Source organism: Gordonia sp. NPDC057258, assembly GCF_042668985.1.
Classification (GTDB): Bacteria; Actinomycetota; Actinomycetes; order Mycobacteriales; family Mycobacteriaceae; genus Gordonia; species Gordonia hongkongensis.
The window spans coordinates 1-55083 of record NZ_JBHUXZ010000022.1 but is presented as its reverse complement, the minus strand read 5'-3'; the positions used below and the strand labels follow the sequence as shown (position 1 = coordinate 55083).

The window sequence follows — 55083 nt, the reverse complement described above, 5'->3', positions numbered from 1 at the left end:
CGTCGTCGGAGATGTTGGAACGGGTCATGCTGGTTCTCCTTCGAGGTGGGGGACACCGAGCCCGGTGGCCAGGTTCCGCAACGCGAGCTGCCCGAGGGGCAGGTCGACGCCGAGTTCGTCACCGAGTGCGAGTGCGAGCGTCAGGTCCTTCTCGCCCAGGGTACGGACGCCGTTGAGGATTCCGTACCAGGGATCGTCGCGCTCGACGGGAGCGGTGGTGTCGCGCAACATGATCGCCCCGGCCCCACCGGTCACGGCGTCGGAGTGCCGGACCACCTTGCCGAGCTTGGTGATGTCGATGCCGGCGGCCTCGGCGAGTCGCGCGGCCTCGGTGGTCGCGGTGAACGAGATGAAGTGGAGGAGGTTGCGCGCCAGCTTCATCCGGGTACCCGCGCCGACCTCGGGCCCCGCGTGGACCAGCATGTCGGCGGTGAGCGCGAACGGTTCCTTCAGCTTCTCGTACGCGTCCCGCGGTCCACCGACCATGATCGCGAGGCGGCCCGACGCCGCACCCATCGCACCACCGGAGATCGGTGCGTCGAGCAGAGTCACCTCGCGCGCCGCGCACAGATCCGCCAGTTCGACGGCGGTCTCCGGCGCGATGGTCGAGTGGACGGTGATGACGGTGCCCGGGCGAGCTGCCGACAGCAGGCCGTCCGGACCCGCGACCACGGTTCGGACCTGCGCGTCGTCGAGCACGCAGATGCCGATGATGTCGGCCGACGCGGCGAGATCGGCGAGCGATTCCGCAGCGGTGGCGCCCTTCTCCACGACCTTCGCGACGGCGTCGGACGACAGGTCGAACACCGTCAGCCCACCCGCCCAGGCGGCCAGGCTCCCGGCCATCGGCCCACCGATGTTGCCGAGTCCGACATACCCCAGACGGATGGGGGACGACTCGCTCATGAGCGGATGACCTGGCCGCCGTCGACGTTGAAGATCTGACCGGTGATCCACCCGGCCTCGTCGGACAGCAGGAACAGGCACATTCCGACGAGATCCTCGGGAGTGCCGAAACGCTTCAGCGGCAGCCGGTTCACGATGTCGGCGACCATCTCCTTGGGCGTCGTGCTCCGGGTTGCCTCGGTGTCGATGGGCCCCGGGGCGATCGCATTGACGCGGATGTTCTGCCCGCCGAGTTCGGTGGCGAGCTGCTGGGTCAGGCCGTTGACGCCGACCTTGGCCAGCCCGTAGAAGCCGCTGTACAGCCATGCGGCGGTCGAGGACTGGTTGACGATGGCGCCACCGCCGTTGGTCATGTGCGGGTAGACCGCCCGGGTCACGTTGAGTGCACCGTCGAGGTTCACGCTCATGAACTTCTTGTAATAGTCCCAGGGCACGGTGATGAGGAAGTCGAGTTTCATCCCGCCGTAGATCGCGGCGTTGTTCACCAGACCGTCGATCGAACCGTAGGCGTCGACGGTGGCGGCGGCGAGCGCCTTCGCCGAATCCTCGTCCGCGACATCGGTGCTGACGTACAGTCCGCCGATGTCGGCCGCGACCTGCTTGCCCTTCTCGTCGGCGAGGTCGGCGACCACGACGTTCGCGCCCTCCGCGGCGAGGGCACGCGCATAGGCCTCGCCGATCCCGCCGGCGGCGCCGGTGACGATGATGGTCTTGTTCTCGAAACGCTTGGAACTCATTGTCCTGCTTTCTGTGTGGTGTCGTGTGGGCTTCGGGTGGTCTTCGGGTGGACCCTTCGTGACGGCCCTCCGCAAGCTCCGGGCCTCCTCAGGGGGCGGGGTGGGTGACGGCCCTCCGCAAGCTCCGGGCCTCCTCAGGGGGCGTTCTCTGCTCCCTGAGGTGCGAGGAGCGATAGCGCGAGGCTTCTGCTCCCTGAGGTGCGAGGAGCGATAGCCGCCGGGCCGAGCAAGCGACGAAGGAGCGCGTCGAGGTCGACGAGCCTCGAAGGGTCACGCCGGGCGGGCGACGGCCTTGGTCTCCAGGTACTCCTCGAAACCGGCGACACCCATCTCGCGGCCGATGCCCGACTGTTTGAAACCGCCGAACGGGACGTCGGCGGAATACCAGATGCCGCCGTTGACGCCCATCGTCCCGGTGCGAACTCCGTTGACGACCTTGTTGATCCGGTCCTCGTCGGACCCGTAGACCATGCCCGACAACCCGTACGGCGAGTCGTTGGCGATGCGGATCGCGTCGTCGTCGCCGTCGTGGGGGATGATAACGAGCACCGGGCCGAAGATCTCCTCCTGCGCCACCCGCGCCGAGTTGTCCAGACCCGAGATCAGGGTCGGCTCGACGAAGAATCCGGCGGGCCTGTCGGCGGGACGGCCACCGCCGATCTCGATCGTGCCGCCCTCACTGGTGGCGAGTTCGATGTAGGACTCGATGCGCTGGCGCTGCCGGGCCGAGATGACCGGTCCGCAGATGGTGCCGCCGTCGGTCGGGTCCCCGGCGGGCAGGCCCGCCATCGCGTCGCGGGTGGCGGCGATCGCCTCGTCGAGGCTGCCGCGCGGCACCACGAGACGCGTCGTGATCGCGCACCCCTGGCCGGCATGGGTGACGACGTTGAACGCGGCCATGGCGCAGGCGGATCCGATTTCGGCGTCGTCGAGGACGATGAAGGCCGACTTGCCGCCCAGCTCCAGGAACACCTTCTTCAGCGACTCGGAGGCGGCCGCCATCACCTTCTTGCCCGTCGCCGTGGAGCCGGTGAACGAGACCAGGTCGACGCGCGGGTCGGTGCTGAGCTGGGCGCCGAGCTGATGGTCGGTCGAGGTGACGATGTTGAGGACGCCCGGCGGGAAGTCCGTCTCCTCGGCGACCACCTTGCCGACGAGCGCCGCACACCACGGGGTGTCGGGCGCGGGCTTGAGCACCACCGTGCACCCGGCGGCGAGGGCGGGTCCGATCTTGGCGAAATTGATCTGGTGCGGGAAGTTCCACGGGGTGATCGCGCCGACGACGCCGACCGCCTCCGAGCGCAGCTCACGGTGGTTCTTCAGTCCCATGGGTTTCGCGGTGCCGAGGTCGCGAGTCCACTCGTAGCTCTCGGCGAGGTCGGCGAAGTAGCCGAGATCGGTGACGGGTCCCTCGAACTGCGGGCCGTGGGTGAGGAACGACGGGCACCCGACCTCGGCGATGGTGAGCTCTCGGAACTCGTCGCCGTGGGCGAGCAGTGCGTCGCGCAGTTGACGCAGGCAGCGAGCGCGGAAGGCGTGATCGCGCGACCAGTCGGTGGTGTCGAAGGCGGTGCGAGCGGCGGCGATGGCGGCATCCATGTCGGCCGCGGTGGCGTCGGCCGCCTGCCCGATGACCTCCTCGGTCGCGGGATTGACGACGTCGAAGACGCCACCGCTCCCGGGGGTGAGCTTGCCGTCGATCAACAGATCCGACGCGGATTCGGGGCGAAGAGGCATGAGCTGGAACTCCATCTGGACAGGTGTCTGGACTCGCGTTCAAACCTAGTGTAGCGTGGCTCACATGTCCAGCCCCGTGTCTCAGGAATCCACTCGTCGCAGGCTGACCCAGCAGCAGGCGGAGACGGTCACACGTCTCACCGATGCCGCGGTCGACGTGCTGAACGCCGAGGGTTTCGACGGTCTGACCGTGCGGTCGGTGGCCAAGATCGCCGGGGTCGCGCCGGCTACCGCCTACACCTACTTCTCGTCGAAGAGTCACCTCGTCGCCGAGGTGTTCTGGCGTCGCCTCTCGGCCGGGGTGCTCGAACCGGATCCCGGTGCACCGCGGAGTGAGCGCGTCGCGCAGGTGCTCCGCGAGGTCGCGCTGGTCGTGGCCGGCGAGGGGCAGCTGGGTGGTGCGGTCACGGTGGCCCTGCTGGGCAGTGACCCCGACGTCGAACACCTGCGCGTGCGGATCGGCGCATTCATCCGGCGTCGTCTCGCCGCCGCCCTCGAAGAGGACCCGGAAAACCCGGGCCCGCTGCTCGACGCCCTGGAGATGATCTACTCCGGCGGCCTGGTCTATGCCGGTATGGGGCACATGACCTACGAGCAGACCTCCGAACGTCTTGTCGCAGCCGCACATCTACTGATGGAGAAGTGATGACCGAAACGACGGCGGTGTCGGGGATGGAGCACGAGCTCCCCTTCGACCCGTATGCCTATGATTTCCACGAGGATCCCTACCCGACCTATTCCCGTCTCCGCGCGGAGGCGCCGGTCTACTACCACGGCGGGATGAACTTCTGGGCGCTCGCCGGACACGCCGACGTCCGTGCCGCATTCCGTGACACACAACGACTCTCGAACAGCTGGGGCGTGTCGATGGACCCGTCGGCGTACGGTCCCGACGCGCACAAGTCGATGTCGTTCCTCGCCATGGACGACCCCAAGCACATGCGTATCCGCAAACTGGTCTCCAAGGGCTTCACGCCTCGCCGCGTCAACGAACTCACCGGCAGGATCACCGCCCTCACCCATCAGCATTGGAGCAGATGTCTCGACAAGGGCGAGTTCGACTTCGTGCACGACTTCGCCGCCCTGCTCCCGATGGACGTCGTGTCCGAACTGCTGGGAGTGCCCGAAGCCGATCGCACCCGGCTGCGCCACCAGTCCGACCTGCTGTTGCATCGCGAGGACGGCGACCTCGACCTTCCCGAGGCGGCGGTGTGCGCGTACATCGAACTGCACAAGTACTATTCGGAGCTCATCGCCGACCGTCGCAAGAACCCCGGCGAGGATCTGGTCTCGGCCCTCATCGCGGCCGAGATCGACGACGACGAGACCGGTGAGAAGACGAAGCTCACCGAGGACGAGATCGTCGGGTTCATGGTTCTGATGGTGGTGGCGGGCAACGAGACCACCACCAAACTGCTTGCCAACGCCCTGTATTGGGGCTGGCGCAATCCGGACGAGCTCGCCAAGGTCTTCGCCGACCCGGAAGTCGTCGTCCCGGACTGGACCGAGGAGACGCTGCGCTACGACAACTCGACGCAGATCGTCGTGCGGCGGGTGATCGAGGATGCCCCTTATGGCGACTTCGTGATCCCGGCGGGCGAGCGCGTACTCCTGCTCGTCGGTTCGGCGAACCGCGACGTCGAGGTGTTCGGCGCCGACGCCGACCGGTACGAGATCGGCCGCGACTGCGCCCAGTCCCTGATGAGTTTCGGCCTGGGCGCCCACTTCTGCCTCGGGGCGCACCTCGCGCGCCTCGAGGCCAACATCGGCCTGACCGAGGTGATCAAGTCGATCCGGGCAGTGGAGGTCGATGCCGACAAGGCGGTACGGGTCCACTCGGTGAACGTGCGCGGCTTCGCCGAGCTCCCGGTGAAGGTGACGGTGCGCTGATGGCTTTCCGTCCTCATCCCGAGCGCCGACCGGTCCTCGTCGCGGGCGCGTCGTCGGGCATCGGCGCCGCCACCGCCGAATTTCTCTCCGCTGCCGGCCATCCCGTCGCGCTCGCCGCCCGCCGGGTGGAGAAGTTGCAGGAACTCGCCGACAAGATCACCGCTGCAGGTGGCGAGGCCGTCGCAGTTCCGCTCGACGTCACCGACGAGCAATCCGTGCTCGACTGCGTGGCGAAGGCCGAAGCTGCTCTCGGGCCGTTGGAGATCGTCGTCGCCGGTGCGGGCGATCTCGCAGTCGGACTATCCTATGAGACCGGTACCGACCATTTCGCGGATCAGATCAACATCCATCTCACCGGCGCCTACCGCATCTACCGCGCCGTGATCGCCGGCATGATCGACCGCACCCGAGGAGATTTCGTGTTCATCGGCTCCGATGTGGCGATACATCCGCGGCCCTGGTCGTCGGCGTACGTCGCAGCCAAGTCCGGCATCGATGGGCTGGTGGCGACCATTCAGCTCGAGCTCGAGGGAACCGGTGTCCGTGCGGGAGTCGTGCGGCCCGGGCAGACACTCACCGGCATGGGGATGAACCTCGACCCGAAGACGACCGAGAACATGCTGAACGACTGGATCACACACGGTCTGGCCCGTCATGGCAACTTCCTCTCGCCCGAACACATCGCGCAGGCCGTCGCCGCCATGGTGACCATGCCTCGCGGTGCGCACATGCGGTCGGTCGAGGTGGAGGCCGAAGGCGCGGTCAGCGACAAGAAACGACAGGCAGCACAGGAGAAGGGGACGGATGGATGACCGCCATCACCGAATCAGGCCTGAAACAACCGAATCGCGTCTCGGGTGGCGAGGGCGAACACGGACATCTCGACGAACTCGCCACCGATCCGCTCGCACTGTTCTGGCGCGTGCGGGAGGAATGCGGGGACGTCGGCATGTTCCAACTCGCCGACCGTGAGGTTGTTCTCGTCTCCGGATCGGCCGCGAACGAGGAATTTTTCCGCGCCCCCGAGGAGGACCTCGACCAGGCCGCCGCCTACCCGTTCATGACACCGGTCTTCGGCGAGGGCGTCGTGTTCGACACCAGTCCCGAGGAACGATCCAAGGCGATCCACAACTCGGCGCTCAAGGGCGCACACATGAAGCAGCACGCGGTGACCATTCCCAACGAGGTCGAACGGATCATCGCCGAGTGGGGCGACGAGGGCGAGATCGATCTGCTGGACTTCTTCGCCGAGCTGACCCTCTACACGTCGTCGTCGTGCCTCATCGGGCGGAAGTTCCGGGAGCGGCTCAACGGGCACATCGCCCACCTGTTCCACGATCTCGAGAAGGGCACGGACCCGATCGCCTACGTTGACTACAACGCCGACATCGAGAGCTTCCGCAAGCGCGACGAGGCCCGGGCAGAACTGGTCGAGTTCATCCAGGGCGTGATGGACGAACGGATCGCGAATCCGACCGAGGACAAGGAAGATCGCGACCTGATGGACGTCCTCGTCCAGGTCGGATTCGACGCCAACACCATCACCGGCATGTTCATCTCGATGATGTTCGCGGGCCACCACACGACGTCGGGCACCGCCGCGTGGACCCTCATCGAACTGCTGCGCAACCCCGACTACATGCAACGCGTGTACGAGGAGCTCGACGAGATCTACGGCGAGACCCCGCCCGGCGAGCGCCCGGAATACACCTTTGCGCACACCCGTCAGATGCCACAGCTCGAGAACGCGCTCAAAGAAGCGCTGCGGCTGCACCCGCCGCTCATCATCCTCATGCGCGTGGTGCAGAACGACTTCCACGTCGAGGACTTCGAGGTGAAGGCCGGGCAGTCGATCGCCGTCTCGCCGGCGATCTCCAACCGGCTGCCCGAGGACTTCCCCGAGGCGGACACCTTCGACCCCGACCGTTACGACAAACCGCGGCAGGAGGATCTGGTCAATCGCTGGACCTGGATCCCCTTCGGCGCCGGTCGTCACCGTTGCGTCGGTGCGCAATTCGCGATCATGCAACTGAAGGCCATCTTCTCGGTGCTCTTCCAGAACTACGAGTTCGAGATGTTGCAGCCGCCGGAGAGCTACCGCAACGACCACTCGAAGATGGTGGTCCAGCTGCAGCAACCCTGCCGCGTCGCCTACCGCAAGCGTCAGGACGCGTGATGCGCGTCGAGGTGGACCTGGACCTCTGCCAGGGACATGGGATGTGTGAGCTCGAGGCGCCCGAGGTCTTCGCCGCGCACACCGATCATGTGGAGATCCTCGACGCGACCCCGGACGAATCCCAGCGCGCCGAGGTCGAGGCCGGCGTGCACTACTGCCCGACTCAGGCCCTTCGGATCATCGAGGACTGAGCTCCGACCACGTCGCCCACGCAAGACCCGAACGATCGAATAAAGGTGGAACACATGTCTTTTGACCGTGCCGAACTCGACGAGATGAAGGAGCGGTGGCTCGCCGCCAACATCGAGGCCGAAAAGGCGGGGGACTGGAAGCCCCTGGCCGACTTCTACACCGAGGATGCCACCTACGGGTGGAACTACGGCCCCAACAAGGATTTCATGGCCGTCGGCCGCGAGGAGATCCGCGAGCTCGCCCTCGGACAGGAGATGGAGGGTCTGCAGGGGTGGGAGTACCCGTACCAGGCGTGGGTCATCGATGACCAGACCGGCGACATGATCGGACTGTGGAAGCAGATCTACGAGGGCACACGCGACGACGGCAGCCACTACGCCCTCGAGGGCATCCAGGGTAGCTGGTTCAAGTACGGAGGAAATTTCCAGTTCCGTTGGCAGCGTGACTTCTTCGACTACGGCAACGTCTCGGCTCTCTTCATCGAGATGATGAAGAACAACGCGATGAGTGAGCCGATGCTCAAGCGTGTGGAGAAGTCGGCGCCGGGTGATCTGCCGGGTTGGTACGACTTCGGCAAGGCCCCGGTCGCGTTCTGGTGAACTGACATGACTTCCACAGCCCCGACCTACCAAGGTCTGAGTCAGGATCAGCTCGCCGTGCTCGTACCGGAACTGCTGCTGTCGGGTCAGATGATCGACCGCAGCGGCATGGCGCATCTCATCAGCGCCTTCGGCAGGGACGTGATGGGCAAGGTCGCCATCGAGGAGTGGATGGCCGCGAGTCCGGTCTACACGCATCGCATGCGTACGGCCCTGGGTATCGACGGCGACGGTGTCGAGGACATGTTCAAGTGTCTGCAACTCGACATCGGTGCGCCACCCCAGTTCATGGACTTCCGATACCGCATCGACGACGAGTACCACGGGTCGTTCGTGCTCGATCACTGCGGCGCGCTGCTCGACGTCGAACCCCTCGGCGACGACTACGTGACCACCATGTGCCACGACATCGAGGACCCCACCTTCGATGCGACGGCGATCGCGACCAACCGGCGCGCACGAATCCGTCCGGTTCATCGCCCCCCGCGTCGACCGGTCGATCGCACGCCGCACTGTGAGTGGACGGTCACGATCGAACCGGATCGAGACGAGCTGCCGCTCCCACCGGATTCGGTCGACATGTTCGAGACGAGGGCCGGTCAACTCGTCCTGTCGGCCATCGACACCACGGAGACCGACGGCTGGGTCGACTACCGCGGCCCGCTCGTCGAGGATCTGCAGTTCGCGGAGTGGTCGACGTCGGCTCTGGTGCGGATCGCCGAAGAGGTTGCGCTGCAACACCAGTTGCTGTCGCTGGGCTTCCTCGTCAGCCTGCGCAGGTATGCCGAGAGCGAGGCGCAGACCACCGAGATCTTCCGCAAGCAGCTGATCGGCATCGCCGGACTCGCTGCCGACCGGATTCGCGTCGCGCTCGATCTGTCCGCCGACGCCGCAGGTCTCGCCCAGGTACTGGCACTGCATCCGTGTTTCGGTCCGACCCAGTACACGGGACTCACCGCAGAGGCCGACGGGGACACGGTCACCGTCCGAATCCCCCGGGAGTCCGATGCGATGACCGACGGCGGTTGGACGTCGATACTCGATGTCGATCACGTCGAACCGTTGCAGGCGGCGGCGACCGCCGTCGATCCGTATCTCGTCGTCGCGGACGCGACCGAGGCCGACGGCGATCTCGTCGTCCGGATCACCAAGGCGGACACGCCGCAGAAGGAGTACGGTGAGGTGGCCGTCGCACGCTTCAGCGGGGGCGCGAGTTTCGAATTCGTCGACCGCGGGCGGTCGATCCCGATCACGCCGGTGGGCAGCTCGGCGTGACGTCGGGCGGCGGTTGGTCACCTGGCGGCGCGGGACTGGGGGGCCGGGTCGCCGTTGTCGCAGGCGCGACCCGCGGTATCGGACTGGCCGTCTCGTATGCGCTGGCCGGACAGGGAGTCTCGGTCGTCGTCAACGGTCGCGACGGACAGGCCGTCGACGACACCGTCGCCGAGATCCGCGGCGGCGGCGGATATGCCGTGGGCGTTCGCGGGTCCGCGGGTGACGACGGAGTGGCGCAGGCGATGGTCGAGGCGGCGCTGGCGGAGTTCGGTGCCCTCGACATCGCCATCAACTGCGCCGGCATCGCCGAACCTCCCGGTTCGACGGTGCTGACGATCGCTTCCGACGAGTTCCGCGAGCAGATCGACGCCCACCTGATGAGCGCCTTCCATCTCCTACAGGCCGCGGGGAGGGTGTTCGTCGAACAAGGATCGGGGTCGGTCGTGCTCACGGGTTCGGCGGCCTCGCTCGGAATGTTCGGTGGCAGCGGCTATCCCGCGGCGAAGGGCGGCGTCAACGCACTCGCCCTCGCCGCGGCCGCGGACCTCCGGGATCATCACGTACGCGTCAACGTGGTGATGCCGGGAGCGAAGTCGAGGTTGTCCTCCGGCGACGACTACGTCGCCCACATCGAAGGACTCCATCGTCGCGGAATCCTCGACGACCCCACGCGCGACGCGGCGCTCGATCCCGCCCCGCCCGAGTACGTCGCCCCGCTGTACGTGTTCCTGGCCAGTGACGCGGCCGAGCACATCACCGGCGAGATCTTCAGCGCTGCCGGTGGATTCATCGGCCGGTTCGAGTCGCAGCAGGCGAGTTTCGTCGCTTACCGCGACCACAAGGGCACCTCGCCCTACAGTCTCGACGAACTCGCCGGCATCCTGGCCGGGCCCCCTGCGCGTTAAGGCCTCCGCCCTTCGGTCCGAAGGAACGACATCACATCACCCCTGCTCTCTAATCGAAAGAACCGCATCACCCCTGCTCCCTGAGGTGTGAGGGGCGCAAGCGACGACTTTTCTGCTCCCTGAGGTGTGAGGAGCGCAAGCGACGAGCCTCGAAGGGTCCCGTAACCAGTCTCGCCAAGCCCCCAATCTGCTAGCCGAGTCTCGAACCTGCTAGCCGAGCGTGGCGAGGTCACCAGGTGGCTTCGACTCGGCGCCTCGCTGCGCTCGGTGCCGGCTCAACCAGCGGGGGTGGGGTTGATCGTCGGTCTTGCTGCGCTCGGAGCGGGCTCAACGAGCGGGAGTGGTTCGGTGGCGGCTCGACCAGCGGGGGTGGTTCGGTACCGGCTCAATTGGCGGGGGCGGGAGTGGTTCGGTGCCGGATCAACCAACGCGGCGGACGGCGCGTCGTTCGAGCCAGAAGCGGGCACCGTCGGCGATGGCCTCGGTCACCGGGCGTGGATGCCATCCGAGGTCGCGTTCGGCCTTGCCGTGGTCCATCTCGGACATGAAGTGCATCAACCGGACCGAGGGGATCGTCAACTGCACCGGCTTGCGCGTCAGCGCCCCACGGGCGGAACCCACCGCCCCGAAGGTGTACAGCGCAGCGCGGTTGAGAACGACGCGCGGGGGCTGACGACCGGCGGTCGCGGCGGCGATGGCCACGATCTCACCGGTGTCGATGGACCGCTCGGAGACGATGTAGCGTTCGCCGACCTCGCCGCGGTCCGCCGCGAGGAGCAGCGCCTGCGCGGCGTCGTCGATGCCGACCGACTCGGCGCGACAGCCGCGGACGGTGAACGGTAACTTGCCCAGCGCCGCACCGGCAACGAATGCGCCGTGGGGAGTTGGTTGCCAGTCGCCGGGTCCGTAGGTGTTGGCGACGCACATCGCGAGGGCGGGTACCGCGTCGTCCTGCGCTCGACGCCGCACCAGGTCCTCGGCGGCCACGCGACTGCGCACATACTCGGGAGCCCGCGCGGCCCAGTTGAACACATCGTCCTCCGTCGCCCGACGGCCGTCCACCCGCCCGATGGTCGCCGCGGTGCTCGTGAACACGAACTTCCGCAGTGACATCCGGGCTGCGACGTCGAGTACTGAACGCAGGGCCTCGACGTTCGTCCGGTACAGCGGTGCCGGATCGCGCAGCCACGCGCGCGTGTCGACCGCGCAGTGGAACACCACGTCGCAACCGGTCATCGCCCGCGCGACGGCGTCGGCGTCGAAGAGATCGCCGGTCACGTAATCGACGCCGAGACCGGCCAGGGTCCGGAGGTCACTGGTGGGCCGGGTGAACACCCGCACCTCGTCGCCCGCGTCCACGAGCTGCCGAACGAGATGAGAACCGAGAAACCCGTTGCCCCCGATGACCAGTGACGGCACGGTTCACAGCCCTCCGGGTGCGAGATCGTCGATCGCGGCTGCGCTGCGGGACAGCATCGCATCGAACATCGCGTTGCCGCGCTCGGTGGGTTGTGCAGCGGCGGAGCCGAACACGATGATCAGCGGCGCCTGGATCAGGTTGCCGACGTAGTCGTCCCAGCAGTTGTCGAGCGTGTAGTCGCTGACGCCCGCGGTGACCAGCGCCCGATGATACGAGGCGACGATGCCACGCTCGTGCCGGCGCCGATCATCGGTGGTCAGGCTGGTACTCAGCAGGAACGCGATGTCGCGCAGCGGGTTACCGGTGGTGATGGTCTGCCAGTCGATCACCGTGACCTCACCGGACGGTCCGAACAGGACGTTGTCGACCCGGAGGTCGCCGTGGATCAGGGTGGCATTGTCCAGCGGGGCGACCAGCCACTGGCCGGCCTCACGGACGAGCCAGTCGACCGCTGCCGATGACGGACCGATAGGGGAGAAGCGCTCGCGATAGACCTCAGCCATCGGCGCGAGGATCGACTCCATCACTTCCCGGTCGGCGTCGGTGGGCAACGGCATCTCGGCCAGCAGGGTCGGATCGTTCCACCGGGGAGCGTGCAGACCGGCAGTCGCCACGGCTACCGCCTCGGCCTGCGCGGGTGTGCAGCCGGCGATCTGATCGCCCTGCACGGCCGCGCCCATGTCCTCCAGCAGAAGTACGAACTCGGTGCCGCGGTCGGAGATGGTCGCGGCGAAGCAGTCTGGCATCGGCACCGTGAACGACCCGGCGAGGTCGCGGTAGAAGCGCACCTCGTTGCGGAACACCCCCGATCCGAACTCGCGCTGGTCCGGTGACCCGGTCGCGAGCTTCGCGATCATGGTGTCGGGCAATGTCGCTGGGCTGTCGTGCCCGAGGTGGAGGCGATAGGAACCCGCCATCTGCCCGGTTCCCACCGGTTCGGCACCGACCGACTCTACGCTGACGTCGTGACCGTGAGAGCGGAGGAATGAGGTCAACCACGTCGGGGTGAGTTCGTCTATGCAAGTCGGGATTCCGACGGTGTCCGGCACGGGCACGCCCTTTCGATCGAGCTGCGCGGGCCGGGCCGATGTGACCGGGCTCTCCCAGGCCGCTGATCGGACACTACCGAGGAATTGGACTGGTGTCCAGGGAACCGGCGCGGCGGTGTGCAGCTGTGCAGGCCGGCCACGCCGGGCGACCTTGCGAACAGCAAATCCATTCCGCCACACGAAGGATGGCCGTCGGCTAGGCTGCGCGGAGACGCGGCGGCCGGACTCGTGGCCGCCGGGACGAGGAGAGCGCGAGTGAGTACCAGACTCGACGGGAAGGTCGCACTCGTGACGGGCGCGGCACGGGGTCAGGGGCGCAGCCACGCCGTGCGGATGGCCGAGCAGGGCGCCGACATCGTCGCCATCGACATCTGCGATCAGATCACGACGGTCAATTACGCCATGAGCACGCCGGACGACCTGCAGCAGACCGCGAAGATGGTCGACGCGACGGACAGTCGGGTGATCGCGAAGATCGCCGACGTCCGCAGCCGGGACGCCCTGCAGGCCGCGATCGACGACGCGGTGGCGCAGTTCGGCAGACTTGACATCGTCGTGGCCAACGCCGGTATCAGCCCGCTCGGGCCCGAGAGTCCCTCGGTCACCTGGCTGAACACGGTGTCGGTGAATCTCGGTGGGGTGATCAACACCCTCGAGTTGTCTCTGCCGCACCTCGAAGCGGGTGCATCGATCGTCTGCATCGGTTCGATGGCCGCGTTCATGCCGTCGTTCGAGTCCGCGCAGGCCGGGCCGGGTGCAGGCGGTTACGGCCACTCGAAACGAGCGGTGGCGCGACTCGTCAACGACCTCGCCCGGCACCTGGCGCCGAAAGGTATTCGCGTCAACGCGATTCATCCCGGCAACGTCGACACCGCGATGGTGCATCACGACGAGATCTACCGGCTGTTCCGACCCGATCTCGAGAAGCCGGTCTACGACGACGTCAAGGACGTCTTCGCGTCGTTGCACGCGATGCCGGTGGACCTGCTCGCGCCGGAGGATGTCACCGAGGCGGTCCTCTACCTGGTGTCCGATGCTGCCCGGTACGTGACCGGTCAACAGCTCCGGGTCGAGGCGGGCGCGTTGCTGAACTCGGTGCCACCCGGCGTGCCCGACTGACGGTCACTGAACCGGTGGTCCCGCAACCGAACCCGGGTTCACTGGCAGAGCCGGCAAGGCGGGTCGTATCGACCGGTACGCCGTCAGCACCGACAACAGTTCCGACGGCGCGGCGCCGTGCATGATGACCGAGTCGACTCCCAGGTCGAACTGGCGCGCCACGGCGGCCGCGCACTGTTCGGCACTGCCGACCGCGCTGTCGGCGACCCACGACGCCGGGATGACCTCGGCGAGCCGGGTGAGTTCGTCGGCGGTGGCAGTGGCGTCGATCGGCCCGCGGGCGCCGGCGAAAGCCGGACTGTCTCTGATTCGTTCGAGATCATCCCCACGCCATCCGTTGGCACGCATCAGGACGTCCGGATACCCCTGGAGATAGGTCGCGAGCCGGCCGTACAGACGTCGCAACCGGTCGTCATCACCGAGATGGTCGGGCACGGTGGCCAGTACCGACCAGATGCGCACCGAAGCGGGGTCCCGACCGGCCTCGGCGGCCGCCGCCCGGACGGTCTCGACCGCGGCGATGGTGGCCTCGTCGGAGAAGAACGTGTGCAGGACGACACCGTCGGCGATGCGCCCGGCAAGACGTAAGGTGTTGGGCGACATCGTCACGAGCAGGATGGGGACCGGTGGAACCGCGACACCGAGGTTGAGGTAGTCGTAGGTGCCGAGCGGGCCGTCGTGGCCCAGGATCATCTCGCCGCGCCAAAGGGTGCGCAACACCGAGGCGGCGTCGGTGAGCTGGGCGCTCGTGACATCGGGAACCCCGAGAACCTGCCACTGTGCGGCGAATCCACGACCGAGGCCGAGCGCGAAGCGACCACCCGTCATGGTCGACAACGTGGCGGCCATGGACGCGGTGATGATGGGGTGCCGGGTGTTGTGGTTGGTCGCGGCCGTGGCGACGCCCATCCGGCGACTCGCCGCCGCGAGACCGCCCGCGAGTACGGCCGCGTCCTTCACGTTGAACCGCTCGGAGACGAAGGTGGCACCGAAGCCCGCGCGGTCGGCGAGCCCCGCTTCGTCGGCGAGTTCGGCGGGATCGACCGGATGGCGCGAGAGTGCGTAGTAGCCGATCTCCGGAAGCGTTTGCTGCGGGACGGATTCCGGTGTCGGTATGGTGGCCGCGGTCGAGGTCATGCCTGTGCGGCGACGGCTTGTCGATACACGCGGGACCGCGGCTCGCGCACCCAGAGTGTGCCCGTGCCGGGGACGGCTCCCTCGGATTTCAGGGTGCGCTTGAGGATCTTGTTCGTTGCGGTCGTGGGCAGGTCGTCCTCGATCCGGACATACGTCGGCCATGCTTTCGGCGACAGGTCGGCCTGTGCGGCAAGCTGTTCGGCGAAGGACTCCGGGGTCAGCTCGACGCCGTCCTGCAGGACAACGGCGGCCATCACCGCATCGCCGACGTGGTCGTCCGGAACGGCATACACGGCAACGCGATTGATCTCGGGAACGCGCAACAGCACCCGTTCGATCGGTCCGGCGGCGAGGTTCTCGCCGTCGACGCGCATCCAGTCGCCGGTCCGGCCGGCGAGGTAGATCCAGTCGTCGGCGTCCTTGTACGCCAGGTCGCCCGACCAGTACATCCCGTGGCGGAGACGCTCGCTGGTGGCGTCGGAATCGTTGTAGTAGCCCATGAACATCCCGCCGCCCTCGATGTTCACCAGCTCGCCGATCGCGTCGTCGGCATTGATAAGCGCTCCGCTGGAGTCGAATTCGGCACGCGGGCATTCGGTCAGCGTCGACGAGTTGTACACGGCGACGTTCGGGAAACCCTTGCCGATCGAACCGTGCGGCGTGCCGGGCTCACGGGTGATGATGATCGCCAGCTCGGTGGAACCGAAGCCGTCCCAGACGGTGCAACCGAACCGGCGCGAGAAATCGTCGATGTCGCGGTCGGTGGCCTCGTTGCCGAACGCCACCCGGAGCGGATTGTCGGCGTCGTCGGGCCTCTCCTCGGTGGCCAGGATGTAGGCGAGCGGTTTGCCCACGTAGTTCATGTACGTCGCGTTGTAGCGGCGGATGTCGGCCAGGAAGGTCGAGGCGGAGAACTTGGCGGGCGCGATCGCGGCACCGCCGCACAGTGCGACGCAGTAACCCCCCATGAGCGCGGCACTGTGGAACAGGGGCATCGACAGGTAGCAAACGTCGCCGGGGCCGATGTCGTATTTGTCGGCGAGCACCGGACCCGCGAACGGCATCATCATGTGCGCGAACTGGACCGGCTTGGGGTTTCCACTGGTCCCCGAGGTGAAGATCAGCATGAACGTGTCCATCGCCCCGGGTACCGAATGCGGGGTCAACTCCGCGGCGCCGGAGAGCATCTCGGCCCACTGCGGAGTAGAGGTGTCCAGCACCGTCACGCCGGGTAGCTCCAAGCCATCGAGGAGAGGGCGGTGCTCGGCGTCGGTGAGCAGGATCTGACAGTCCGCGCGCACGATGTCGGCCGCCAGACCCTCACCGCGGCGAGTGTTGTTGATCCCCGCCGTCACGTAACCGCCCAGCGCGCCGGCGGCCAGGGCGATCAGCATGTCCGGCGTGTTCCCGAGCAGCACGCCCACATGTAGCGGACGCTCGGTGTCGGCGATGCCGAGAATCGCCGACGCGGCGCGTTCGGCGTCGCGAATGTACTCGCGCCACGTCCATTGCCGACCCTCGTAGGTGATCGCGAGGTTGTCGTCGTCGGCGCGTGCCTGCAGGAGCTGGGTGACTGTCTCGGCCATGCGGCAAATCTAGAACGTGTTCACCGCACGTGTATACAGATTTGCGAGATTGTCTACTGCGGTACCGGAGGGGTCGCCGTGACCTTTGAAAGAACACTCGTGAGCGTCTGATCTCCATGCTCCCTGAGGTGCGAGCGAAGCGAGCCACGAAGGGTGTAACAACGTGTCTCGCCGGCCCTTCGAGGCTCGTCGCTTGCGCTCCTCACACCTCAGGGAGCACGGGTTACGGGCTTCTTTCAGATCAGGGAGCAGGGTGGGTGGCTCGCGCCCTCCCGCTCAGCGGAGTGTATTGTGGTCGGCTCGGCGTCAGCGCGTGAACGATCCGCTGCCCGGGACGACCGTGAAGGTCTGGTCGCCCTGGCCGAGGATCGTCGTGGTGAACTCGACCGATCCCGCTCCGGTCGCAACGGCGACCCCGTCGGACGGACGTCCGTCCGCACATGCGGCGAAGACCTCGTCGCCGGATGCGCCGGTCGAGGTGTTCTTCCAGCTGATCCCGACGCGCGCATCCTTCAGATTGGTGGCGCAGGACTCGGTGGGCGTCGTGTTGAGCGTGATCAGCGTGACCCCGGGTTCGGTGGCCGAGGCGAGGATGCTCGCCACGAAACCGCCCGTGATGCCGCTGGCGCCGACGGTGACGCCGGCGTTGGGGACCTGCTCCACGCTGAGGGGTCGTTCCGCGGGTGCGGCGAAGGCGGTGCCTGCTCCTGCGCTGAACGCTCCCACTGCCGCAATCGCCCCGATCGTCGCCACAGTTGTGCGTCGCATCTGTCTCTCCCGTCACTCTGGACACGTACGCACCCAGACTACGGGAGTGAGATTGGACTCTCCACTGTGAGATCGGCGGTACATCGCTGATACAAGAGATTTCATGAGCCAGCCGCACGATCCCCTGTCCGCGTTCCACCTCGGCGACATCTCGGTGTCGGAGACGGGCGTGCGTGCCTCGCAGCAACTGTGCACGCGCTTCGCCGATCATCGGGGACAGATCGAGCTGCCGGCGCTCGCTGTGCTGTTCGATCACAGCGGCGGTATCCCGTTCCATCGCATCCACGACGACCCCGCCGCGGCGACCCTCCAGGCACGCCTGACGATGTCCACGCACGGCCGCGCAGAAGTGGGCGACCTGGTTGCCGCACGGGCCGAGGTGGTCATGCACGACGACGCCTGGGGTTCGACGTCGGTCGAGATCCGCACCGGTACCGGGGACCTGTGCTGCGTCGGGACCGCACGCAACGTCCGCGTCGGCCGTGCCCCGACCGGTGCCACCCCGTCCGCCGAGATCGGCCACGCGACACCGCGATGCAGCGACGATGACGGGTCCGTCCTGCCCGAGCCCATACCCGCCGCGTTGTCCGGGCGGGCCGTGGTCGAGGAGATCGCGTCGAAATTGCGGGAACCCGGCCCGCTCACCGACATGCTCAACGGCCGCGTCGAGGTGATCGACGGCACCACCGACCGCGAGTCCGGCATCCGCTTTCGCAGCGCCACCGAACCGTGGATGGGCAACATGTTCGGCACCATGCACGGCGGCGTCATCGCCACCATCGCCGGCCAGGCGGCATCGTTCGCCGGGCATCTGCATGCCGGGGCCGGGCAGGAGTACTCGATCGGGGACATGGCGATCGGTTTCTACCGTTCACCTGCTGTCGACGGCAGTGAAGTGGTGGTCGAGGTGACGCCGATCAAACTCGGCCGCCGCATCTCGTCCTTCGAGGCGACGATGACCTCCTACGACGACATCCTGCTGAGCCGAGCCACGGTCGACATCCACTACCGCTGACCGCAGTTGGGTCGTCAGCCGGCCGAGCAGCGTCTATCGGGCGTGGCGAGGTTGCCGCGTCGGTCGAGGTCACCTCTTGTGCCCGGGTCGCCGAGTGGCTTCGACTCGGCGCCTCGCTCCGCTCGGTGCCGGCTCAACCAGCGGTGGGGCTCGGGTCGCCGAGTGGCTTCGACTCGGCGCCTCGCTCCGCTCGGTGCCGGCTCAACCAGCGGTGGGGGCAGGTCGCCGAGTGGCTTCGACTCGGCGCCTCGCTCCGCTCGGTGCCGGCTCAACCACCGGCGGTGAAGGCGCCGGGTCGTCCCTGCGGGAAAAACAATCAAGCGCGCTTGATTCTTCTGAGGCCGTGTGTGAGGGTGATCGCATGCCTGAGGGAAAAGCAGCCGTGATCGGCGTCGTCGCCGACCTCGAAGCCGAATCCGCGCAGCTCGACACGCTCGTCGCGGGTCTCGACGATGCGGGCTGGGCCACCCCCACGCCGGCGCCGGGGTGGACGATCGCGCACCAGATCGCGCATCTGGCGTGGACCGACGAGGTGGCGGCGGTCGCGGCCACCGACCCGGACCGGTTCGGCGCACTGCTCTCCGAGGCGGCGAGCAGTGTGGCGACCTACGTCGACGACGCCGCCGAAGCGGGGGCCGCCGCGCCGGCCGACGAGATCCTGGCCGGTTGGCGGGCGGCGCGCGACCGTCTCGCCGACGCGCTGCGCGCGGTACCGGCCGGCGTCAAGATCCCGTGGTTCGGGCCACCGATGTCCGCGGCGTCGATGGCGACCGCGCGCCTGATGGAGACATGGGCACACGGCCTCGATGTCGCCGACGCCCTCGGTGTTCCCGTCGTGCCGACCGATCGGATCCGCAGCGTCGCCCACATCGGTGTCCGCACACGCGACTTCGCCTACATCGTCAACGGCCGTACGCCGCCGGCCGAGCCGTTCCACTACGCGCTCACCGCGCCGTCGGGCGAGATCTGGACCTGGGGCCCGGACGACGCGTCGAACAGCGTGCGCGGGCCGGCACTCGACTTCTGCTTCCTGGTGACCCAGCGACGCGCACTCGCCGACCTCGCACTCGAGCTCACCGGACCCGACGCGGTCGAATGGTCGGGTATCGCACAGTGTTTCGCAGGTCCGCCCGGGCCGGGTCGCGAACCGCGGGCGAGCTGAGACGCCCGTCGTCGTCACCGTCCGCCGCTGACGTCCACCGCCCCCTTACGCCGCCGAATCGTCCGATCGCAGCAGCACGCAGTCGCACGCAGTCCGACAGGAGAACACGATGCCCATCGCCAGTCCGATCTGGGAGACGCCCGAACGCCTCGAATTGCGTTCCACCGTGCGCCGATTCGTCGACAAACACATCCTCCCGTTCCAGGACGACTGGGAGCGCGAGGGTGCCATCCCCCGTGAACTGCACATCGAGGCGGCCAAACTGGGTCTGTTCGGGCTCGGGGTCCCCGAGGAGGTGGGTGGCTCCGGCGGTGATCTGATCGACAGCACGATCCTCGGCGAGGAACTCCACTACGCCGGCGCGGCCGGTGGCGTCTTCGCGTCGCTGTTCACCCACGGCATCGCCCTGCCGCACCTGATCGCCGCCGGCGACCCCGACCAGATCGACCGGTGGGTGCGGCCCACGCTCGCGGGCGAGAAGATCGGGAGCCTGGCGATCACCGAACCCGGCGGCGGAAGCGACGTCGGCCACCTGACGACGAAGGCCGAGCGCGACGGGGACCACTACGTCGTCAACGGTTCCAAGACCTACATCACCTCCGCGGTCCGCGCCGACTTCGTCGTCGTCGCCGTCCGCACCGGAGGACCGGGAGCCGCGGGCGTCTCACTGCTCGTCGTCGAGAAGGGCACACCCGGCTTCGAGGTCACGCGGAAGCTGGACAAGATGGGGTGGCGCAGTTCCGACACCGCGGAACTGTCCTTCGTCGATGCGCGGGTGCCGGTCACCAACCTGGTCGGACCGGAGAACTCCGGATTCTCGCAGATAGCAACCGCTTTCGTCACCGAACGGTCCGGTCTGGCGGTGCAGGCGTACGCCAGTGCGCAACGCTGCCTCGACCTCACCCTGCAGTGGGCGCGCGACCGTGAGACCTTCGGCAAACCCATCATCGCCCGGCAGTCGGTGCAGGACACCCTGATCGAGATGGCACGCCGCATCGACATCGCCCGCACCTACACGCGGGCCCTCGTCGAACGGAAGGTCAGCTCCACCGACGACCTCATCGCCGAGGTGTGCTTCGCCAAGAACACCGCGGTCGAGGCGGGGGAGTGGGTGGCCAACAAAGCCGTTCAGCTGCACGGCGGCCTCGGTTACATGACCGGCACCGAGGTCGAACGGCAATACCGCGACATGCGCATCATCGGGATCGGTGGCGGCACCACCGAGATCCTCAACGGACTGGCCGCCAAACGGCTCGGTTACCAGGCCTGACCGGCCGCCGAAACCGTCCGCCGCCGAACCACATCGAAGACCGAGACAGGGAGCATCGACATGACCGTGGACACCAATCCGTTCGTGGAGACCACCGAACGCGCCGAGCTGCGCGCGGCGGTCGCCGGACTCGCCGCGAAGTACGGACAGGAGTACTTCCGCGAGTGCGCGCGCACCGGCCGCAAGACCGACGAGTTGTGGGCCGAGGCGGGCAAGCTCGGCTTCATCGGGGTCAATCTCCCCGAGGAGTACGGCGGCGGCGGTGCCGGGATGTACGAGCTCGCCATCGTGATGGAGGAGATCGCCGCGTCGGGCACCGGACTGCTGATGCTCGTCGTCTCACCGGCCATCTGCGGCAACGTCATCGCCCGTTTCGGCACCGACGAGCAGAAGCAGCGGTGGCTGCCGGGTCTCGCCGACGGGTCGATCACGATGGCGTTCGGTATCACCGAACCCGATGCCGGCTCCAATTCCCACCAGATCACCACCACGGCCCGTCGGGACGGCTCGGACTGGTTGCTCACCGGCCAGAAGGTCTACATCTCCGGCGTCGACCAGGCGCAGGCCGTGTTGATCGTCGCCCGCACCGAAGACGCGAAGACCGGCAACCTCAAGCCCGCGCTCTTCATCGTCCCCACCGACTCCGAGAACTTCTCGTACACGATGATCGACATGGAACTGCAGAACCCAGAGAAGCAGTTCCAGCTCTTCCTCGACGATGTGCGATTGCCCGCCGACGCGCTCGTCGGCTCCGAGGACGCTGCCCTGAGTCAACTGTTCGCCGGGCTCAATCCGGAACGCATCATGGCCGCGGCGTCGGCCGTCGGGATGGGCCGGTTCGCGCTCGACAAGGCGGTGTCGTACGTGAAGGAGCGCACGGTGTGGAAGACGCCGATCGGTGCGCACCAGGCGATCGCGCACCCGCTCGCCCAGGGCAAGGTCGAGCTCGAGATGGCCAAGCTGATGATGCAGAAGGCCGCGACCCTCTACGACGCCGGCGACGACTGGGGCGCCGCCGAGCCGGCCAACATGGCGAAGTACGCGGCCGCCGAGGCCTGTGTGAAGGTCGTGGACCAGGCCGTGCACTCCCTGGGCGGCAACGGTCTGACCACCGAGTACGGACTGGCGCCGATGCTGAGCCTCGCCCGGATCGCCCGCATCGCCCCGGTGAGCCGGGAGATGATCCTCAACTTCGTCGCGCAGACCAGCCTCGGGCTGCCGAAGTCCTACTGAGGCTCGCGGTGACCACGTCGTCGGCGAACACCCGCTCCCCGCAACAGGAACGCTCGCGGTTGACCCGCGAGCGCCTGTTGCGGTCCACGGTCGACGCGCTGGCCGCGGACGGCTGGGCCGCCGCGACCGTGGCCGCGGTCGCCGAACGTGCCGGCGTGTCCCGCGGTGCGGCGCAACATCACTTCCCGACGCGCGAAGCCCTCATCACCGCGGCACTCGAGCAGGTCTTCGAGGACATGACCCGCGCTGCCGTCGGGGATCCGCACGCATCGCCGGAGGCGGCCGACGAAGTGACCCCGGACCGGGTCATCCGCGCCGTCCAGCGGGCCGTCGACGTCTACACCGGCACCGAATTCAAGGCAGCACTCCAGGTCTGGGCCGCCGCCGCGTCCGACCCGGCGCTGCGGCGGCTCATCCTGCCACTCGAAGCGAAGTTCGCCCGCGCGGCCCATCAGCGGACGATGGCCGCGATGGGGGTGGCCCCGGACGACGAGACCGGTTACCGGCTGGTGCAGGCGACTCTGGACATGGCGCGCGGACTCGGCCTGGCGGACACGCTGTCCGATGACTCCGCCCGGCGTGCGCTGGTCGTCGACACCTGGTCGGCGCAGCTCGTCGCGGCGTTCGGGAGCGCGCCCGCGGACCGGCCGGGCGCGGACTAACCGCGTTCGTCGGCGGGCTGTCCGGGCTCCGGCGCATCGGGTCGCCGACCGCGGGTGCCGACCCAGTAGACGCCGAACGACATGAAGGCCATGCCGACGAACACGACGACGAGCGAGATCGTCATCGACAGATAACCCTGCCCGCGCGGATCGATGAACGGGTAGGGATACCAGTCCGCGATCGGCCCGCGGATCAACGTGTAGACGCCGTACACGAGCGGGATCGTGAGCCAGGACAGCCACGCCCGTTCGGGTAGTCGCCGGGCGCGCACCACGATCCAGTCCAAAAGCATGACGAGCGGGATGACGCGATGCAGCACGTCGTTCACCCAGGCGTAGGTGACATCGACGTCGATGCCCTGCAGCAGAAGCGCATAGACGATCCCGGTGATGACCATGCAGGTGGTCGCCGCCCCGCGGCACCACTCCCAGGCCGGGCTTGCCGGGGCCAGCAGTCCGCCGACGAGCAGGATGAGCGCGGCGAAGATATTGCTCAGCACCGTGAAGTAGCTGAAGAAGTTCGCGAGCGTGAAGCCGGCGTCGCCGTAGCGCAGCACCGCCTGATACACGAGCGCGGTGACGCCCAGGGCGGCAAAGGCGATGCGGAGCAGACGTATCCACCAGGTCACGGTCACAGGTGTGATTCAAGCACCTCGTGCGGGCGCGGACCGGAAAGTCCGCCCGGCGACGTGGGTGGCCGGTTCGCCCGAGGGAGACGGCACCTCGGGCGAACCGACCGGGTATTCACTCCGCGTGGATGATGACCCCGCGGATGTTCTTGCCGTCCCGCAGATCCTGGTAGCCCTCGTTGACCTGGTCGAGGGTGTAGGTCTGCGTGACCAGTTCGTCGAGCTTGAGCTGCCCCGCGTCGTACAGGCGCAGCAGTTTGACGATGTCGTACTGCGGATTGGCCGAGCCGAACAGACTGCCCTTGATGGTTTTCTGGTTCAGGGTCAGATCGGTTCCGGAGACCTGCACGGTCAGCTTCGTCGGATCGGCAAGACCGGTGATGACGACCGTCCCGCCCTTGCCCACGACGGCGGTCGCGTTGGCCACGACCTCCGCGTCGACCGTGCCGACGAGGATGAGGGCCTGGTCGGCACCCTGCCCCCAGGTCAGTTCGTTGACCTTCTCCGCGGCCTCGGCGGCGTCGGCGAAGGCATGTGTTGCACCGAATTTGAGCGCCGTGTCGCGCTTGAGCGCGACCGGGTCGACGACCACGACGTATTTGGCCCCGGCCGACACCGCGCCCTGCACCGCGTTGATGCCCAGGCCGCCGATGCCGTAGATCACCACGGTGTCGCCGGCACGCACGCCGCCCGCGTACACCGAGGTGCCCCAGCCCGAGGGCACGCCGCAACCTACGAGCACTGCCTTGTCGAGCGGCAACCACTCGTCGACCTTGACGACCGAGTGCTGCGAGATCGTCGCGCGTTCGGCGAAGGTGCCGAGCATGCACATGGCTCCGAAATCGTCACCGCCACCGTGGAATCGGAATGTGCCATCGGGCATCGATCCCTCGAGGATGGTGGCGCCCATGTCGCAGAGGTTCTGCCGGCCGGTGGAGCAGTAGCGGCAGGTGCCGCAGTTGGGGATGAAGCTGCAGACCACGTGGTCGCCGGGCTTGACCTTGGTGACGCCCGGGCCGACCGCCTCGATGATCCCCGAACCCTCGTGGCCGCCCACGATCGGATAGCGGGGCGGGAGGTCGCCGTCGGTCAGGTGAAGGTCGGAGTGGCACAGGCCGGCCGCGGTGTACTTGATCAGCACCTCGCCTTCGCGGGGCTCGTCGAGGTCGAGTTCGACGATCTCGAACGGCTTTCCGGGTCCGGTGAGGACGGCTGCCTTGGTGGTGAGAGACATGAAATCGTGCTCCTTGGGTGTACTCGAGGGCGGATGGGGGTCAGAGCGAGATGTTGACGGCCTTGGTCTGGGTGTAGAGCTCGATGGCCGACGAGCCGAGTTCGCGCCCCCATCCCGACTGCTTGTAACCGCCGAACGGCATGGCGGTGTCGAAGCCGTTGTACTGGTTCACCCAGACCGAGCCGGCCTTGATCTGTCGAGCTGTCCGGTGCGCCTTGGACAGATCCGTGGTCCAGATGCCTGCTGCGAGACCGTAGATGGAGTCGTTGGCCGCGGCCGCGACCCCGGTGTCGGCATCGAAGGGCATGGCGGCGACGACGGGACCGAAGATCTCCTCCTGCACGATCGAGAAACTCGGGTCGACGTCGACGAAGACGGTCGGTTCGATGAAGAATCCCTCGTCGCCCCAACGCTTTCCACCCGTCAGCGCCCGTGCGCCGTCGGCGAGGCCCGCCGCCAGGTATCCCGAGACGCGATCGAACTGCTCTTGGCTGACCAGCGGTCCGAGTTCGGTCGACGGGTCGAGGCCGGGTCCGATCTTGGCCTGCGAGGCCGCCTCGGCGACGGCCGCGGTGAAGTCGTCGAAGATCGGCCGCTCGACGAAGAGACGTGTTCCGGCGACACAGCACTGTCCGTGGTTGAACATCCAGGCCGCGACCGACCCGGCGACCGCCTTCTCGAAGTCGGCGTCGGCGAAAACGATGTTGGGGCTCTTGCCGCCGAGTTCCAGCGACACCTTCTTGAGGTTGCCCTTCGCGGCGTCGACGATCTTCTTGCCGACCTCCGTCGAGCCGGTGAACGCGATCTTGTCGACGTCGTCGTGCGCGGCGAGCGCCGCGCCGGCCTCGCCGTAACCGGTGACGATGTTGACCACGCCCGGTGGGAAGCCGGCCTCTTGGAACACCTCGCCGAGGAGCAGGGCCGTCAGCGGGGTCTGTTCGGCCGGCTTGAGGATGACGGTGTTGCCGGCCGCCAATGCGGGGGCCAGCTTGAACGCGGCCATCAGGAGCGGGAAGTTCCACGGCACGATCAGGCCGCAGACTCCGACCGGCTCGCGCAGGGTGTACGCGTGGAACTCGCCGCCGGGCACGAACGGCATCGAGACGTCGACCGTCGACCCGGTGATCTTGGTGGCGAGGCCCGCGTTGTAGTGGAAGATGTCGGCCGACCAGTTGGTGTCGACCGCGGCGGCGATGGTGGCCGCCTTGCCGTTGTCGAGCGCCTCCAGCTGGCCGAACTCCTCGGCGCGTTCGGTGAGGATGTCGCCGACCCGCCAGAGCAGGCGTTCGCGTTCATTCGGCTTCATCCGGGTCCACGGGCCGTCGTCGAAGGCCTGGCGCGCGGCGCGGACCGCGCGGTCGATGTCGGCCGCGTCGCCGTGCGCGACCGAGGTGAGCGGACGCGCCGTCGCGGGATCGATGGTCTCGAAGGTGCGGCCCGAGGCCGACCACACCCACTCGCCGCCGATCAGCATCGGACGGTCGGCGGAGATGAAATCGCGAACGCGCTCATGCAGGGCGGTGTCGGGAACGACGGCGGTCATGTGGCCTCCTGGTCGGCGTGGTGCCGGCGGTGATGTGGTCGGTGGAGTGATCTCGGTCATATTCGACCTGACTTATTTCTCTCACCGTTCCGACGTGTCGCCGTGTCCAGAAACTGAACACCTGGGCTGTACAGGGGTCGCGGCGACCGGCCGTCACCGCGTGGCTACCGTGAGACGCCGGACAAGTCAGGGACCTTCGGAGGAGCAGAGTGAACGTGCGCCCAGCGGGCAGGGTCGGCGCCGCCCTGCGTGGCCTCGGCCCGGTGACCGGGGGTATCTCGATCCGTGAGGCCCTCCGGGCGGGAGCAGGGGCCGGGGTGGCGCTCGGACTCGTCGGTCTGGTGCTCGCCGCGTCGGGGGTCGACCTGCGGCTCGGACTCTTCCTGATCGCGCCGTTCGGGGCGACCGCCGTGCTCGTCTTCGCCGCGCCGAACAGTCCGTTGGCGCAGCCGTGGCCCGCGACCGTCGGCAACGCGGTGTCGGCGGTCGTGGGGGTGGCGACCACCCTCACCATCGGCCAGCCCGCGCTTCGGGCGGCGCTCGCGGTCGGTCTGTCCGTGGCCTTGATGATCGGGTGCCACGCGGTCCATCCGCCTGCCGGCGCGGTGGCGATGACAGCCGCGCTCAGTCCGGAGACGATCCAGTCGCTGGGGTTCCGGTTCGTCCTCGCACCCGTCCTCGTGGGCACGCTCCTGCTGGTGGTCCTCGCCGCCGGGTACGCCCGGTTGACCGGACGGCGTTATCCGTATCGCCGGTTCGACGCGGCGCCCCCGCCGGCGGCGCGGCTGGGTCTGGACGAGGACGAACTGACCGGCATCCTCGACCGGTACGGGCAGTCGCTCAACCTCGGTGTCGCCGACCTCGCGCGACTGATCGGGGCCGCCGAACTGCAGGCTGCCGGTCACCGCGCGGGCCCGCTCGCCGCGACGGACGTGATGTCCCGAGACCTGGTGACCGTGAACCCCGAGACGCCGCTGCGAGACGTCGCCGTCCTCTTCGACGAGTACGGCTTCACCTCGCTGCCGGTGACGTCGGACGACGGCATGTTCGTCGGTGTGGTGTTCCAGATCCATCTCGTGCGGCGGTTGATGCGCTCGAACGACGTCGAGTTGTGCGCCGCGGACGTGATGTCGGCGGAACCGGCCGTCGCGACCCCGGGCACGCCGGTCGGGGCGCTGTTGCCGCTGCTCGCCGAGAGCGGATGCGACGCGGTCCCGGTGTTGGATGGGCACACCCTGGTCGGCATCGTGACCCGGACCGACCTCATCGCGGCGCTCGCACGGCAGACGCTGCGGGACCCGGTGCCCCGCACCGCGGTGCCGGAGTAGCCGCGCGCTCAGATGTCCAGTGCGCGCATCCGCGAGTACAGCGTCGTCCGGCTGATGCCGAGATCTCTTGCGGCATGCACCTTGTTGCCGCGGGCGCGGTCCAGCGCCTCGACGATCGCGGTGCGCTCGGCCTGTTCCCGGCCGGACAGGTGCGCGGCCCGGCTGGTCGTCCGATAGGCGGGTGGCAGGTCGGCGGGTTCGACGACCCGCGCGGCGCGCGCTCGGCACGTCAGAGCGGCCTGCCGGAGCACCGAGTTGAGCTCGGTGAGGTTCCCGGGCCAGTCGTCGCACAGCAAGGCGTCCGTCGCCAGTCCGGACAGCGTGAGCTCCGGGTCGATGTCTGTCAGTGCGCTGCTCGCGATCGACGCCAGCTCCGAGGTCCGATGACGTAGAGGAGCGAGATCGACCCGTGTGGCGCACCGGGCGAGGAGTGCGGCGACTCCCGGACTCGCCTGGTCGCGCGGCCCGCCGACGACGATCAGCGGCGACTCCGGCGAGCTCGACACCGCCACGCGCCCGAGTAGGGCGACCGACTGCGCGTCGAGGAGATCGACGCCGTCGATCACCAGGGTCGTGCTCATCGACCGGGCGCGTCCGACGAACGCGGGGATGTCGGGGCGACGACCGCTGATGATCTCGTCGGCGACATCGACGATCACCGGTGGCGAGTCGGTCTCGGCGGCGAGCGCAGCGGCGTGGGTGCTGCGTCCGGTCCCCGGTTCGCCGGTGATCGCGACGCTGGTGCGGGACGGGGCGGTCGGTGGCGCGGACCGCCTCGGCGGCGGCTCGCTGACCGGCCGGAAGCGGAACAGGGCCGCGCCGCAGGCGCCCGGCACGGGTTCGACGGCGACCTCGACCTCGGCGCCCGACACCAGGGTCAGCGGCAGTACTGTCGCGCGCAGTGCGGGATCGGTCGCGACGATCCGCATCGCGCCGATGTCGGTGGGGGAGAGCAGTTCGGCAGCAAGGGCATTCGTGAGCTGGAGGTCGTCGCCGATGGCCGCGACGGCGAGGTCGCGACGCGGTGCGGCGCGCTGGAACGCGTCGAGGACGCGTCGCTGGTGCGCTCGCGACCGGTCCAGCAGGCGGTCGGCGATGTCGGCGACGATCCCGTTGACGACCGGGATCGCCAAGGGGTTGATGCGATCGGCGATCTCGGACATGCAGATGATCCCGGCCAGCCTGCGGGTCGCGGGATGGATGATCGGCTGTCCGAAGCAACTGATCGACTTGAACTGGTCCAGGTAGTGCTCGGAGCTGTTCACGACGATCCCGCCCCGGGTCTCCGCCGGGGTACCGAGGGCCGTCGTCCCGACGACGTCCTCGCCGAACGGCACGCCCGGCGAGGCGCCGATCGCGTCGAGACGGCGCTCCACGGTCGTGCCGAACGCCACCCGCGTCACCATCCGGCACTCGTGGTCGACGAGCAGCAGCGAGACATCGGTGTCGGCGAGTCGGGCGGCGGCGTCATCGAGGACCGGGCGGGCGGCGTCGAGCAGCGGGTCGGCGGCAGCGATGTCCTGGACCTGCGTCGGCGTCCGGTCCTCGGGGCGGACCCCGGACAGCTCCGAACGACGCCACGACGACTCGATGACGGGCCGTCGGGGCGACGAATCGGAGGTGCGGTGCAACGTGTCGATACCCACCAACGTGACACATGTCACCGTGCAACGAAAGGCCGGGTCCGCGATCGGCGGTGGCCGGGCCCTGATGGCGGGGTACTACCGTGGTCGCATGCGCGTGGCGACCTGGAACGTGAACTCCGTGAAGCAGCGCATCCCGCGCCTGTTGCCCTGGCTCGACGAGCGCCGACCCGACGTGGTGTGCCTGCAGGAGACCAAACTCTCCGACGCCGCGTTCGACGAGTCACTCGGCACCGATCTCACCGACCGCGGATACGAGGTCGCGCACGCCGGACAGGGTCAGTGGAACGGGGTGGCGCTGTTGTCGCGGGTCGGACTCGACGACGTCCGGATCGGGTTCGACGGCATGCCCGGATACCCCGACCCGTCGACCCTGGAGGCACGGGCGGTGTCGGCGGTGTGCGGCGGACTCCGCATCCACTCGCTGTACGTGCCCAACGGCCGGACCCCGGACTCGGACCACTACACCTACAAACTCGAGTGGCTCGCGGCGCTGGCCCGTGCCGTGGAGGACCCGACCACGACACTCCTGTGCGGCGACATGAACATCGCGCCGGCCGACGCCGACCTGTTCGACCCCGCCGCGTATGTGGGACACACCCACGTCACTCCGGCGGAACGGGCCGCGCTGGCCACCTTCGAATCGATGGGCCTGCGCGACGTCGTCCGGGACCGGTGGCCGGGCGAGCGTGTGTTCAGCTACTGGGACTACCGCGCCGGCATGTTCCACAAAGACCTCGGGATGCGCATCGACCTGATCCTCGCCGGAGCGTCCGCTGCCGATCGCGTCGCGGCCGCCTGGATCGACCGGAAAGCACGCAAGGGCAGCAAGCCGAGTGACCACGCGCCGGTCATCGTCGACCTCGACGAGGCTCCCGATGGCGACATCGGACCGGTGGTCCCGCCGCCGTCGAATCCGGCGAAACCCGGTGCGACGAAGGTGAAACTGCCGCAGACGCCGGAATGATGCCCCGCCCGGCGTCCGCGACGCGCCTGCGCCGTTCGGTCATCGCGGCCGCCCGGGCCTATGGGCGCCTGCTCGGCACGGTGCTCTCCGTCGCCCGCCGGCTCGAGGCGGGACGACTCGGCGACGCCCCGGCGGCCACGGCGGGTGTGCTCCTTGCGGTGCACCTGGTGCCGGTGACGATCTGGCTCGGCCCGCTCGGGTTCGTCGTCGTGCTGGGCGCGGGCCTCGTCACGTCGAGCGTCATCCGCCGTCGCGTGCGTCATCGCGGGTTGACCCCGGCCGAGCGAAGCGTGGCCGTGGCGGTCTTCGGGGACGTGGGGTGGCTCGATGACGTCGTCCTCACCGATCTCGCCGGTCGGGGCGGGCGCGCCTTCACGGTGCCCGCGGTCGACGGACGCATCCTCTGCAATCTCGGGTCGCACCTCGACGCGACCCTGGGGCCGGGGAGCAGGGCATATCCGGTGCCGGGTCAGCTGCTCATCCACGAACTGGTCCACGCCTGGCAGATCGCCGCTGCCCGTTCCCCTGCCGGGTTCCTCGCCGATGCGCTGGCCGACCAGGCCCGGTACGAACTGGGTGAGGACGTGTACGGCGTGCGCGATGCCGGTGAGAACCACCACATGCCGCGCCGGGGCGAGGTGGAACGGCAGGCGACGATCGTCGACCGGTGGTTCGGCGGTCAGTCCTCGCCGACGCGTCGACCGTGCGACCCCGAGAGCCCGTCCGCACCCGTGATCGAGCAGCTCAGGCGACCCGTGCAGCGCGGATGACGGAATGGTCGCACCGGCGACTCGCGCCCTCGACGCATGCGGTTTGACGGTGTAGAAGTGGGAGGGTCACGCCGAGCACGAGCGTGGCCCGGAGCCGATCGCGCACGACCCGTTCACCTGCCGGTTGCGTGCAGGATCCGTTTTTTGACCTGTGTAAACCCGATCGGTAGAGTGGATCGTCGGTGCCCGGCCCATGCTGGGCCAGTCCGCATGCCTGCCCTACGGCTCTCGAGCCGCCGAGCATCTCGGGGTACGGCCGGCAGAGGGGCTGACAGGCGAATCCGCTGTCGAGTGTATGACACGCCCGACCTCGGGGTAGCGAAAATGTACTGACCAGCACATACGTGCTGGTGGGGCGAGTTGTGGAAGCCGCGAAAACAGGCCTGCGAGCCACTTCGTGCTTGCCCGGAGCACCAACCACAACCGATGACAAAGAGGAACGAACACCTAGTGCCAACCATCAATCAGCTGGTCCGCAAGGGCCGTCACGACAAGGCTGCCAAGACCAAGACCGCGGCCCTCAAGGGAAGCCCGCAGCGTCGTGGCGTGTGCACCCGCGTCTACACCACCACCCCCAAGAAGCCGAACTCGGCACTGCGCAAGGTCGCCCGTGTGCGCCTGACCAGCTCGGTCGAGGTCACCGCCTACATCCCCGGCGAAGGCCACAACCTGCAGGAGCACTCGATGGTGCTCGTCCGCGGCGGTCGTGTGAAGGACCTCCCGGGTGTGCGCTACAAGATCATCCGCGGCTCGCTCGACACCCAGGGTGTCAAGGACCGCAAGCAGGCTCGCAGCCGCTACGGCGCCAAGAAGGGGAACTGATAAGTCATGCCACGTAAAGGACCCGCTCCCAAGCGCCCCCTCATCAACGATCCCGTCTACGGTTCGCCGCTGGTCACCCAGCTGGTCAACAAGATCCTGCTGGACGGCAAGAAGTCGACCGCCGAGCGCATCGTCTACGGCGCCCTCGAGCAGGCTCGCGACAAGACCGGCACCGATCCGGTCGTCACCCTCAAGCGCGCTCTCGACAACGTGAAGCCCACCCTCGAGGTGAAGAGCCGCCGCGTCGGTGGTGCCACCTACCAGGTGCCGATCGAGGTCAAGCCGAACCGCGCCAACACCCTCGCGCTCCGCTGGCTCGTCAGCTTCAGCCGTCAGCGTCGTGAGAAGACCATGGTCGAGCGTCTCGCCAACGAGTTGCTGGACGCGTCCAACGGTCTCGGTGCTTCGGTGAAGCGCCGCGAGGACACCCACAAGATGGCCGAGGCCAACCGGGCGTTCGCGCACTACCGCTGGTAATCGACCCCAAACCGGGTACTGGGCGCTCGGCGCGAAGCGACGACCGCCCAGTCCACCCGAACTCGTTCGGGTGGGGGCGAGCGCAGCGAGCCCGGGGCTGATAAGTGAAGACAGCCTTTAGTCCGAAATCTTCCCGAAGGGAACTTGATGGCACAGGAAGTGCTCAGCGACCTGAACAAGGTTCGCAACATCGGCATCATGGCCCACATCGATGCCGGCAAGACCACCGCCACCGAGCGAATCCTCTTCTACACCGGTGTGAACTACAAGATCGGTGAAACCCACGACGGTGCCTCGACCACCGACTGGATGGAGCAGGAGAAGGAGCGGGGGATCACCATCACCTCCGCGGCGGTGACGTGTTTCTGGAACAAGAACCAGATCAACATCATCGACACCCCCGGCCACGTCGACTTCACCGTCGAGGTGGAGCGCAGCCTCCGCGTGCTCGACGGCGCGGTCGCCGTGTTCGACGGCAAGGAAGGCGTCGAGCCGCAGTCCGAGCAGGTCTGGCGTCAGGCGGAGAAGTACGACGTCCCGCGTATCTGCTTCGTCAACAAGATGGACAAGCTCGGTGCGGACTTCTTCTTCACCGTGCGCACCATCGAGGAGCGCCTCGGCGCCAAGCCGCTGGTCCTGCAGCTGCCGATCGGCGCCGAGGACAACTTCGACGGCGTCGTCGACCTCATCGAGCAGAAGGCGATCACCTGGCGCGGAACCGTCGAGATCGGCGCTGCGCCGACCATCGAGGAGATCCCCGCCGATCTGGTCGACCAGGCTGCGGAGTACCGCGAGAAGCTCCTCGAGACGGTCGCCGAGACCGACGAGGCACTGCTCGAGAGGTACTTCGGCGGCGAAGAGCTGACCACCGAGGAGATCAAGGGCGCGATCCGCAAGCTCACGATCGCCCGTGAGTTCTACCCGGTGATCTGTGGCTCGGCGTTCAAGAACAAGGGCGTGCAGCCCATGCTCGACGCGATCATCGATTACCTGCCGTCCCCGCTGGACGTGCCGTCGGTCGAGGGTCACGCCGTGGGCGACGAGGAGGAGATCCTCTCGCGCAAGCCGTCCGCGGACGAGCCGTTCTCGGCTCTCGCGTTCAAGATCGCGGCTCACCCGTTCTTCGGCAAGCTCACCTTCGTGCGCGTGTACTCCGGCAAGATCAACGCCGGCACCCAGGTGCTCAACGCGACCAAGGGCAAGAAGGAGCGCGTCGGCAAGCTCTTCCAGATGCATGCCAACAAGGAGAACCCGGTCGAGGACGCCACCGCGGGCCACATCTACGCGATGATCGGTCTCAAGGACACCACCACCGGTGACACCCTGTGCGATTCGGCGTCGCCGATCGTGCTCGAGTCCATGAGCTTCCCGGACCCGGTCATCAACGTCTCGATCGAGCCGAAGACCAAGTCCGACCAGGAGAAGCTGGGCACCGCGATCCAGAAGCTCGCCGAAGAGGACCCGACCTTCTCGGTCCAGCTCGACGAGGAGACCGGCCAGACCGTCATCGGCGGTATGGGCGAGCTCCACCTCGACATCCTCGTCGACCGCATGAAGCGCGAGTTCAAGGTCGAGGCCAACGTCGGCAAGCCGCAGGTGGCCTACCGCGAGACCATCCGCAAGACGGTCGAGAAGCACGAGTTCACCCACAAGAAGCAGACCGGTGGATCGGGCCAGTTCGCGAAGGTCATCATCAAGCTCGAGCCCCTGGTGGACGCCGAGGACGGTGCGACCTACGAGTTCGCCAACGCCGTCACCGGTGGTCGCGTCCCGCGCGAGTACATCCCGTCGGTGGACGCCGGTGCCCAGGACGCCATGCAGTACGGTGTCCTCGCCGGATACCCGCTGGTGAACCTGAAGGTCACCCTGCTCGACGGTCAGTACCACGACGTCGACTCCTCGGAGATGGCGTTCAAGATCGCCGGCTCGCAGGCCCTGAAGGAAGCTGCGCGGATGGCCGGTCCGGTCATCCTCGAGCCCCTGATGGCCGTCGAGGTCACGACTCCCGAGGACTACATGGGTGACGTGATCGGCGACCTGAACTCCCGCCGTGGCCAGATCCAGGCCATGGAGGAGCGCAGTGGTGCGCGTGTCGTGAAGGCACAGGTGCCGCTGTCGGAGATGTTCGGCTACATCGGAGACCTCCGGTCGAAGACCCAGGGCCGGGCAAACTACTCCATGGTGTTCGATTCGTACGCGGAGGTTCCCGCGAACGTGTCGAAGGAAATCATCGCGAAGGCCACCGGCGAGTAAACCCGGTCCTAGCGACATGCGCCGACCAGTTCTGCGCACCAACGTAAGAAGAAAACCCCTGCTGGGATCCGCCCAGTAGAGCAACAAGTCCAGGAGGACAATCAAGTGGCGAAGGCGAAGTTCGAGCGGACCAAGCCGCACGTGAACATCGGCACCATCGGTCACGTCGACCACGGCAAGACCACGCTGACCGCGGCCATCACCAAGGTGCTGCACGACAAGTACCCGGAACTCAACAAGAGCTTCGCGTTCGATCAGATCGACAAGGCTCCCGAGGAAAAAGCTCGCGGTATCACGATCAACATCTCGCACGTCGAGTACGAGACCGATAAGCGTCACTACGCCCACGTCGACGCCCCCGGTCACGCCGACTACATCAAGAACATGATCACCGGTGCTGCCCAGATGGACGGCGCGATCCTCGTGGTCGCCGCCACCGACGGCCCGATGCCGCAGACCCGCGAGCACGTGCTGCTGGCCCGCCAGGTCGGTGTGCCCTACATCCTGGTCGCCCTGAACAAGGCCGACATGGTCGACGACGACGAGATCATCGAGCTCGTCGAGATGGAGGTCCGCGAACTGCTGGCCGCCCAGGAGTTCGACGAGGAAGCCCCGGTCGTCAAGGTCTCGGCGCTCAAGGCCCTCGAGGGTGACCCCGAGTGGACCAAGTCGGTCGAAGAGCTCATGGCTGCCGTCGACGAGTCGATCCCGGACCCGGTCCGCGAGACCGAGAAGCCGTTCCTCATGCCCGTCGAGGACGTTTTCACCATCACCGGCCGCGGCACCGTGGTCACCGGTCGTGTGGAGCGCGGCGAGGTCAACGTGAACGAGGAAGTCGAGATCGTCGGCATCCGCGAGAAGAGCACCAAGACCACCGTCACCGGTATCGAGATGTTCCACAAGCTCCTCGATTCCGCACAGGCAGGCGACAACGCCGGTCTGCTGCTCCGCGGCCTCAAGCGTGAGGACGTCGAGCGCGGTCAGGTCATCGTGAAGCCGGGCACCACGACCCCGCACACCGAGTTCGAGGGCCAGGCGTACATCCTGTCCAAGGACGAGGGCGGCCGTCACACCCCGTTCTTCAACAACTACCGTCCGCAGTTCTACTTCCGTACCACGGACGTGACCGGCGTCGTGACCCTCCCCGAGGGCACCGAGATGGTCATGCCGGGCGACAACACCGAGATGAGCGTCAAGCTCATCCAGCCGGTCGCCATGGACGAGGGCCTGCGTTTCGCCATCCGCGAGGGTGGCCGCACCGTCGGTGCGGGTCGAGTCACCAAGATCACCAAGTGATCTCGTTCTGACTCACTGACTCACTGACTCACTGAGTCGAAGGCGCCCGGTCACGAAAGTGGCCGGGCGCCTTTGTCGTTGATCCTGCCGAGGGTCAGACGCCCCAGCCGTAGATCATGTCCATCAGTCCCGTCCCGGCACCACCCAGTTTCGGATTGCTGGTGAGGACGAAGTAGGTGTTGGGCTGGCCGGCATCGACCACGCCGATCGATTGGTCCGCCATGTCCTCGGTGGCGGGCAGCTGACGTTTCAGGACACGAAACAGATCGGGCAGACCGCCGGTGTACTTGACGACGCGGAAGTGCCGGGGGATCTTCGATTTGGTCTTGTTGAGCCTCAAGACGACGTCGGTCTTCGTCCAGTTGTCCAGATGCGTCTCCGGGTTGGGGATCGCCCTCAGGTCGGCCAGCGAGGTGGGATTCACCTGCGCCAGATGAATGTGCAGCTGGTTTTGCGAGCGCGCCGTGGCGGAGTTCACCCCTATCGCAATCGGTCGAGTGGGATTCTTGGCGACCAATTTGCCCGCCTGCAGCCACGCCGCGCTCCACAGGTTCAACTCGGAACCGTTGTACAGATAGGGGCATTCGATGCCCCTGATCCGGTTGGTGGGTAGGAGCAGGAAGTCATCGTTGTGACCTTTGTGGTCACCACCTCGACGGATTGCTTAGTACTTCACGTACTTCGGGTTCGGCTGGTACTGGGGACCCGGCTGAATGACGTCGATGTTGTCGCCGATCTGACCGGGCTTGGTGCCCTTCACCTTTCCCCAGAGAAGCAGGGACTTATCGGTGGCGGGATCGTCGGTGCTCTGGCCGCAGAGTTTTTGGGTCGGCGTCGGTGGTGCGGCCGAGGCGACCCCGCCTCCACTCAGGGCGGAGCTCGCGACGATGGCGGCGGTGACGGCCATCGTCGAGAGGAGCCGGGTGAACCGATGCGAGCGGGTGTCGTCCATGGGGAACCTCTCGGTGGTGAGCCTCGGCGTGCTCATCTGAGCGCAGAGTGTGCCACCGAGACTCTCCGGGTCGTGCCGAAACCGCAGATCAGGCAACTTTGACCCGGGAAAGTGCGGCGAACTACTCGTATCCGGCGCCGACTGCGAACGGTGGCGCTTCCATGTCGTTCCAAGGTGGGACGCCTCGGCCTTCGAACTTCCGTCGCCGCAGGTCCGCGCATAGAGTTCGCGCATGACCATGTTCGGAGAGTCGGGGACCGGGCCACGTGTTCCTGCCCATGTGTGGAGTGCCGTGGGCACTTTCGCGTTTGTCATGCTGTGCGGGATCGTCGGTCCGATCTTCCTCGTCGCCTACTTCGTGATCGATGCACCCGACACGGAGTGGATGCTGTGGACCGGGATCGGCATCACCGTGCTGGATATCGTTCTCGGCGTTGCCATCGCGTGGTTCAACTATCGGGGTGGCGCCAAGCTGGAACGCCTGCGCGCCGCCGGAGTGTTCGGCATCGCCGAGATCACCTCGATCGGTCAGACGAATGTCGAGATCAACGACCAGCCGCTGATGAAGCTCGGGCTCCGGATCCACGCCGAGGGACTCGCTCCGTTCAAGGTGTCGACGAGGAAGGTCGTGCCGCATTACCAGCAGCCGCTGCTTCACGCCCGTCGGTTGGCCGTGATGGTCGATCCCGAGTCCCAGGACTTCGAGATCGACTGGCAGGCAACCGCTTTGCTCGCCGGTTCGGTGCCGGCCAGGTTCACCTCCGAAGAGGACGGCCGGACCTACGATCTCACCGGTCAGGCGGAACCGTTGGGGGAGATCCTGCAGATCCTGGGGCGTCACGGGGTGGCGGGCAGTGGCGTGATCGATCTGCGGTCCAATCCCGCGGCCCGAGCGGAGGTCATGGAGGTCGTGCGCGGCTGGGCGGGAGTCCGGGCGGATTCGGCGAGCTCGTCTCGGATGGACCCCCCGTCGTTCACCAAGGCCGGTGGCGGGTCGGGCCGGGGTGGTGACCCGGGCCGTTCGCCGGCCGAACGGCTCGCGTCGCTGGACGAACTGCGCCGCACCGGCGCGGTCACCGAGGAGGAGTACGCGCGGGCGCGTCAGCGCATCGTCGACGATCTCTGACGCTGCGTGGATCGTCTGTAACAAAATGAATCCTCTGCCACATACGCCACTTGATTCACTCTAGTCACTCTGGTCACCACTCGATATCGATGTCGATGCCCTAGGGTCACAGCCGTGGCATTGCTGATGGTCGTCGAATTACAGTTCGTCGGTGCAGCTTTCACTACGGCCGCGTCGGCTTGCCCGCCGACGTCGAGCCCTCGCGTTCGCCCTCGCGCTCCTCGCGGTGGTCGGCGTGGTCACCATCGGGTCGGGTAACGCATCCGCGTCGGCCGCGTTCGGCAGGTTCCATGTGTCCGGCTGCGGCATGCCGAGCACCCCGGTCGACACCTGGACTCGGTGGGGCAACAGCAAAACCGTCATCGCTCTCGACGGTCTTCGCGCGACCGGTGACATCAGTGGCTGGCGTCGCGACACGCGTGTCCACCGCATCGCCGACTCCGGCGTCAACGTGATCCAACCGGTCGGAGGTCTCGCGAGCTTCTACACCGATTGGGAAGCGGCGAGCCCGGCCAACAAGGTCGGATACCGCTATCGGTGGACGTGCCGACTCGACACCATCGTGCGCGAACTCGACGCGCGCGGACTCGCAGTCGGCCCGCTGGGCAAATACGCGATCATGGGCATCTCCATGGGCGGTAACGCTGCGATGGTCTACGGGGCGTACCACCGCAAGCGCATCTCGCACGTCTTCTCGATGTCCGGCTACCTGAACCTGTCCGCGCCCACGATGCGAGAGGCTGTTCGGCTCGCGTTGATCGACGCCGGTGTCGGGGCGGGGGTCGGTCCGTTCAGCGCGGACGCCATGTGGGGACCGCCCTGGAGTGACCGGTGGACGCGCAACGATGCACTCGTCCAGCTGCCGCGGATGCGGGGGATGAAGATCCGCATCGGGTCCGGTTCGGCGACGTGGGGTCCGCACAACGCCGACGCCGTGGCCTCGGTCAAGGGCACACCGCTGGAGGTGGTGTCGCTCGCGCAGACCCGGTCGTTCGAAGTCGCGGCCGCTTTGCAGGGCATCCCGGTCACGACGGACTTTCCGTCCGTCGGGACACACGCCTGGGGGTACTGGGAGGACATGGTGTGGCGCGCCAAGAACAGCGGCTGGTTCCGCGACCGGTGACGACGACCGGTGAGGTGCGGTCTGCGCGGACGGCCGGGTGGAGTGTGACGGCGCCCGCACGGCCGACGTTCGTAAGCTGACGGTCATGCGTGTTCTGCGTCGAAGCGGCGACCCCGACCTCGCGGTCCGGATCGCGGGGGAGGCCGACCGGGGCGTACCGGTCGTCCTCGTGCACGGGATGGCATCGGACCATTCGACCTGGCGCCGGCTCGCGACGGCACTCCGCGCCCGCGGGCGTGCGGTGATCAGCGTGGACCTCCGTGGACACGGTCGCAGCGGCCGGGCCCGTGAGGTCTACCGGCTCGACGACTTCCGCGACGACCTGGCCTATGTCCTCGACACCCTCGGGATCGCGGTCGCCGACGTGGTCGGCCATTCGCTCGGTGCCCACACCGCGCTGCGAGTGGCCATGCGTGAGCCGACGAGGATCCGACGCCTGGTGCTCGAAGAGGTGCCGCCGATGCCCCGCGACGAGGCCGATCTGTCCGAGGGCATCGCCATGCGCGCCACCCTGGGCGAGCAGATTCGTGGGCTGATCGCGCTCGCGCGCAACCCCTTTCCGGTCATCCGCTACGACGGCCGGATGGGCGACCAGATCGTCGCCGAATTCGACGTCTGCGCGCCGCACTGGTGGTCGGAGCTGCCGGATGTGCAGGCCACCGCCATGGTCATCTCCGGTGGCGAGAAGAGCTTCCTGCCGCCGCGCCACCTGCGGACCCTCAGCGACGCCCTGCCGAACTCGCGGTTCGTCACCATCGAGGCGGGGCACAGCGTTCACCGCGACCGCGCCGAGGAGTTCGTCACCCACGTCGACGGGTTCCTCGGGCACTGACGCCTGCCGGCGTCATCTCCGGCTCGCTGGTTCCTGATCCGAGAGAACCGCGAAACCATTGGCCCACCACTGCTCCCTGAGGAGCGCCCGGAGCTTGCGGAGGGCGCGTCACGAAGGGTCTGCCACGAATGTCACCAAGACCCTTCGTGACGCTCGCAAGCTCGCTCCTCAGGGAGCGGGGGATGGCGCTCGTCCGGGGCGGGATGGTGCTCCTCAGGGAGCGGGGGATCGCGCTTGTCCGGGGCGGGATGGTGCTCCTCCGGGGGCGGGGGATGGTGCTCCTCAGCTCAGAGAGCGGAGCGGGTCAGGCGGGCTTGTTGTGCAGCGGTCGCGGGTCGATCCCGACCTTGCGCCATGCGTCGTAGGCCCAGGGGACGTAGAGGTACTTGAGCGGCAGGCGGTTGATCAACGGGTTGGCAGCCCGCATGAGGGCGGCGAACCGTTGGAAGTTCTTCTCGCGCCTGTCGTTCCACTCGAGGTCGCACACGTCACGCATCTGCTGGGGCAGCGTTCCGACGACAACGGTGCGGATGAAGGCGTTCAACGGAAGCGACAGGATCTTCCACACGGGCGCGGGGATCTTCTTGGGGCGGGGGAGCCCCTGCCGGATGTAACCGGTGGCGTAGACGATCGTCTTGTGCGGCACGAACCGGTCGAGCATGTCTTCCCAATACTGGACGAACTCCTCGTAGGTCTGCGGCTGCCCGCGATCGCTCACCCCGTAGAGCTGATACCAGACCTTGCTCTCCTCGAAAATCTGGACCTTCTCGGCGTAACTCAGGCGTCGGATGAAGGTGTCGGTGATGTAGAGGACCTGGTCGACGAACGTCGCGTGCGCCCAGTAGAACAACTCCGGATTGAGTGCGTGGTACCGCGATCCGTCGCTGATGGTGCCCTTGATGTCGCGGTGGAAGTCGCGCACCGTGCGCCCCCACTTCTCCGGCTCGGTGCTGTACACGGTCCGCATGACCGGGGGGCCGGTCCGCTTGGCCCGGCCGAGGAAGTCGCTGAAGATGACCGAGTGGTCGAGCACGGCCTGGCCGAGTTGTTCGATGCAGTTCTCGGTGCCGGCCAGACGCTGGAAGCCCAGCAGTCCGCGGTTGTCGCCGTAGAACTTCCACACGAGCGAGTCGGCGCCCAGACGTGGCGAGGCGACCTCGCCCGCGGTGTCCGGAGTGTCGTCGACGATCATCGGCTCTGCCTCGCGGATACCGGCGTCGAATCCCTGGTTGACTGACATGGCGGCGAGAATATCGCACTTGGAACAAATTTGGAAGGTTGTTCCAACGACGCGGGGTGATCTGTATGCGGAGAGGGAGGACGGACGATGCGGGGCAGGCAACCGGACTGGGCGCTTCCCGACGTCGAGGAGGTCCTCGCTTCCGCTGTCGCGGTGCGCCTGCCGATGCGTACGAGATTCCGCGGCCTGACCACGCGCGAGACGATGGTCTTCGCGGGGCCGGCGGGTTGGGGGGAGTTCGGTCCGTTCGTCGAGTACGACGACCCGGAGGCGGCCTCGTGGCTGCGGGCCGGCATCGAGGCCGCCTGGGTCGGCCCTCCCGCCGCGGTCCGCGACACCGTCCCGGTCAACGCGACCGTGCCCGCCATCCCCGCCGACGAGGTCGACGCATTGCTGCAGCGATACCCCGGCGCGGGAACCGCGAAGGTCAAGGTCGCCGAACCGGGGCAGACCCTCGACGACGACGTCGCCCGGGTCGCGGCGACGCGGGAGCTCATCGGCAGGGTGCGCATCGATGCGAACGGCGGCTGGACCGTCGACGAGGCCATCGCCGCCCTGCGCGCCATCGGTGAGGTCGAGTATGCCGAACAGCCCTGTCGCACAGTCGAAGAACTGGCGGCCGTGCGTCGGGCGGTCGAGGTGCCGATCGCTGCCGACGAATCCATCAGGAAGGCCGAGGACCCCTACCGTGTCGTCGCGGCCGACGCTGCTGACGTGGCGGTGGTCAAGGTCGCGCCGCTCGGCGGCATGCGCGCAACCCTCCAGCTCGCTGAGAACCTGGGACTCGACATCGTGGTCTCGAGTGCCCTCGACAGCGCGATCGGGATGGCCGCCGGCGTGGCTGCCGCGGCCGCGCTACCGCGCCTGGAGCTTGCGTGCGGGCTGGGCACCGGGTCGTTGCTCGCCGCGGATGTCGCCGCGTCCTTCCAGATGGTCGACGGCTCGGTGGGAACGCGATGGTTCGGCACCGACGCCTCGGTCGACGTGCGCGGACTCGCGGTCGAAGAAGAGCGTCAGCATTGGTGGCGCGAGCGTCTGCGGCGGTGTCACCGCCTGCTGACGATGGACGGGTCGCCCACGGGTCGCGGGCGAGGATAGGAACGCATTCTCCGATCTGTCTCAACGTGGTCTATCATGCGATGTGGGTCACATGCCGACCGTCCGTACCCGGGGCGGCCGTTGCGGGAGGGAGACGATCATGGCCTCGGTTCTGGCGACAGTGCCGGCAGCAGTCGATTCGGTCGGCGTCCCGTCTCCCGACCGCGACGGAACCCCGTTGCACGTCGGCCGGGGTCGCGGTGCCCGCGGACACCGGACCGCCGGGCTGTATTTTGACCAGATGGAGATCACGGAGATCAGACATCGCCGGCTGCACGAAGACCACTGGTCGGCACCCGAGGACTCGCTGCCCGCCACCCGTCGGCGGCGATGACCGTGGCAGGCACCGGAACCAAGGCCGACAGCGGGAATCGGACCTCGACGCGTAAGGTCCGCAACACCGCCAGCCCGGCCGACCAGGAAGCCGCGATCCTCGCGGCTGCCGGGGCGGAGTTCGCCGAGGTCGGTGTCCGCCGCGCGAACATCGACGAGGTCGCCGCGCGGGCTGGAGTGAGCCGCAGCACCTTGTACCGGCGCTTTCCGAACAAGGATGCGCTGCTCTACGCGGTGGCCAACGACGCCTACGAGACGGGCATGCAGAAACTCGAGGCCTCGGTGAAGGGGCTCGGACCCAAGGCCGCGCTGGTGGAGGCGTTCGCCGTCGGCGCCGAGTGGGTCAACTCCAATCCGCTGCTGAGCCGGATCGTCCTCACCGACTCCGAGATCAAGAGCGTCACGGCGACGATGACGTCGTTGTTCATCGACATGGTCACCGACCGGGTCGCGGCCACACTCCGCGACGAGGGTGCGCAGATGCCCGTCGAGGATCTGCTGGAAGCCGTCGAGATCCATGTGCGACTGGTGATCTCACTGCTGGAGACGCCGCCGTCGGACCCTGCTCGCAACGAACCCCAGCGCGTTCGGGATTTCGCCGCCAAGTTCCTCTCACCGATGATCTGGTGAAACCCCACCGGAGATGACGGGCCACGCCGGCCCCGTTCCTCTCGTCTGAAGTCCGCATCCACCGAAGGAGATCCAATGAGTCTGCGTGACAAGCTGTCCCGCACACCCGACCACGACGCGATCCGCGCCGCGCTACGGGACAAGGTCGTGGTCATCACCGGCGGCGCGCGTGGCATCGGATTCGAGACCGCGACCCAGCTGTCCGAGGCGGGGGCCAGGGTCGCGATCGGTGATGTGGATTCCGAGGCGGTGGGCAAGGCCGCCGCCGACCTCGGTTGCGAGGGCATCGAGGTGGACGTGACCAAACGCGAGTCCTTCGATGCGTTCCTGACCGAGGTCGAAAACCGGCTCGGACCGATCGACGTGCTCGTGAACAACGCCGGGATCATGCCGGTCGGACCGTTCCTCTCCTACGACGACACGATCATCCGCCGGACCTACGAGATCGACGTCCTGGGCGTGATCATCGGATGCCAGGAGGCGGCCCGCCGGATGGCGCCCCGCAGGACCGGCCACATCGTGAACATCGCATCGACGGCCGGGCGCATACCGACCCCCGGCCTCACCATCTACAACGGCGCCAAGGCAGCCGTCATCGAGTTCTCCGAGGCGCTGGGCGCCGAGCTGGAGCCGAAGGGCGTCGCCGTCAGCGCGGTACTCCCCACGTTCACGCGAACCGCCCTGATCTCCGGCCTGCAGACCAACAAGTTCATCCAGACCGTCGAGCCCGGCGAGGTGGCGTCGATCGTCGTGCAGACGATCGCGCGGCCGGTGGTCCGCGTCTACGCGCCCCGGTCGATGCGGTGGGCGGAGTCGGGCGCGTTGTTCCCGCAGGCGATGAAGCGGTGGTCGCGCCGGTTGACCAAGCTGGACTCGATCTTCCTGAGCCCCGACCAGCAGGCGCGCGCGGCATATTCCAGCCGGATCCGCGGTGAGAAGGTCGACACCCGGGCGCCGGGCGACAGTCTGACGCAGCCCCAGGAGAGCACGCCCCTGTCGTCGTGAAGAGGGACGGCATGGGTGCTCGGTCGGGGGTGCGGGAGGTGTCCGCCGACCGGGCGGCGAGGCGCGAGCTGCGCGAGGCACTGGACGATCTGCACGCCCTCGAGGTCGAGGCCGGACTCCGTCGGCGCCTGTCGCGGCTCCGGTGGGTCGTCGCGGTGGTGGTCCTCGTCGTCGCGCTCGTGCTCGCGGGGGTGGCGGTGACCGCGTGGCAGCGAGACCGTGAGCGGTACTCCGATGCCGAACTCCAGTCCGCGGCGGCCGACCGGGTTGCGGTGCTCATCGCCCCGGACAGCCGAGACGATCGGCGCGCCCAGCGCATCCTGGCCGGCGCCACCGGCGCCTTCTACGACGAGTTCGCCCAATCCGCCGACAGTTACACCGAATTCATCCGGGCCAACGGCACCGTCGCGCAGTCCTCTGTCGACGGCACGGGGATCTCCGTCCGGACCGGCGACACCGCCACGGTCCTCATTGCGGCCACCGTCGTCTTCACCGGTGGGGCGGCGCCGGCCGAGACCGGCGACCAGGCGCGCAGATTCCGGTTGCGGGTGCTCATCACACCGGCCGACGACACGCTGAAACTGAGTGCGGTGCAGTACCTTCCATGACGCCACCGACTCACACCCCGGGCGTCGAGCCGGTCCCGGGACGCGGAACGACCCGGCCCATCGGGGTGCGAGGTGCCGCCATCCGCCTCGCGATCGCGGCGGTTGTCCTGGTCGCGACGCTCGTCGTGGTGCTCGCCCTGTGGAACTCGCACCGTACCGGCTCCGACGTCGCGGAGAGCCGAGACCAGTTGCGAGCACAGGCGGGAACGATCGTCGCGGACGTCTTCTCGGTCGATGCGGACCGCTGGCAGCAGGACCGGACGCGGGCGCGGGAGCGGGTCGCCGACGAGTTCACCGACAGCTACGGGGCCCAGCTCGATCGGCCCCCGCCCGAGGGGACGTCGTCGGTGACCTGGCGCCCCGAGGTCGTCAGCATCGTCGCGGTCGACGCCGCGGAGGGGGAGGCGCTGCTGCGTGTCGTGGTGACAGTACGTCCGGCCGCGGGGCCGGCGACGACCGTTCAACGCACGGTCCTGGCCCGCTACGCGCGGTCGGACGACACATGGCTCCTCGCGGCGGCGGATGTGATCGGATGACCGTCCATCGGAATCTGCGGGTGCGACGATGACCGAGACCATCACCACGCGAATCGAACTCGCCCGCGCCCGGGTCGACGCGGCGACCCGACGGGCGCGCACCGCCCGGATCGTCGCCGCGCCGGCGCTCCGGGCGCGTGCGGCACGCCGGACACAGACGGTGCGCCGGACTCTCGTCGGAGCAGCGATCGCGGTGGTCGTCCTCGTTGGCGTCGCCGGCTTTCTTGCCTGGCAGATCCGCGGCCAGCAGGCGGCGACCGAGTTGCAGGACGACGTGCTCGCATCCGCCCGCGGCGCCGTCACCGTCATGCTGACCGCCGACCCGGCCGACCCCGAAGGCTACGTGACACGCGTGGCGGAGGTGAGCACCGGACCGCAGCTGAAACGGATCGACGCCGCCCGGGAGGCACTGATGACAGAGGTGGGCGGGAAACGGGGTTCGAGTGTCGGGCAAGTGATCTCGGCCGGGCTCGTCACCGATCCGTCGTCCGACGACATCGGTGGAAGCGTGGACGTGCTCGTCGTCGCCGACGCGACGAACCCGGCGCTCCTGGGCGGGTCGGGGGACGGTTCGGAGATCGACACCACCGGGGAGCGGATCACGGCGCTGATCACCATGACGCGCACCGACGGCGGCTGGAAGATCGCCGAGGCGAGGCGTCCATGACCACCGCTCACGACCGGGTCCTGCTACCGGCACGGCCGACCCGAACCCAACGCATCCGCATGCGGCTTCTCATCGCCGCATCGGCGGTATCCCTGGTGGTCGCGGCGATCGCGGGCGCCGCGACCCTGCGCCCCGATCCCGACCCGACCGAGGCGCAACGCAGCGAGATCCTCAGCGCGGCTGCGGCTGCCGTGAGTGCGCTTCTGACCTACTCGCCCGACGACCCCGCCGACCGGCGGCAGGCGACCGACGCGTTGCTGACCGACCCGCTACGCCTGGAGTACCGGAACCGCGGTACCGACGTCGTGGTTCCCGGCGTCCGTGCATCAGCGTTGTCGGTGACCGGCGAGGTCGTCGGTGCCGGACTGCAGGAGGGCGACTCGGAACGCGCCCGGGTGCTCGTCTTCGCCGACCAGCGGGTGACAGCCGGGTCCGGTTCACCGGCACCGGGTGCCGCGAGTCGTCCACCGGCCGAGACGACCTCTATCGCCCGGTGGGCACTTATGCGTAAGGTCGACGGGAATTGGCTGCTGTCCGACCTGCAACCGGTCGGCGACGTGACCCGTTGAGACACGAGATGCCCGGCCCCGGGCGGTCCGCGTGACCGCCGGCGCAGACGGGTGCTCGCGGGGTGGGATGACGAAAAGGGGACCAGAGATGAGTGCATCGAGCGCGGGTGTGGTGATCGTCGGAGCCGGACTCGGCGGAATCCGGGTCGCGGAGAACCTGCGGAACAACGGCTTCACCGATCCGATCACCCTCGTCGGAGCCGAAGCGCATCCACCGTACGACCGTCCGCCGCTGTCGAAGTCGGTGCTGCTGGGCAAGGACGACCGCGTCGATCTCAAACCCGCGGAGTTCTACGAGGACTCCGACATCACGCTGCGACTCGGTGAAGCGGTGACCGCGGTGTCACCGACGGACCGGACGATCACACTGGCCTCCGGCGCCACCGTCGCCTACGACACTCTCGTACTGGCGACCGGGCTCGATCCGCGGCCGTTTCCCGGTCTCGCAGAGAACGTCCGTGGCGCGCACGTGCTCCGCACCTACGACGACGCGGTGGCGCTGCGTCGCGAGATCGATTCCGCGAGCACCGCAGTCGTCATCGGCGCCGGCTTCATCGGATGCGAGGTGGCGGCCGGCCTCGCGGCCCGCGGACTGGCGGTCAGCCTCGTCGAACCGGCTCCGACGCCGCTCGCCGTGGCGCTGGGGGAGCGGATCGGCGCCCTGGTGTCGCGGTTGCACGTGGCCAACGGCATCGATCTGCGGACCGGGGTCGGGGTCGCGAAGATCGACGTGTCCGACGGGCGGGTCAGCGCGGTCGAACTCACCGACGGCACCACCCTGCCCGCCGACATCGTCGTCGTCGGTATCGGTTCGACCCCGGTGACCGGGTACCTGGACGGGTCGGGTATCGAGTTCGCCGCACGCGAGGTGGGGGGCGGAATCGCCTGTGATGCAACCGGACACACCAGCGCTGAGAGCGTCTACGCCCTCGGTGACGTGGCGAACTGGCTCGACGAGGACGGGCGGCCGAAACGCGTCGAGCACTGGAACCACACGGTCGAGCAGGCCTCGGTCGTCGCGCACCAGATCACCGGTGGCGACGCGGTCACCGCGTCGGTCGCCTATTTCTGGAGCGACCAGTTCGACGTCAAGATCCAGGTACTCGGCTCCCCGCGCGCCGATGACGAGGTCCACGTCGTCGACGACGACGGGAAGAAGTTCGTTGCCTACTACAGCCGGGACGGCGTGCTCACCGGGGTGGTGGGCGCCGGCAAGGTGGGTGCCGTGATGAAGACCCGGCCGAAGCTGCAGACCCCCACTCCCGTGGCGGATCTGCTGTAGTGACGCAGTGACGGATACGCCCACCGCTACGCGGGTGCGCGACGCCGCGGCCGAGGTGGCCGACCCGCAGCTCGCGCTCGGCCAGGCTGCGTTCTTCCAGGCCCGACCGGGGGGATACGGGGAGGGTGACGAATTCCTCGGAATCCGTGTACCGGTACAACGGAAGCTCGCGAAGGGGTTCCGCGGCATCGCGTCGGATCAGGTCGTCGACTTGCTCGACTCACCGATCCACGAGCATCGCCTGATCGCATTGTTCCTCCTGCGTGAGGAGTTCGAACGCGAGCTACGCCGCGGCGGCGACGGCAAGGGTTGGGTCGACCTCTACCTCGACGCCGTGCGCCGCGGCCGGGTGAACAACTGGGATCTCGTCGACTCGTCCGCCGATCCCGTCCTCGGCGAATACTGCTGGCGCAGCGGCGAACTCGATCTCGTCCTGCAACACGCGCGGGACGACGATCTGTGGCGGCGCCGGGTGGGGGTGATCGCGACCTTCGCCTTCATCAAGCACGGCGACCCGGCGGCACTGCTCGCGGTGGCGCCGCTCGTCCGCGACGACCGACGGGGTCTCATCCAGAAGGCATTCGGCTGGATGCTGCGGGAGGTCGGCAAACGAGTCGACGAGAGCGTCCTGATCGGCTACCTGGACGACAACGCTGCCCGGATGGGCCGCACCGCACTGTCATACGCGCTCGAACACCGGACCCCGGAGGAGCGTGCCCACTACCGCGCCCTCCGGGATCTGTGACGACAGGGTCAGCCCTCGCGTGCGACCTTCGCAGCGGCCCAGATCATCGGGAACTGGAACGGCAACCGGGCCAGCGCGACGATCTTGTAGGGCAGCGGCCGGTCCCACCACAGCCGGACCATGTTGATGTTGGCGGGGTAGACGGCGAGGAACAGCAGCACCGACGCCGCGCCGGCGGCGCGTCGGGTCTTCGGAGCGAGAAGTGCCGCGCCCAAACCGATCTCGGCAACACCGGAAGCGTAGGTCAGCGTGCGGGGGTCGCCGGGGATCTCCTCCGGGATGATCTCGTCGAACGGTTTGGGTGCCACGAAGTGGAGCACTCCGATGCTGATGAGCATCGCGGCGAGGCCACGGGCGAGCTGGACGGGGTCGAGCCGGGAACCGCGGATGGTGCTCACGTCGTCGTTCTCCTTCGATGGACCGGTGACTGCACGAACTCGAACCACTCTCTCAGAATTCGACCTTCAGCGTGTCCGATGTCGGATGCGCCTGACAGCCGAGGATGTACCCGTCCTCGATGTCCTCGGGGTCGAGCGCGCCGGCGTTGTCCATGTCGACGCTGCCCTCGGTGAGAGTGCAGGCGCACGAACCGCACTCACCCTCCTGGCAGGAATACGGGGCATCGAGTCCGGCGGCGAGCATGATGTCGACGAGAGTTCGTGAGCGAGGCCAGGTCAGGGTGTGGGTCTCACCGTCGAGCTCCACCTCGACGGTGGCGGCACCCGCCTGCTCCTCCTCACTCACCTCGCCGAGTTCGACGTCGGCGAACGGGTCGCCGGACAGCGAGTTGTAGACCTCGGTGTGGACGTTGTGGTGCGGGAAGTTCGCGTCCGACAGACCCTTGTGGACGGCATCCATGAACGGGCCCGGTCCGCACATGTAGGCGACGTGCGACGTCGCGTAGGGCGCGAAAGCCGTTGCCAGAGCGGCCGCACTCGGCAGACCCTGGAGTGATTCGAGCCAGTGGACGAGGGTGAGCCGATTTGGGTGGGCGGCCAGGAGTTCTCGGAGTTCGGCGGCGAAGATCACGTCGGCGACGTCCCGGTTGGCATAGAAGAAGACGATCGGTGCGTCGCCCTTCTCGAGGGCCGCCTTGAGGATCGACATCACCGGCGTGACACCGCTGCCGGCCGCGATGAGCAGCAATGGGGTGTCATAGGACTTCGGGGTGAACACGCCCGATGGCGGCAGCACCTCGACCTGGGTGCCGGGGGAGAGGTTGTCGCACACCCAGTTGGATCCGTAGCCGTCGGCGGTGCGCTTCACGGTCACCTTGGGCTGCGGGTCGGTGAACGGCGACGACGCGAGGGAGTAGCAGCGCGCGACCGAACCAGTCTGCTCGCTCGGAATCCGTAGCGTGAGGAACTGCCCCGGTTTGTAATCGGTGAACGGCTTCGGCGAGGCCTCGGGTAGTTCGAAGGCGATGGACTTGGCCTCGGCCGTCTCGTCGATCACCTCGGACACCGTGAGGATCACGCTGCGTGAACCGTGAGGGGTCAGGTCAGACATGTGCGCAGTCTCCGCCGTCGAGGACCGGCACCCCGGCCCAAATTAGAACACGTTCTACTTCAGCCTAGCGCAACGACCGGTGTTCCCACGAGGGGCTTGCGGTCGATCACTTGCGGCCGTTGCCAGCGTAGTCACGCCAGGGCGGCCACGCCGTCGGCCACGGTGCGCGCGCCGGACTCGATGAGCGTCTCCAGGTCGGCATCGGGGTCGTCGAGCCATTTCTCGTACGCGGCGAGGGCGGCACCGAGGCACAGCCAGCCGATGGTCTGCGGCAGGTGATCGCGGACATCGACGCCCAGCCGGGTCGCGCAGAACTCGGCGATGACCTGACGCCAGTCGGCATAGACGATCATCGAATGTGCCTGCAGCGCAGGCACCCCGAGGAGGAGGGACATACGTCGGCGATGGTTGTCGAGTTCCTCGGCGGGCACCCGGTTGAACGAGACGAGGGCGTCGACGAGGGCCTGCGCCATCGGCGTCTCGGGCGGGATGCCGGCGAGGAGAGTGCGTAGTTCGAGGAGATGGTCGTCGAACTCGCCCCAGGGGATCTCGTTCTTCGACGAGTAATACCGGAACAGTGTGCGCCGGGCTATCCCGGCCGCCTCGGCGATGTCGTCGACGCTGGTGTCCTCGAAGCCCTGGGTGGTGAAGAGGCGGATCGCGAGTGCGCTGATCTGCGCACGCGACGTGATGGGGCGCCGGCCCGGCGGGGTACGTGCGGGCTCGTCACCGCGCATCTTCGTGGTCATCGGGACCTCAGCCTATGGGACCGGTGTCGTCCGGATCGACAGAACCGTCCACCTGGCCATTCGGGCAGTTCGCTCGCGAACGCTGGATTTCTGCACCGAGTGCCACTAGAGTCTGTCGTGATCCACATCACTAACCCACCAACCAGGAGGTATGGATCATGGCAGATCAGTCCGCTGCGACCAGTCACAGCTCGAACGACACCGAACTCCTCGCCGAGTCACTCGTCGAAGAGGTCTCGATCGACGGGATGTGCGGGGTCTACTGATGTCAGCCCCGACATCGAATCCGATCTCCGGCGACCGTTCCGCGGTCGCCGGGGTCCGGTTCGACACCCCAGCCGAGGCGCCCGGTTTCGACACGCTCGAGCCGTGGCGGCTCAATCCGAAGGTCGCTCTGCGGCCGGAACCGTTCGGCGCGCTGCTGTACCACTTCGGTACGCGCAAGCTGTCGTTCCTCAAGAACCTCACCGTCGTCGGCATCGTGCAATCACTCGCCGACCACGACTCGGCGGAGGCCGCCCTCCTCGCCGCCGGGATCTCGCCCGCCCAACGTCCCCTGTACCTGCAGGCGCTCACCGCCCTCGCCGACAGCGGCATGATCGTGCCCCGCTCCTGAGCGATCAGGCCCGACGTCCCGGCCCGGACGTCCCAGTTCCGAACCGACAGCCCCGAATGCAAGGACCTCAACGATGACGACCATCGAGATGCCGCCCACAGCAACCGAATTCGCGAGTGCACTCCGGGCGCCCGCACCGACCGCCGGCGAGGTGCCGAAGGTCGGCCGGCTCGTCGACCAGTTCGAGAAGGGTCTCGACGCGCCCATCTGCCTCACCTGGGAACTGACCTATGCGTGCAACCTCGCGTGCGTGCACTGCCTGTCGTCGTCGGGCAAACGCGATCCCCGCGAGCTGTCCACCGAACAGTGCAAGGCGATCATCGACGAGTTGCAGCGGATGCAGGTCTTCTACGTCAACATCGGCGGCGGCGAACCGACCGTTCGCCCGGACTTCTGGGAGCTCGTCGACTACGCCACCAGCCATCAGGTGGGGGTGAAGTTCTCCACCAACGGCCTGCGCATCGACAAGAAGGTGGCCGCGAGACTCGCGGCGTCGGATTATGTCGACGTCCAGATCTCGCTGGACGGGGCGACCGCGGAGGTCAACGACGCGGTCCGCGGTCCGGGTTCGTTCGACATGGCCGTCCGTGCGCTGGAGAACCTGGCAGAGGCGGGTTTCGCCGACGCCAAGATCAGCGTCGTCATGACGCGACAGAACGTCGCGCAACTCGACGAGTTCAAGGCGCTCGCCGACCGCTACAACGCCACGCTGCGCATCACCCGGTTGCGTCCCTCCGGCCGGGGCGCCGACGTGTGGGATGACCTGCATCCGTTGCCGCACCAGCAGCGCGAACTCTACGACTGGCTTGTCGCACACGGTGATCGAGTGCTGACGGGTGACTCGTTCTTCCATCTGTCGGCGTTCGGTTCCGATTCCGGCGGCGGCCTCCCCGGCCTCAATCTGTGTGGTGCGGGACGCGTGGTCTGCCTCATCGACCCGGTCGGTGACGTGTACGCGTGCCCGTTCGCGATCCACGAGAACTTCCTCGCCGGGAACATCCTGTCCGACGGCGGTTTCCAGGAGATCTGGCAGCGGTCGGACCTGTTCACCGAATTGCGCGAACCGCAGAACGCCGGCGCCTGCACGAAGTGTGCGCATTTCGACGCCTGCCGCGGCGGGTGCATGGCCGCGAAGTTCTTCACCGGCCTCCCGCTCGCCGGCCCGGACCCGGAGTGCGTGCAGGGTTACGGTGAGGAACTCCTCGCCGGCGACCGCACGAAACCGACCGCCAACAAGGACCATTCACGCGGCACGCCGCTGACCCTGATGACCCGGCGGCCCGACGGCGACCTGACCCCGGTGGCCTCGCGTCCCACCAAGTCCTGTGACGAGAACCCGCTCGCCGGGTTCACCCCCGCCGCGCGGTAGATCGCCCGCGGTACACCACGGGGCGCGCCGTCGTCGGAACCGGCGCCCCGTCTCCATGAGAGCCAACCGGTCTCCATGGATGGATCAATGAGTAGGAAGAACATGTCTGCCAACCCCTGGGCCCGAAATCCCTGGTTCGAGACCGTCACCGAGGCGCAGCGCCGGGCCAAGAAGCGGCTGCCCAAATCGGTGTACTCGTCGCTGGTCGCCGGTACGCAGGCCGGTGTCACCGTCGACGACAACGTCCGCGCGTTCTCCGAACTGGGCTGGGCGCCGCACGTCGTCGGTGTGCAGTCCGACCGCGAGATGACGACAACGGTGATGGGGCAAGAGATCTCGTTCCCGGTGATGATCTCGCCGACCGGCGTGCAGGCCGTCGACCCGGAGGGTGAAGTCGCCGTCGCCCGCGCCGCCGCGGCCCGCGGAACGGCGATGGGGCTGTCGAGCTTCGCCTCGCACGCGGTCGAGGAGGTCACCGCGGTCAATGACAAGGTGTTCTTCCAGATCTACTGGCTGGGCAGCCGCGAGGAGATCCTCGCGCGAGCCGAGCGCGCGAAGGCGGCCGGCGCGAAGGGGCTGATCGTCACGACCGACTGGGTCTTCAACGTCGGACGCGACTGGGGCAGCCCCGAGATCCCCGAGAAGGTCGACCTCAAGGCGCTTCTCCGTCTGGGGCCGGAGATCGCGGTCAAGCCGAGGTACGCACTCGATTGGGTCAAGGGCGGGAAGATCAACATCCCCGACCTGACCGCGCCGAACCTCACACCGCAGGGGGTGCCCGGGCCGACGTTCTTCGGGGCCTACGGGTCCTGGATGAACACGCCGCCGCCCACCTGGGAGGACCTGAAGTGGTTGCGCGAGCAGTGGGATGGCCCCTTCATGGTCAAGGGCATCACCCGTCTCGACGACGCGAAGCGGGCAGTGGACATCGGCGCGACGGCACTGTCGGTGTCCAACCACGGGGGCAACAATCTCGACGGCACGCCGGCGACGATCCGCCTCCTTCCCGACATCGCGGCCGCGGTGGGCAACGACATCGAGGTCCTGCTCGACGGCGGGATCCGTCGCGGCAGTGACGTCGCCAAAGCGCTCGCACTCGGTGCCCGCGCGGTCATGATCGGCCGTGCGTACCTCTGGGGTCTAGCCGCCAACGGCCAGGCCGGTGTCGAGAACGTGCTGGACCTCATGCGCATGGGACTCGACGGCGTGCTGATGGGTCTCGGCCACAAGAGCGTGCACGAGCTCTCGGCCGCCGACCTCGTCGTACCCGACGGCTTCACCCGCGCGTTCGGGCACGCCTGAACCGTTCGTCGGGCCCCGGCGAACACTGGGGAGCAGAACTAGAACGTGTTACAGTTCTGCCATGGGACAGTTCGACGGCAAGGTCGTCTACATCACCGGCATCGCCCGAGGTCAAGGTCGCAATCATGCGATCCGGTTCGCCCGTGAGGGGGCCGCGATCGTCGGCCTCGACATCGCGGGTCCGATCATCGACCACGCGACCTACCCCGCGGCCACGGCCGACGACCTCGCCGAGACGATTCGTCTCGTCGAGGGCGTCGGCGGCAAGATCCTTGCACGGCAGGGAGATACGCGCGATCTTGCTTTCCAGCAGCAGCTCGTGGCCGACGCCGTCGAGCAGTTCGGTCGGCTCGACCACGTCGTCGCCAACGCCGGGGTGCTGACCTGGGGCAAGGTCTGGGAGCTCAGCGAAGAGCAGTTCACCGACGTCGTCGACATCAACCTCGTCGGCGCGTGGAAGACGCTGAAGGCCACCATTCCGGCGATGCTCGAGGCGGGCAACGGGGGCTCGATCACCGTCATCAGTTCCGTCGCGGGGCTGAAGGCGATGCCGCTGCAGGCGTCGTACTCGGCGTCGAAGTACGGACTCGTCGGACTGACCCAGACGACCGCGAAAGAGCTCGGTCACCATCGCATCCGGGTGAACAGCGTGCACCCGTACGCGGTCGACACCCCGATGGGTGTGGCTGACACCGAGGCCCACCGGATCTTCGGAATCCCCTGGGTCAACCCGCATTTCACGTCGATCCTCGACTACCATCCGGTCGCCGCGCTCGACGAGATCTCCGACGCCGTCCTCTACCTCGCGTCCGACAGTGCCAAGGGGATCACCGCGGCCGAGTTCCAGATCGACATGGGGCATTCGAAGGTCTGACGCCGCGCGGCCGCGGAAGAACCCTTGCGTTCGAGGGCGAGTGGCCGATTCATCTGCTCCCTGAGGTGCGAGCGACGCGAGCCACGAAGGGCGACGTGAGTTGTCGCCCTTCGTGGCT

At 67.7% G+C, this 55083-nt stretch carries 58 protein-coding genes (1 of these 58 only partly in view); 39 read left to right on the top strand and 19 right to left on the bottom strand.

The annotated features are described in order from the left end of the window. From ACFUEJ_RS15980 to ACFUEJ_RS15965, 4 genes are all read right to left on the bottom strand, one after another. Nucleotides 1–28, bottom strand: the 5' end (the start) of a protein-coding gene (locus ACFUEJ_RS15980) for a carboxymuconolactone decarboxylase family protein (protein ID WP_065629690.1). 362 nt of this gene lie to the left of the window's left edge; 28 of the gene's 390 nt are visible here — the first part of the coding sequence; its start codon is at nt 26–28; the stop codon falls past the left edge of the window. Continuing rightward, nucleotides 25–906: an NAD(P)-dependent oxidoreductase gene (locus ACFUEJ_RS15975; RefSeq protein ID WP_388030504.1), complete on the bottom strand. Its 882-nt coding sequence runs from the start codon at nt 904–906 to the stop codon at nt 25–27. Before ACFUEJ_RS15975 ends, ACFUEJ_RS15980 begins: the two co-directional genes overlap by 4 nt. Continuing rightward, nucleotides 903–1643: an SDR family oxidoreductase gene (locus ACFUEJ_RS15970; protein ID WP_065629688.1), complete on the bottom strand. Its 741-nt coding sequence runs from the start codon at nt 1641–1643 to the stop codon at nt 903–905. Before ACFUEJ_RS15970 ends, ACFUEJ_RS15975 begins: the two co-directional genes overlap by 4 nt. Before the next feature lie 270 nt (nt 1644–1913). Further along, nucleotides 1914–3380, bottom strand: a complete 1467-nt coding sequence (locus tag ACFUEJ_RS15965) for an aldehyde dehydrogenase (RefSeq protein ID WP_388030500.1) — start codon at nt 3378–3380, stop codon at nt 1914–1916. 64 nt (nt 3381–3444) lie between these two features. On the opposite strand from ACFUEJ_RS15965, the gene ACFUEJ_RS15960 reads away from it, so the two are divergent. From ACFUEJ_RS15960 to ACFUEJ_RS15925, 8 genes are read left to right on the top strand one after another with little or no spacing between them, the layout of a single operon-like run. After that, complete coding sequence (locus tag ACFUEJ_RS15960) at nt 3445–4026, top strand: TetR/AcrR family transcriptional regulator (RefSeq protein WP_033206302.1); 582 nt, start codon at nt 3445–3447, stop codon at nt 4024–4026. After that, a complete protein-coding gene (locus tag ACFUEJ_RS15955; RefSeq protein WP_388030497.1) occupies nt 4026–5270 on the top strand; it encodes a cytochrome P450 in 1245 nt (414 codons plus the stop codon). Before ACFUEJ_RS15960 ends, ACFUEJ_RS15955 begins: the two co-directional genes overlap by 1 nt. After that, entirely contained in the window at nt 5270–6082 is an 813-nt protein-coding gene (locus ACFUEJ_RS15950; protein WP_065629686.1) for an SDR family oxidoreductase, read from the top strand. The genes ACFUEJ_RS15955 and ACFUEJ_RS15950 overlap by 1 nt, the downstream gene beginning before the upstream one ends. Further along, nucleotides 6079–7446, top strand: coding sequence for a cytochrome P450 (locus ACFUEJ_RS15945; RefSeq protein WP_159371370.1), 1368 nt, complete (start codon nt 6079–6081; stop codon nt 7444–7446). Before ACFUEJ_RS15950 ends, ACFUEJ_RS15945 begins: the two co-directional genes overlap by 4 nt. Beyond that, nucleotides 7446–7637, top strand: a complete 192-nt coding sequence (locus ACFUEJ_RS15940) for a ferredoxin (protein ID WP_058252397.1) — start codon at nt 7446–7448, stop codon at nt 7635–7637. The genes ACFUEJ_RS15945 and ACFUEJ_RS15940 overlap by 1 nt, the downstream gene beginning before the upstream one ends. Nucleotides 7638–7691: 54 nt before the next feature. After that, nucleotides 7692–8237 (top strand): hypothetical protein, encoded by a 546-nt coding sequence (locus ACFUEJ_RS15935; protein ID WP_058252396.1) that lies wholly within the window; start codon nt 7692–7694, stop codon nt 8235–8237. A gap of 6 nt (nt 8238–8243) precedes the next feature. After that, a complete protein-coding gene (locus tag ACFUEJ_RS15930) occupies nt 8244–9512 on the top strand; it encodes a hypothetical protein (RefSeq protein ID WP_388030492.1) in 1269 nt (422 codons plus the stop codon). Then, the gene (locus ACFUEJ_RS15925; RefSeq protein WP_265968267.1) at nt 9509–10417 is read left to right on the top strand and encodes an SDR family NAD(P)-dependent oxidoreductase; all 909 of its coding nucleotides are present in this window, start codon (nt 9509–9511) and stop codon (nt 10415–10417) included. Before ACFUEJ_RS15930 ends, ACFUEJ_RS15925 begins: the two co-directional genes overlap by 4 nt. Before the next feature lie 420 nt (nt 10418–10837). On the opposite strand, the gene ACFUEJ_RS15920 is transcribed toward ACFUEJ_RS15925, so the two are convergent. Both ACFUEJ_RS15920 and ACFUEJ_RS15915 read right to left on the bottom strand, forming a co-directional pair. Beyond that, nucleotides 10838–11836 (bottom strand): NAD-dependent epimerase/dehydratase family protein, encoded by a 999-nt coding sequence (locus tag ACFUEJ_RS15920; RefSeq protein WP_388030489.1) that lies wholly within the window; start codon nt 11834–11836, stop codon nt 10838–10840. 3 nt (nt 11837–11839) lie between these two features. Then, entirely contained in the window at nt 11840–12892 is a 1053-nt protein-coding gene (locus ACFUEJ_RS15915) for a phosphotransferase family protein (protein ID WP_388030486.1), read from the bottom strand. Between the two features lie 249 nt (nt 12893–13141). Here ACFUEJ_RS15915 and ACFUEJ_RS15910 point away from each other — a divergent pair, with 249 nt between their 5' ends. Further along, a complete protein-coding gene (locus tag ACFUEJ_RS15910; protein WP_338855696.1) occupies nt 13142–14005 on the top strand; it encodes a mycofactocin-coupled SDR family oxidoreductase in 864 nt (287 codons plus the stop codon). Between the two features lie 3 nt (nt 14006–14008). On the opposite strand, the gene ACFUEJ_RS15905 is transcribed toward ACFUEJ_RS15910, so the two are convergent. The 3 genes from ACFUEJ_RS15905 to ACFUEJ_RS15895 all read right to left on the bottom strand — a co-directional run bounded on the left by ACFUEJ_RS15905 (nt 14009) and on the right by ACFUEJ_RS15895 (nt 17496). Beyond that, nucleotides 14009–15142 carry a TIGR03857 family LLM class F420-dependent oxidoreductase gene (locus ACFUEJ_RS15905; protein WP_338855694.1) on the bottom strand — a complete coding sequence of 378 codons (1134 nt, stop codon included), beginning with the start codon at nt 15140–15142 and terminating at the stop codon, nt 14009–14011. Then, a complete protein-coding gene (fadD1, locus tag ACFUEJ_RS15900) occupies nt 15139–16728 on the bottom strand; it encodes a fatty-acid--CoA ligase FadD1 (RefSeq protein WP_058252389.1) in 1590 nt (529 codons plus the stop codon). The genes ACFUEJ_RS15905 and fadD1 overlap by 4 nt, the downstream gene beginning before the upstream one ends. Before the next feature lie 306 nt (nt 16729–17034). Continuing rightward, entirely contained in the window at nt 17035–17496 is a 462-nt protein-coding gene (locus tag ACFUEJ_RS15895; RefSeq protein ID WP_388030482.1) for a hypothetical protein, read from the bottom strand. Between the two features lie 103 nt (nt 17497–17599). Here ACFUEJ_RS15895 and ACFUEJ_RS15890 point away from each other — a divergent pair, with 103 nt between their 5' ends. The 5 genes from ACFUEJ_RS15890 (at nt 17600) to ACFUEJ_RS15870 (ending at nt 22838) form a co-directional block, all read left to right on the top strand. Beyond that, complete coding sequence (locus ACFUEJ_RS15890) at nt 17600–18511, top strand: PaaI family thioesterase (protein ID WP_388030480.1); 912 nt, start codon at nt 17600–17602, stop codon at nt 18509–18511. Nucleotides 18512–18872: 361 nt separating this feature from the next. Beyond that, complete coding sequence (locus tag ACFUEJ_RS15885; RefSeq protein WP_277243428.1) at nt 18873–19673, top strand: TIGR03084 family metal-binding protein; 801 nt, start codon at nt 18873–18875, stop codon at nt 19671–19673. Between the two features lie 109 nt (nt 19674–19782). After that, nucleotides 19783–20943: an acyl-CoA dehydrogenase family protein gene (locus ACFUEJ_RS15880; protein WP_065629676.1), complete on the top strand. Its 1161-nt coding sequence runs from the start codon at nt 19783–19785 to the stop codon at nt 20941–20943. Between the two features lie 60 nt (nt 20944–21003). Beyond that, nucleotides 21004–22176: an acyl-CoA dehydrogenase family protein gene (locus ACFUEJ_RS15875; protein ID WP_010840516.1), complete on the top strand. Its 1173-nt coding sequence runs from the start codon at nt 21004–21006 to the stop codon at nt 22174–22176. A gap of 8 nt (nt 22177–22184) precedes the next feature. Next, nucleotides 22185–22838: a TetR/AcrR family transcriptional regulator gene (locus ACFUEJ_RS15870; protein WP_065629675.1), complete on the top strand. Its 654-nt coding sequence runs from the start codon at nt 22185–22187 to the stop codon at nt 22836–22838. Here the strand turns inward: ACFUEJ_RS15870 and ACFUEJ_RS15865 are convergent. From ACFUEJ_RS15865 to ACFUEJ_RS15855, 3 genes are all read right to left on the bottom strand, one after another. Beyond that, on the bottom strand, nt 22835–23473 hold the full coding sequence (locus tag ACFUEJ_RS15865) for a Pr6Pr family membrane protein (protein WP_388030475.1): 639 nt from the start codon (nt 23471–23473) through the stop codon (nt 22835–22837). The two genes, ACFUEJ_RS15870 and ACFUEJ_RS15865, sit on opposite strands and share 4 nt — an antisense overlap. A 109-nt stretch (nt 23474–23582) precedes the next feature. Then, a complete protein-coding gene (locus ACFUEJ_RS15860) occupies nt 23583–24701 on the bottom strand; it encodes an NDMA-dependent alcohol dehydrogenase (RefSeq protein WP_058252381.1) in 1119 nt (372 codons plus the stop codon). Between the two features lie 40 nt (nt 24702–24741). Further along, nucleotides 24742–26244, bottom strand: a complete 1503-nt coding sequence (locus ACFUEJ_RS15855; RefSeq protein WP_058252380.1) for an aldehyde dehydrogenase family protein — start codon at nt 26242–26244, stop codon at nt 24742–24744. Nucleotides 26245–26453: 209 nt separating this feature from the next. Between ACFUEJ_RS15855 and ACFUEJ_RS15850 the strand changes: the two genes are divergently transcribed. Continuing rightward, nucleotides 26454–27572, top strand: a complete 1119-nt coding sequence (locus ACFUEJ_RS15850; RefSeq protein WP_058252379.1) for an HPP family protein — start codon at nt 26454–26456, stop codon at nt 27570–27572. Nucleotides 27573–27580: 8 nt separating this feature from the next. Here ACFUEJ_RS15850 and ACFUEJ_RS15845 read toward each other — a convergent pair whose 3' ends face one another. Further along, on the bottom strand, nt 27581–29218 hold the full coding sequence (locus tag ACFUEJ_RS15845) for a sigma-54-dependent Fis family transcriptional regulator (RefSeq protein WP_139114214.1): 1638 nt from the start codon (nt 29216–29218) through the stop codon (nt 27581–27583). A gap of 88 nt (nt 29219–29306) precedes the next feature. On the opposite strand from ACFUEJ_RS15845, the gene ACFUEJ_RS15840 reads away from it, so the two are divergent. The 6 genes from ACFUEJ_RS15840 to tuf all read left to right on the top strand — a co-directional run bounded on the left by ACFUEJ_RS15840 (nt 29307) and on the right by tuf (nt 35800). Beyond that, nucleotides 29307–30182, top strand: a complete 876-nt coding sequence (locus ACFUEJ_RS15840) for an exodeoxyribonuclease III (protein WP_058252440.1) — start codon at nt 29307–29309, stop codon at nt 30180–30182. After that, entirely contained in the window at nt 30179–30952 is a 774-nt protein-coding gene (locus ACFUEJ_RS15835) for a hypothetical protein (protein ID WP_231742464.1), read from the top strand. The genes ACFUEJ_RS15840 and ACFUEJ_RS15835 overlap by 4 nt, the downstream gene beginning before the upstream one ends. A 450-nt stretch (nt 30953–31402) precedes the next feature. Continuing rightward, on the top strand, nt 31403–31774 hold the full coding sequence (gene rpsL / locus ACFUEJ_RS15830; RefSeq protein WP_004020596.1) for a 30S ribosomal protein S12: 372 nt from the start codon (nt 31403–31405) through the stop codon (nt 31772–31774). Between the two features lie 6 nt (nt 31775–31780). Continuing rightward, nucleotides 31781–32251 carry a 30S ribosomal protein S7 gene (gene rpsG / locus ACFUEJ_RS15825; RefSeq protein ID WP_004020595.1) on the top strand — a complete coding sequence of 157 codons (471 nt, stop codon included), beginning with the start codon at nt 31781–31783 and terminating at the stop codon, nt 32249–32251. Nucleotides 32252–32398: 147 nt separating this feature from the next. After that, the gene (gene fusA, locus ACFUEJ_RS15820) at nt 32399–34504 is read left to right on the top strand and encodes an elongation factor G (RefSeq protein WP_265968253.1); all 2106 of its coding nucleotides are present in this window, start codon (nt 32399–32401) and stop codon (nt 34502–34504) included. Between the two features lie 105 nt (nt 34505–34609). Further along, the gene (tuf, locus tag ACFUEJ_RS15815) at nt 34610–35800 is read left to right on the top strand and encodes an elongation factor Tu (protein WP_058252377.1); all 1191 of its coding nucleotides are present in this window, start codon (nt 34610–34612) and stop codon (nt 35798–35800) included. Nucleotides 35801–35894: 94 nt separating this feature from the next. Here the strand turns inward: tuf and ACFUEJ_RS15810 are convergent, their stop codons facing one another. Next, complete coding sequence (locus ACFUEJ_RS15810; protein ID WP_388030538.1) at nt 35895–36419, bottom strand: CDP-diacylglycerol diphosphatase; 525 nt, start codon at nt 36417–36419, stop codon at nt 35895–35897. 45 nt (nt 36420–36464) lie between these two features. After that, nucleotides 36465–36788, bottom strand: a complete 324-nt coding sequence (locus tag ACFUEJ_RS15805) for a hypothetical protein (RefSeq protein ID WP_231742461.1) — start codon at nt 36786–36788, stop codon at nt 36465–36467. A 196-nt stretch (nt 36789–36984) separates the two neighbouring features. Here ACFUEJ_RS15805 and ACFUEJ_RS15800 point away from each other — a divergent pair, with 196 nt between their 5' ends. The 3 genes from ACFUEJ_RS15800 (at nt 36985) to ACFUEJ_RS15790 (ending at nt 39833) form a co-directional block, all read left to right on the top strand. Next, complete coding sequence (locus tag ACFUEJ_RS15800) at nt 36985–37878, top strand: SHOCT domain-containing protein (RefSeq protein ID WP_388030468.1); 894 nt, start codon at nt 36985–36987, stop codon at nt 37876–37878. Nucleotides 37879–38104: 226 nt separating this feature from the next. Further along, nucleotides 38105–39001 (top strand): alpha/beta hydrolase, encoded by an 897-nt coding sequence (locus ACFUEJ_RS15795; protein WP_374100833.1) that lies wholly within the window; start codon nt 38105–38107, stop codon nt 38999–39001. 85 nt (nt 39002–39086) lie between these two features. Then, complete coding sequence (locus ACFUEJ_RS15790; RefSeq protein ID WP_058252437.1) at nt 39087–39833, top strand: alpha/beta fold hydrolase; 747 nt, start codon at nt 39087–39089, stop codon at nt 39831–39833. A 304-nt stretch (nt 39834–40137) separates the two neighbouring features. On the opposite strand, the gene ACFUEJ_RS15785 is transcribed toward ACFUEJ_RS15790, so the two are convergent. Further along, complete coding sequence (locus ACFUEJ_RS15785) at nt 40138–41073, bottom strand: oxygenase MpaB family protein (protein WP_078113126.1); 936 nt, start codon at nt 41071–41073, stop codon at nt 40138–40140. An 87-nt stretch (nt 41074–41160) separates the two neighbouring features. Here ACFUEJ_RS15785 and ACFUEJ_RS15780 point away from each other — a divergent pair, with 87 nt between their 5' ends. The 10 genes from ACFUEJ_RS15780 to ACFUEJ_RS15735 all read left to right on the top strand — a co-directional run bounded on the left by ACFUEJ_RS15780 (nt 41161) and on the right by ACFUEJ_RS15735 (nt 48546). Continuing rightward, entirely contained in the window at nt 41161–42171 is a 1011-nt protein-coding gene (locus tag ACFUEJ_RS15780; RefSeq protein ID WP_078113125.1) for an o-succinylbenzoate synthase, read from the top strand. Nucleotides 42172–42271: 100 nt separating this feature from the next. Beyond that, nucleotides 42272–42505 carry a hypothetical protein gene (locus ACFUEJ_RS15775; RefSeq protein ID WP_078113124.1) on the top strand — a complete coding sequence of 78 codons (234 nt, stop codon included), beginning with the start codon at nt 42272–42274 and terminating at the stop codon, nt 42503–42505. Beyond that, nucleotides 42502–43134 (top strand): TetR/AcrR family transcriptional regulator, encoded by a 633-nt coding sequence (locus ACFUEJ_RS15770; protein ID WP_388030464.1) that lies wholly within the window; start codon nt 42502–42504, stop codon nt 43132–43134. Before ACFUEJ_RS15775 ends, ACFUEJ_RS15770 begins: the two co-directional genes overlap by 4 nt. A 75-nt stretch (nt 43135–43209) precedes the next feature. After that, the gene (locus ACFUEJ_RS15765) at nt 43210–44139 is read left to right on the top strand and encodes an SDR family oxidoreductase (RefSeq protein WP_078113122.1); all 930 of its coding nucleotides are present in this window, start codon (nt 43210–43212) and stop codon (nt 44137–44139) included. Between the two features lie 11 nt (nt 44140–44150). Beyond that, a complete protein-coding gene (locus ACFUEJ_RS15760) occupies nt 44151–44747 on the top strand; it encodes a hypothetical protein (protein WP_078113121.1) in 597 nt (198 codons plus the stop codon). Next, nucleotides 44744–45283 carry a hypothetical protein gene (locus ACFUEJ_RS15755; RefSeq protein ID WP_078113120.1) on the top strand — a complete coding sequence of 180 codons (540 nt, stop codon included), beginning with the start codon at nt 44744–44746 and terminating at the stop codon, nt 45281–45283. Before ACFUEJ_RS15760 ends, ACFUEJ_RS15755 begins: the two co-directional genes overlap by 4 nt. A 28-nt stretch (nt 45284–45311) precedes the next feature. After that, nucleotides 45312–45950: a hypothetical protein gene (locus tag ACFUEJ_RS15750; RefSeq protein ID WP_058252368.1), complete on the top strand. Its 639-nt coding sequence runs from the start codon at nt 45312–45314 to the stop codon at nt 45948–45950. Then, entirely contained in the window at nt 45947–46519 is a 573-nt protein-coding gene (locus tag ACFUEJ_RS15745) for a hypothetical protein (protein WP_058252367.1), read from the top strand. The genes ACFUEJ_RS15750 and ACFUEJ_RS15745 overlap by 4 nt, the downstream gene beginning before the upstream one ends. A gap of 88 nt (nt 46520–46607) precedes the next feature. Next, nucleotides 46608–47801 (top strand): NAD(P)/FAD-dependent oxidoreductase, encoded by a 1194-nt coding sequence (locus tag ACFUEJ_RS15740; protein WP_058252366.1) that lies wholly within the window; start codon nt 46608–46610, stop codon nt 47799–47801. Nucleotides 47802–47808: 7 nt separating this feature from the next. Then, complete coding sequence (locus ACFUEJ_RS15735) at nt 47809–48546, top strand: DNA alkylation repair protein (protein WP_388030460.1); 738 nt, start codon at nt 47809–47811, stop codon at nt 48544–48546. A gap of 8 nt (nt 48547–48554) precedes the next feature. Here the strand turns inward: ACFUEJ_RS15735 and ACFUEJ_RS15730 are convergent, their stop codons facing one another. From ACFUEJ_RS15730 to mftR, 3 genes are all read right to left on the bottom strand, one after another. After that, entirely contained in the window at nt 48555–48944 is a 390-nt protein-coding gene (locus tag ACFUEJ_RS15730; protein WP_058252436.1) for a hypothetical protein, read from the bottom strand. Nucleotides 48945–48996: 52 nt separating this feature from the next. Next, nucleotides 48997–50055 (bottom strand): ferredoxin--NADP reductase, encoded by a 1059-nt coding sequence (locus tag ACFUEJ_RS15725; RefSeq protein ID WP_058252364.1) that lies wholly within the window; start codon nt 50053–50055, stop codon nt 48997–48999. Nucleotides 50056–50186: 131 nt separating this feature from the next. Further along, nucleotides 50187–50804 carry a mycofactocin system transcriptional regulator gene (gene mftR / locus ACFUEJ_RS15720; RefSeq protein WP_058252363.1) on the bottom strand — a complete coding sequence of 206 codons (618 nt, stop codon included), beginning with the start codon at nt 50802–50804 and terminating at the stop codon, nt 50187–50189. A gap of 158 nt (nt 50805–50962) precedes the next feature. Between mftR and mftA the strand changes: the two genes are divergently transcribed. The 5 genes from mftA (at nt 50963) to ACFUEJ_RS15695 (ending at nt 54965) form a co-directional block, all read left to right on the top strand. Then, on the top strand, nt 50963–51070 hold the full coding sequence (gene mftA / locus ACFUEJ_RS15715) for a mycofactocin precursor MftA (RefSeq protein ID WP_058252362.1): 108 nt from the start codon (nt 50963–50965) through the stop codon (nt 51068–51070). Continuing rightward, nucleotides 51070–51420 carry a mycofactocin biosynthesis chaperone MftB gene (mftB, locus tag ACFUEJ_RS15710; RefSeq protein WP_058252361.1) on the top strand — a complete coding sequence of 117 codons (351 nt, stop codon included), beginning with the start codon at nt 51070–51072 and terminating at the stop codon, nt 51418–51420. The genes mftA and mftB overlap by 1 nt, the downstream gene beginning before the upstream one ends. A gap of 73 nt (nt 51421–51493) precedes the next feature. Further along, on the top strand, nt 51494–52789 hold the full coding sequence (mftC, locus tag ACFUEJ_RS15705) for a mycofactocin radical SAM maturase (protein WP_058252360.1): 1296 nt from the start codon (nt 51494–51496) through the stop codon (nt 52787–52789). Nucleotides 52790–52891: 102 nt separating this feature from the next. Further along, the gene (mftD, locus tag ACFUEJ_RS15700; protein WP_058252359.1) at nt 52892–54091 is read left to right on the top strand and encodes a pre-mycofactocin synthase MftD; all 1200 of its coding nucleotides are present in this window, start codon (nt 52892–52894) and stop codon (nt 54089–54091) included. Between the two features lie 61 nt (nt 54092–54152). After that, a complete protein-coding gene (locus tag ACFUEJ_RS15695; RefSeq protein ID WP_058252358.1) occupies nt 54153–54965 on the top strand; it encodes a mycofactocin-coupled SDR family oxidoreductase in 813 nt (270 codons plus the stop codon). The last annotated feature ends 118 nt before the right edge of the window (nt 54966–55083 follow it).

Bases quoted from the DNA above. Each gene is read 5' to 3' on its own strand.
- ACFUEJ_RS15975 (WP_388030504.1), bottom strand. From the start codon at position 906: ATGAGCGAGTCGTCCCCCATCCGTCTGGGGTATGTCGGACTCGGCAAC.
- ACFUEJ_RS15970 (WP_065629688.1), bottom strand. From the start codon at position 1,643: ATGAGTTCCAAGCGTTTCGAGAACAAGACCATCATCGTCACCGGCGCC.
- ACFUEJ_RS15965 (WP_388030500.1), bottom strand. From the start codon at position 3,380: ATGCCTCTTCGCCCCGAATCCGCGTCGGATCTGTTGATCGACGGCAAG.
- ACFUEJ_RS15960 (WP_033206302.1), top strand. From the start codon at position 3,445: ATGTCCAGCCCCGTGTCTCAGGAATCCACTCGTCGCAGGCTGACCCAG.
- ACFUEJ_RS15955 (WP_388030497.1), top strand. From the start codon at position 4,026: ATGACCGAAACGACGGCGGTGTCGGGGATGGAGCACGAGCTCCCCTTC.
- ACFUEJ_RS15950 (WP_065629686.1), top strand. From the start codon at position 5,270: ATGGCTTTCCGTCCTCATCCCGAGCGCCGACCGGTCCTCGTCGCGGGC.
- ACFUEJ_RS15945 (WP_159371370.1), top strand. From the start codon at position 6,079: ATGACCGCCATCACCGAATCAGGCCTGAAACAACCGAATCGCGTCTCG.
- ACFUEJ_RS15940 (WP_058252397.1), top strand. From the start codon at position 7,446: ATGCGCGTCGAGGTGGACCTGGACCTCTGCCAGGGACATGGGATGTGT.
- ACFUEJ_RS15935 (WP_058252396.1), top strand. From the start codon at position 7,692: ATGTCTTTTGACCGTGCCGAACTCGACGAGATGAAGGAGCGGTGGCTC.
- ACFUEJ_RS15930 (WP_388030492.1), top strand. From the start codon at position 8,244: ATGACTTCCACAGCCCCGACCTACCAAGGTCTGAGTCAGGATCAGCTC.
- ACFUEJ_RS15905 (WP_338855694.1), bottom strand. From the start codon at position 15,142: ATGACCTCGACCGCGGCCACCATACCGACACCGGAATCCGTCCCGCAG.
- fadD1 (WP_058252389.1), bottom strand. From the start codon at position 16,728: ATGGCCGAGACAGTCACCCAGCTCCTGCAGGCACGCGCCGACGACGAC.
- ACFUEJ_RS15895 (WP_388030482.1), bottom strand. From the start codon at position 17,496: ATGCGACGCACAACTGTGGCGACGATCGGGGCGATTGCGGCAGTGGGA.
- ACFUEJ_RS15890 (WP_388030480.1), top strand. From the start codon at position 17,600: ATGAGCCAGCCGCACGATCCCCTGTCCGCGTTCCACCTCGGCGACATC.
- ACFUEJ_RS15885 (WP_277243428.1), top strand. From the start codon at position 18,873: ATGCCTGAGGGAAAAGCAGCCGTGATCGGCGTCGTCGCCGACCTCGAA.
- ACFUEJ_RS15880 (WP_065629676.1), top strand. From the start codon at position 19,783: ATGCCCATCGCCAGTCCGATCTGGGAGACGCCCGAACGCCTCGAATTG.
- ACFUEJ_RS15875 (WP_010840516.1), top strand. From the start codon at position 21,004: ATGACCGTGGACACCAATCCGTTCGTGGAGACCACCGAACGCGCCGAG.
- ACFUEJ_RS15860 (WP_058252381.1), bottom strand. From the start codon at position 24,701: ATGTCTCTCACCACCAAGGCAGCCGTCCTCACCGGACCCGGAAAGCCG.
- ACFUEJ_RS15855 (WP_058252380.1), bottom strand. From the start codon at position 26,244: ATGACCGCCGTCGTTCCCGACACCGCCCTGCATGAGCGCGTTCGCGAT.
- ACFUEJ_RS15840 (WP_058252440.1), top strand. From the start codon at position 29,307: ATGCGCGTGGCGACCTGGAACGTGAACTCCGTGAAGCAGCGCATCCCG.
- ACFUEJ_RS15835 (WP_231742464.1), top strand. From the start codon at position 30,179: ATGATGCCCCGCCCGGCGTCCGCGACGCGCCTGCGCCGTTCGGTCATC.
- rpsG (WP_004020595.1), top strand. From the start codon at position 31,781: ATGCCACGTAAAGGACCCGCTCCCAAGCGCCCCCTCATCAACGATCCC.
- fusA (WP_265968253.1), top strand. From the start codon at position 32,399: ATGGCACAGGAAGTGCTCAGCGACCTGAACAAGGTTCGCAACATCGGC.
- ACFUEJ_RS15805 (WP_231742461.1), bottom strand. From the start codon at position 36,788: ATGAGCACGCCGAGGCTCACCACCGAGAGGTTCCCCATGGACGACACC.
- ACFUEJ_RS15800 (WP_388030468.1), top strand. From the start codon at position 36,985: ATGACCATGTTCGGAGAGTCGGGGACCGGGCCACGTGTTCCTGCCCAT.
- ACFUEJ_RS15790 (WP_058252437.1), top strand. From the start codon at position 39,087: ATGCGTGTTCTGCGTCGAAGCGGCGACCCCGACCTCGCGGTCCGGATC.
- ACFUEJ_RS15785 (WP_078113126.1), bottom strand. From the start codon at position 41,073: ATGTCAGTCAACCAGGGATTCGACGCCGGTATCCGCGAGGCAGAGCCG.
- ACFUEJ_RS15780 (WP_078113125.1), top strand. From the start codon at position 41,161: ATGCGGGGCAGGCAACCGGACTGGGCGCTTCCCGACGTCGAGGAGGTC.
- ACFUEJ_RS15775 (WP_078113124.1), top strand. From the start codon at position 42,272: ATGGCCTCGGTTCTGGCGACAGTGCCGGCAGCAGTCGATTCGGTCGGC.
- ACFUEJ_RS15770 (WP_388030464.1), top strand. From the start codon at position 42,502: ATGACCGTGGCAGGCACCGGAACCAAGGCCGACAGCGGGAATCGGACC.
- ACFUEJ_RS15765 (WP_078113122.1), top strand. From the start codon at position 43,210: ATGAGTCTGCGTGACAAGCTGTCCCGCACACCCGACCACGACGCGATC.
- ACFUEJ_RS15760 (WP_078113121.1), top strand. From the start codon at position 44,151: ATGGGTGCTCGGTCGGGGGTGCGGGAGGTGTCCGCCGACCGGGCGGCG.
- ACFUEJ_RS15755 (WP_078113120.1), top strand. From the start codon at position 44,744: ATGACGCCACCGACTCACACCCCGGGCGTCGAGCCGGTCCCGGGACGC.
- ACFUEJ_RS15750 (WP_058252368.1), top strand. From the start codon at position 45,312: ATGACCGAGACCATCACCACGCGAATCGAACTCGCCCGCGCCCGGGTC.
- ACFUEJ_RS15745 (WP_058252367.1), top strand. From the start codon at position 45,947: ATGACCACCGCTCACGACCGGGTCCTGCTACCGGCACGGCCGACCCGA.
- ACFUEJ_RS15740 (WP_058252366.1), top strand. From the start codon at position 46,608: ATGAGTGCATCGAGCGCGGGTGTGGTGATCGTCGGAGCCGGACTCGGC.
- ACFUEJ_RS15725 (WP_058252364.1), bottom strand. From the start codon at position 50,055: ATGTCTGACCTGACCCCTCACGGTTCACGCAGCGTGATCCTCACGGTG.
- mftR (WP_058252363.1), bottom strand. From the start codon at position 50,804: ATGACCACGAAGATGCGCGGTGACGAGCCCGCACGTACCCCGCCGGGC.
- mftA (WP_058252362.1), top strand. From the start codon at position 50,963: ATGGCAGATCAGTCCGCTGCGACCAGTCACAGCTCGAACGACACCGAA.
- mftB (WP_058252361.1), top strand. From the start codon at position 51,070: ATGTCAGCCCCGACATCGAATCCGATCTCCGGCGACCGTTCCGCGGTC.
- mftC (WP_058252360.1), top strand. From the start codon at position 51,494: ATGACGACCATCGAGATGCCGCCCACAGCAACCGAATTCGCGAGTGCA.
- mftD (WP_058252359.1), top strand. From the start codon at position 52,892: ATGTCTGCCAACCCCTGGGCCCGAAATCCCTGGTTCGAGACCGTCACC.
- ACFUEJ_RS15695 (WP_058252358.1), top strand. From the start codon at position 54,153: ATGGGACAGTTCGACGGCAAGGTCGTCTACATCACCGGCATCGCCCGA.